This is a genomic window from Sphingobacterium sp. JB170 (genome assembly GCF_900163865.1).
Classification (GTDB): domain Bacteria; phylum Bacteroidota; class Bacteroidia; order Sphingobacteriales; family Sphingobacteriaceae; genus Sphingobacterium.
Genome location: NZ_FUKU01000053.1, coordinates 57,672 through 108,931, shown reverse-complemented (window position 1 = coordinate 108,931; position 51,260 = coordinate 57,672). Strand labels below are relative to the sequence as shown.

At 39.6% G+C, this 51,260-nt stretch carries 54 protein-coding genes (1 of these 54 only partly in view); 32 read left to right on the top strand and 22 right to left on the bottom strand.

Annotated features, from left to right (window positions below; genetic code table 11):
- The 13 genes from FM107_RS19760 to FM107_RS13970 all read left to right on the top strand — a co-directional run.
- A partial coding sequence (locus FM107_RS19760) for a hypothetical protein (RefSeq protein WP_218779001.1) occupies positions 1–181 on the top strand: 181 nt, incomplete at its 5' end.
- A 538-nt stretch (positions 182–719) separates the two neighbouring features.
- Complete coding sequence (locus FM107_RS14020) at positions 720–1,079, top strand: hypothetical protein (RefSeq protein ID WP_086949103.1); 360 nt, start codon at positions 720–722, stop codon at positions 1,077–1,079.
- 138 nt (positions 1,080–1,217) lie between these two features.
- Positions 1,218–1,601 carry a hypothetical protein gene (locus tag FM107_RS14015; RefSeq protein WP_086949102.1) on the top strand — a complete coding sequence of 128 codons (384 nt, stop codon included), beginning with the start codon at positions 1,218–1,220 and terminating at the stop codon, positions 1,599–1,601.
- Entirely contained in the window at positions 1,598–1,675 is a 78-nt protein-coding gene (gene kdpF, locus FM107_RS20265) for a K(+)-transporting ATPase subunit F (protein ID WP_086949112.1), read from the top strand. The genes FM107_RS14015 and kdpF overlap by 4 nt, the downstream gene beginning before the upstream one ends.
- 45 nt (positions 1,676–1,720) lie before the next feature.
- Positions 1,721–1,924, top strand: coding sequence for a hypothetical protein (locus tag FM107_RS19395; RefSeq protein WP_143559496.1), 204 nt, complete (start codon positions 1,721–1,723; stop codon positions 1,922–1,924).
- 9 nt (positions 1,925–1,933) lie between these two features.
- Positions 1,934–3,622, top strand: coding sequence for a potassium-transporting ATPase subunit KdpA (kdpA, locus tag FM107_RS14005; protein ID WP_086949101.1), 1,689 nt, complete (start codon positions 1,934–1,936; stop codon positions 3,620–3,622).
- Between the two features lie 22 nt (positions 3,623–3,644).
- Complete coding sequence (kdpB, locus tag FM107_RS14000; RefSeq protein ID WP_086949100.1) at positions 3,645–5,654, top strand: potassium-transporting ATPase subunit KdpB; 2,010 nt, start codon at positions 3,645–3,647, stop codon at positions 5,652–5,654.
- A 126-nt stretch (positions 5,655–5,780) separates the two neighbouring features.
- A complete protein-coding gene (locus tag FM107_RS13995; protein ID WP_086949099.1) occupies positions 5,781–6,341 on the top strand; it encodes a K(+)-transporting ATPase subunit C in 561 nt (186 codons plus the stop codon).
- A 117-nt stretch (positions 6,342–6,458) separates the two neighbouring features.
- Positions 6,459–7,541 (top strand): porin, encoded by a 1,083-nt coding sequence (locus FM107_RS13990; RefSeq protein ID WP_086949098.1) that lies wholly within the window; start codon positions 6,459–6,461, stop codon positions 7,539–7,541.
- Between the two features lie 93 nt (positions 7,542–7,634).
- On the top strand, positions 7,635–8,852 hold the full coding sequence (locus tag FM107_RS13985; protein ID WP_086949097.1) for a glycosyltransferase: 1,218 nt from the start codon (positions 7,635–7,637) through the stop codon (positions 8,850–8,852).
- A gap of 28 nt (positions 8,853–8,880) precedes the next feature.
- Entirely contained in the window at positions 8,881–10,002 is a 1,122-nt protein-coding gene (locus FM107_RS13980) for a histidine kinase (protein WP_086949096.1), read from the top strand.
- A 109-nt stretch (positions 10,003–10,111) separates the two neighbouring features.
- Positions 10,112–11,842, top strand: a complete 1,731-nt coding sequence (locus tag FM107_RS13975; protein WP_086949095.1) for an ATP-binding protein — start codon at positions 10,112–10,114, stop codon at positions 11,840–11,842.
- Positions 11,843–12,050: 208 nt separating this feature from the next.
- Complete coding sequence (locus FM107_RS13970; RefSeq protein ID WP_086949094.1) at positions 12,051–12,788, top strand: YoaK family protein; 738 nt, start codon at positions 12,051–12,053, stop codon at positions 12,786–12,788.
- Positions 12,789–13,325: 537 nt separating this feature from the next.
- Here the strand turns inward: FM107_RS13970 and FM107_RS13965 are convergent.
- Positions 13,326–14,105 (bottom strand): carboxypeptidase-like regulatory domain-containing protein, encoded by a 780-nt coding sequence (locus FM107_RS13965; RefSeq protein ID WP_086949093.1) that lies wholly within the window; start codon positions 14,103–14,105, stop codon positions 13,326–13,328.
- A 207-nt stretch (positions 14,106–14,312) separates the two neighbouring features.
- Positions 14,313–14,984, bottom strand: a complete 672-nt coding sequence (locus FM107_RS13960; RefSeq protein ID WP_086949092.1) for a DUF2490 domain-containing protein — start codon at positions 14,982–14,984, stop codon at positions 14,313–14,315.
- Between the two features lie 548 nt (positions 14,985–15,532).
- Here FM107_RS13960 and FM107_RS13955 point away from each other — a divergent pair.
- Both FM107_RS13955 and FM107_RS13950 read left to right on the top strand, forming a co-directional pair.
- Positions 15,533–16,672 (top strand): exo-alpha-sialidase, encoded by a 1,140-nt coding sequence (locus tag FM107_RS13955; RefSeq protein ID WP_086949111.1) that lies wholly within the window; start codon positions 15,533–15,535, stop codon positions 16,670–16,672.
- 36 nt (positions 16,673–16,708) lie between these two features.
- A complete protein-coding gene (locus FM107_RS13950; RefSeq protein ID WP_086949091.1) occupies positions 16,709–18,160 on the top strand; it encodes a sulfatase in 1,452 nt (483 codons plus the stop codon).
- Between the two features lie 161 nt (positions 18,161–18,321).
- Here FM107_RS13950 and FM107_RS13945 read toward each other — a convergent pair whose 3' ends face one another.
- Positions 18,322–19,473 (bottom strand): PepSY domain-containing protein, encoded by a 1,152-nt coding sequence (locus FM107_RS13945; protein WP_086949090.1) that lies wholly within the window; start codon positions 19,471–19,473, stop codon positions 18,322–18,324.
- 2 nt (positions 19,474–19,475) lie between these two features.
- Positions 19,476–21,755 carry a TonB-dependent receptor domain-containing protein gene (locus FM107_RS13940; RefSeq protein WP_218779000.1) on the bottom strand — a complete coding sequence of 760 codons (2,280 nt, stop codon included), beginning with the start codon at positions 21,753–21,755 and terminating at the stop codon, positions 19,476–19,478.
- An 866-nt stretch (positions 21,756–22,621) separates the two neighbouring features.
- On the opposite strand from FM107_RS13940, the gene FM107_RS13935 reads away from it, so the two are divergent.
- From FM107_RS13935 to FM107_RS13915, 5 genes are all read left to right on the top strand, one after another.
- Complete coding sequence (locus FM107_RS13935) at positions 22,622–23,320, top strand: response regulator transcription factor (RefSeq protein ID WP_086949110.1); 699 nt, start codon at positions 22,622–22,624, stop codon at positions 23,318–23,320.
- Entirely contained in the window at positions 23,321–24,670 is a 1,350-nt protein-coding gene (locus FM107_RS13930; RefSeq protein WP_086949088.1) for a HAMP domain-containing sensor histidine kinase, read from the top strand.
- Positions 24,671–24,803: 133 nt separating this feature from the next.
- Positions 24,804–25,319 (top strand): hypothetical protein, encoded by a 516-nt coding sequence (locus FM107_RS13925; RefSeq protein ID WP_086949087.1) that lies wholly within the window; start codon positions 24,804–24,806, stop codon positions 25,317–25,319.
- Positions 25,312–25,815 carry a hypothetical protein gene (locus tag FM107_RS13920; protein ID WP_086949086.1) on the top strand — a complete coding sequence of 168 codons (504 nt, stop codon included), beginning with the start codon at positions 25,312–25,314 and terminating at the stop codon, positions 25,813–25,815. The genes FM107_RS13925 and FM107_RS13920 overlap by 8 nt, the downstream gene beginning before the upstream one ends.
- Positions 25,799–26,548: a YoaK family protein gene (locus FM107_RS13915; protein ID WP_086949085.1), complete on the top strand. Its 750-nt coding sequence runs from the start codon at positions 25,799–25,801 to the stop codon at positions 26,546–26,548. The genes FM107_RS13920 and FM107_RS13915 overlap by 17 nt, the downstream gene beginning before the upstream one ends.
- 467 nt (positions 26,549–27,015) lie before the next feature.
- On the opposite strand, the gene FM107_RS13905 is transcribed toward FM107_RS13915, so the two are convergent.
- From FM107_RS13905 to FM107_RS13870, 8 genes are all read right to left on the bottom strand, one after another.
- A complete protein-coding gene (locus FM107_RS13905; RefSeq protein WP_179204495.1) occupies positions 27,016–28,296 on the bottom strand; it encodes a retropepsin-like aspartic protease in 1,281 nt (426 codons plus the stop codon).
- 42 nt (positions 28,297–28,338) lie between these two features.
- The gene (locus FM107_RS13900; RefSeq protein ID WP_086949082.1) at positions 28,339–28,782 is read right to left on the bottom strand and encodes a DoxX family protein; all 444 of its coding nucleotides are present in this window, start codon (positions 28,780–28,782) and stop codon (positions 28,339–28,341) included.
- A gap of 68 nt (positions 28,783–28,850) precedes the next feature.
- Positions 28,851–29,273 carry a DoxX family protein gene (locus FM107_RS13895; RefSeq protein WP_218778999.1) on the bottom strand — a complete coding sequence of 141 codons (423 nt, stop codon included), beginning with the start codon at positions 29,271–29,273 and terminating at the stop codon, positions 28,851–28,853.
- A gap of 63 nt (positions 29,274–29,336) precedes the next feature.
- Positions 29,337–30,566, bottom strand: coding sequence for an RNA polymerase sigma factor (locus tag FM107_RS13890; protein WP_086949081.1), 1,230 nt, complete (start codon positions 30,564–30,566; stop codon positions 29,337–29,339).
- Positions 30,567–30,580: 14 nt separating this feature from the next.
- Complete coding sequence (locus tag FM107_RS13885) at positions 30,581–30,928, bottom strand: YciI family protein (protein WP_086949080.1); 348 nt, start codon at positions 30,926–30,928, stop codon at positions 30,581–30,583.
- An 877-nt stretch (positions 30,929–31,805) separates the two neighbouring features.
- Positions 31,806–32,819 carry an NAD(P)/FAD-dependent oxidoreductase gene (locus FM107_RS13880; RefSeq protein WP_218778998.1) on the bottom strand — a complete coding sequence of 338 codons (1,014 nt, stop codon included), beginning with the start codon at positions 32,817–32,819 and terminating at the stop codon, positions 31,806–31,808.
- Positions 32,809–33,432 carry a class I SAM-dependent methyltransferase gene (locus FM107_RS13875; RefSeq protein ID WP_086949079.1) on the bottom strand — a complete coding sequence of 208 codons (624 nt, stop codon included), beginning with the start codon at positions 33,430–33,432 and terminating at the stop codon, positions 32,809–32,811. The genes FM107_RS13880 and FM107_RS13875 overlap by 11 nt, the downstream gene beginning before the upstream one ends.
- A gap of 9 nt (positions 33,433–33,441) precedes the next feature.
- Positions 33,442–33,717 (bottom strand): hypothetical protein, encoded by a 276-nt coding sequence (locus FM107_RS13870; protein WP_086949078.1) that lies wholly within the window; start codon positions 33,715–33,717, stop codon positions 33,442–33,444.
- Between the two features lie 109 nt (positions 33,718–33,826).
- Between FM107_RS13870 and FM107_RS13865 the strand changes: the two genes are divergently transcribed.
- Entirely contained in the window at positions 33,827–34,201 is a 375-nt protein-coding gene (locus tag FM107_RS13865; RefSeq protein ID WP_086949077.1) for a Fur family transcriptional regulator, read from the top strand.
- 52 nt (positions 34,202–34,253) lie between these two features.
- On the opposite strand, the gene FM107_RS13860 is transcribed toward FM107_RS13865, so the two are convergent.
- From FM107_RS13860 to FM107_RS13840, 5 genes are all read right to left on the bottom strand, one after another.
- Complete coding sequence (locus FM107_RS13860) at positions 34,254–34,625, bottom strand: DUF1801 domain-containing protein (protein ID WP_086949076.1); 372 nt, start codon at positions 34,623–34,625, stop codon at positions 34,254–34,256.
- 5 nt (positions 34,626–34,630) lie between these two features.
- Complete coding sequence (locus tag FM107_RS13855; RefSeq protein ID WP_256959546.1) at positions 34,631–34,846, bottom strand: GyrI-like domain-containing protein; 216 nt, start codon at positions 34,844–34,846, stop codon at positions 34,631–34,633.
- A 251-nt stretch (positions 34,847–35,097) separates the two neighbouring features.
- The gene (locus FM107_RS13850; RefSeq protein ID WP_218778997.1) at positions 35,098–35,403 is read right to left on the bottom strand and encodes a hypothetical protein; all 306 of its coding nucleotides are present in this window, start codon (positions 35,401–35,403) and stop codon (positions 35,098–35,100) included.
- A 138-nt stretch (positions 35,404–35,541) separates the two neighbouring features.
- Positions 35,542–36,138: a mobile mystery protein B gene (locus FM107_RS13845; RefSeq protein WP_086949074.1), complete on the bottom strand. Its 597-nt coding sequence runs from the start codon at positions 36,136–36,138 to the stop codon at positions 35,542–35,544.
- Positions 36,129–36,587: a mobile mystery protein A gene (locus FM107_RS13840; protein WP_086949073.1), complete on the bottom strand. Its 459-nt coding sequence runs from the start codon at positions 36,585–36,587 to the stop codon at positions 36,129–36,131. Before FM107_RS13840 ends, FM107_RS13845 begins: the two co-directional genes overlap by 10 nt.
- Positions 36,588–37,075: 488 nt before the next feature.
- Between FM107_RS13840 and FM107_RS13835 the strand changes: the two genes are divergently transcribed.
- Together FM107_RS13835 and FM107_RS13830 are read left to right on the top strand one after the other, a co-directional pair.
- Complete coding sequence (locus FM107_RS13835; protein WP_179204494.1) at positions 37,076–37,774, top strand: transposase; 699 nt, start codon at positions 37,076–37,078, stop codon at positions 37,772–37,774.
- Positions 37,775–37,905: 131 nt separating this feature from the next.
- Complete coding sequence (locus tag FM107_RS13830) at positions 37,906–38,268, top strand: hypothetical protein (protein WP_086949072.1); 363 nt, start codon at positions 37,906–37,908, stop codon at positions 38,266–38,268.
- A 90-nt stretch (positions 38,269–38,358) separates the two neighbouring features.
- On the opposite strand, the gene FM107_RS13825 is transcribed toward FM107_RS13830, so the two are convergent.
- From FM107_RS13825 to FM107_RS13805, 5 genes are all read right to left on the bottom strand, one after another.
- The gene (locus tag FM107_RS13825) at positions 38,359–39,057 is read right to left on the bottom strand and encodes a DUF3784 domain-containing protein (protein ID WP_086949071.1); all 699 of its coding nucleotides are present in this window, start codon (positions 39,055–39,057) and stop codon (positions 38,359–38,361) included.
- A gap of 351 nt (positions 39,058–39,408) precedes the next feature.
- The gene (locus FM107_RS13820; RefSeq protein WP_086949070.1) at positions 39,409–40,401 is read right to left on the bottom strand and encodes a hypothetical protein; all 993 of its coding nucleotides are present in this window, start codon (positions 40,399–40,401) and stop codon (positions 39,409–39,411) included.
- Positions 40,402–40,919: 518 nt separating this feature from the next.
- Positions 40,920–41,525, bottom strand: a complete 606-nt coding sequence (locus FM107_RS13810) for a hypothetical protein (RefSeq protein WP_086949069.1) — start codon at positions 41,523–41,525, stop codon at positions 40,920–40,922.
- Positions 41,526–41,855: 330 nt separating this feature from the next.
- The gene (locus FM107_RS19545) at positions 41,856–42,002 is read right to left on the bottom strand and encodes a hypothetical protein (protein ID WP_179204492.1); all 147 of its coding nucleotides are present in this window, start codon (positions 42,000–42,002) and stop codon (positions 41,856–41,858) included.
- A gap of 366 nt (positions 42,003–42,368) precedes the next feature.
- On the bottom strand, positions 42,369–44,777 hold the full coding sequence (locus FM107_RS13805) for a TonB-dependent receptor (protein ID WP_256959543.1): 2,409 nt from the start codon (positions 44,775–44,777) through the stop codon (positions 42,369–42,371).
- A gap of 92 nt (positions 44,778–44,869) precedes the next feature.
- Between FM107_RS13805 and FM107_RS13800 the strand changes: the two genes are divergently transcribed.
- From FM107_RS13800 to FM107_RS13765, 9 genes are all read left to right on the top strand, one after another.
- Positions 44,870–45,964 (top strand): hypothetical protein, encoded by a 1,095-nt coding sequence (locus FM107_RS13800; RefSeq protein WP_143559495.1) that lies wholly within the window; start codon positions 44,870–44,872, stop codon positions 45,962–45,964.
- A 362-nt stretch (positions 45,965–46,326) separates the two neighbouring features.
- Positions 46,327–46,485 carry a hypothetical protein gene (locus FM107_RS19755; RefSeq protein WP_218778996.1) on the top strand — a complete coding sequence of 53 codons (159 nt, stop codon included), beginning with the start codon at positions 46,327–46,329 and terminating at the stop codon, positions 46,483–46,485.
- Between the two features lie 107 nt (positions 46,486–46,592).
- Complete coding sequence (locus tag FM107_RS13795; protein ID WP_086949066.1) at positions 46,593–47,171, top strand: TetR/AcrR family transcriptional regulator; 579 nt, start codon at positions 46,593–46,595, stop codon at positions 47,169–47,171.
- Between the two features lie 37 nt (positions 47,172–47,208).
- Entirely contained in the window at positions 47,209–47,829 is a 621-nt protein-coding gene (locus FM107_RS13790) for a GyrI-like domain-containing protein (RefSeq protein WP_086949065.1), read from the top strand.
- Positions 47,830–47,886: 57 nt separating this feature from the next.
- Positions 47,887–48,675 carry an SDR family oxidoreductase gene (locus FM107_RS13785; protein ID WP_086949064.1) on the top strand — a complete coding sequence of 263 codons (789 nt, stop codon included), beginning with the start codon at positions 47,887–47,889 and terminating at the stop codon, positions 48,673–48,675.
- Between the two features lie 33 nt (positions 48,676–48,708).
- Positions 48,709–49,179, top strand: a complete 471-nt coding sequence (locus FM107_RS13780) for a nuclear transport factor 2 family protein (protein WP_179204490.1) — start codon at positions 48,709–48,711, stop codon at positions 49,177–49,179.
- 73 nt (positions 49,180–49,252) lie between these two features.
- The gene (locus FM107_RS13775) at positions 49,253–50,038 is read left to right on the top strand and encodes an SDR family oxidoreductase (protein WP_086949062.1); all 786 of its coding nucleotides are present in this window, start codon (positions 49,253–49,255) and stop codon (positions 50,036–50,038) included.
- 29 nt (positions 50,039–50,067) lie between these two features.
- Positions 50,068–51,069 carry a trans-acting enoyl reductase family protein gene (locus FM107_RS13770; RefSeq protein ID WP_086949061.1) on the top strand — a complete coding sequence of 334 codons (1,002 nt, stop codon included), beginning with the start codon at positions 50,068–50,070 and terminating at the stop codon, positions 51,067–51,069.
- 108 nt (positions 51,070–51,177) lie between these two features.
- Positions 51,178–51,260 carry the start of a MazG-like protein gene (locus FM107_RS13765; protein WP_086949060.1) on the top strand. Its footprint extends 238 nt past the window's final position, so only the first 83 of its 321 coding nucleotides appear in the window; its start codon is at positions 51,178–51,180; the stop codon falls past the right edge of the window.

The window sequence follows — 51,260 nt, the reverse complement described above, 5'->3', positions numbered from 1 at the left end:
AGGCGTGTTCGGGACTTACACCCTAGAGTTATTGCCCATGCTGGGCACACCAAAATCGATGGTCATTCTTGGATGCCAACGCTCCTATTCGGAAAGGCACCTCCGAAGAATGTTTTGGGATGCTAACAATCGCTGTCATGGGTCGATCCACGACGGTCACAAGTACATTCCCGCACATTGATACACTACAGAACTGTAGGGCATATTTCAGAAGAGACAATTAGAAAATACATCGAGGACCAGAAAACCAAATAGCCCTTATCCCCACCCCTATAGGAACGAGGCTTTACAGGACGATATCGTGAAAGCTGTGCAGCCCAGAAGGCTATCATTTTGATAAGGTATCTATCAAAATGATAGCCTTTTTCTTTTCCTTATTTACTAATAAAATCCACAACAAACTTATATACAACCTATTAATCTCATATTTTTTAACTGGCATTTCGTTTGGCATATACCAAAACAATGACAAAGGCAATGAACATGAAAAATGTGAAATGGGAGCATCGAAGAGAACCTCCTCCATTTTCAAAATGGTTGAAATCATATCACTTATTGCAATGATAGTGATGTTGATTTTTGGAGTGCTAATGAAATATTTAAATCAGTAACAAACATAAAAAAATATGATAACATCCATTTTAGTATTAGCGGGGCTTGCCTGCTTTGGCTTGCTCTTTAAATCAATAGATTTTTTTGAGAAAATTTAGCATAAAAAAATGAAAACAAAAATCATAAACACCATTCGTCAATGGGTTCCTGAAACGGCCAGTCTTATACCAGACATAGACCATTTGGATGATACTGTGGCAGACTACCAACTATTGCACAAATTAGCAGAAGTATGTATGCATAAAATCCATTCCGGACGGGAAAATGAGCTGGAACGTGTGCAGGAAATTGCAAAAATAGTTAACCTGCTTTATCACCGAGGAAATCAATATACACGCAATGCGATTGAAAATGAGTTTCTAACAGCACTGTCCTTTGAGGAAAGCCCCGGAAGCCTGAAAATGCATTTAGAACTATTGCCGGTAGAATTAAGAAAAGGATACATAAAGACTATCCTCGAAAATTAAATATTGCGCTATCAGATGAACGAAAATGAAAAACACAGATGGGGTAAACTAAAAAGATCTGGCAAAGATAATTTTAGCTTTTACCCTATCCTGTCGACTCTGTTCTTCCGATAATTGCGAGAAAATGTAACTGAGCTAATGGATAAATTGAGCGAAAACAGGGCCAGTGCTTACCTGGCATTTCACTACGGGGATATCAAAGAGGAGATAAATAAACTTTCTACCCGTAAAAATTTTGCAGGCATCTTGCAAGCAATAGTGAATCATATCAATATTTTATTAACCAACGGACAAGCAGAAAAGATTGGTGTCAGAATAAAAATCATAGGGTGTCTCTATAAGCGCGGTAATGAATACGTACAATACCTTGTTGAAAATCTTTTTGTGCGCTCTTTTACGGGAATGAAAAGGCGTTGTACCGCAGAGCAATGGGCGTATGTATACCAGACTATTCCCAAAAATTTGAAAAACATTTACCAGCTTCAAACAAAAAATAATTTAACACAAAATATAAATTTATGATCGCATTATTCATAGTAGCCATAGGCGTGTTTGTTTACATCTGCTACGTACTGCTCAAACCAGAAAAATTTTAAACAACTTCAGCAGGTGAAGAACAATCCAAAGGGAAAAATCAAGGAATGGCTGTCCATAATATGCTGGATACTTTTTTTCATCTCGGTTATCTATCTGGCAATTCTCAAGATCCAAATCTTAAAACCATAAACGAAGCCCATGATAAAGATAATTACAGAAGTGAACGATGTAGCCCCCATAGCTTTGATTTTCCTGCTTATTTTGGGATTCGTCAAACTGTTTGGATGGATATTGAAAACCATATTTAATTAAGAAAAATGAACACAGAAATTTTAGGAATTATTGTCATGTTTACCCTGGCGATATTGCTGGCAATACCGCTGGGTAAATACATCGCAAGAGTATATGGCGGTGAAAAAACACTGCTCGACCCGGTCTTCAGTCCGCTAGAAAATATTTTTTATAAGATTAGTGGCATCAAGCCACAGACAGAAATGAGCTGGAAACAGCATCTGATAGCACTGCTCACCATTAATATGGTCTGGTTCCTGTTAGGGATGCTTATTTTGATGACCCAGGGAAGCCTGCCGCTGAATCCGGACAAAAACCCAAGTATGTCGGCCGATCTGGCTTTCAATACGGTTATTTCTTTCGTGGTGAACTGTAATCTACAGCACTACTCCGGAGAATCAGGATTGAGCTATCTAGGACAGTATTGGCTGATGTTCCTGCAATTTGTAAGTGCCGGAACAGGAATGGCAGCTGCTGTAGTGGTGTTCAGGGCATTCCGGGATAAATCGGCAACAAGTTTAGGAAACTTTTATACCTACTTTGTAAAATCATGTACCCGTATACTGCTTCCTATCTCGTTTGTTGTGGCCATTATCCTTGCTTTTGAGGGCACGCCGATGACCTTCGAGGGAAAAGACACCATTACTACATTACAAGGAGATCGCATTGAGGTCTCCAGAGGCCCTGCGGCCGCCTTCGTTCCGATCAAACACGTGGGAACCAATGGAGGAGGTTTTTTTGGTGTAAATTCCGCCCACCCCTTCGAAAATCCATCGTATCTGTCCAATATGGTCGAGATGATCGCTCAGCTCCTGGTGCCCATGGCTATGATTTTCGCATTTGGTTATTTTATCAGAAGAAGAAAATTATCGTGGATGATCTTTGGCGTAATGACCGTGGGTTTCCTGATGCTTGCTGTTCCCAATATTAACATGGAAATGAACGGTAATCCGGCGATCGCCGCTATGGGGGTAGATAATTCTCTTGGGGCGATGGAAGGAAAGGAAATACGTCTGGGAGCTCCCGCATCGGGTTTTTGGAGTATCGTCACAACTGTGATCTCTACCGGTTCAGTCAATTCCATGCATGACAGCTCCATGCCTTTGTCCGGAATGAATGAGTTACTGGCCATGATGATCAACAGTTTCTATGGGGGTGTCGGTGTTGGGATCCTAAACTTTTTCGTCTTCATCATTCTTGCTGTTTTTATCAGTGGCTTGATGGTGGGAAGAACACCGGAGTTTCTAGGTAAAAAAGTCGAAGCCGGTGAAATGAAGATTGCCATGATCATCGCTTTACTGCATCCTTTTCTCATACTGGTCGGTACCGCATTAGCCGCAGCATTGCCACAATACACAACGGCGACGTTAAACAACCCCGGATTCCATGGTCTGAGCGAAATGCTTTATGAATATACATCCTCATCGGCGAACAACGGTAGTGGTTTTGAAGGTTTGGGAGATAACACAATATGGTGGAACATCAGTACCGGCTTTGTGCTTATCCTATCGCGCTTCTTACCGATTATTGGCCCGGTCGCGATAGCAGGTTTATTGGCACAGAAGAAATTCATCCCCGAAGGTGAGGGAACACTGAAAACCGACACGTCCACTTTTGGACTGATGGTATTAGCTGTAATCGCGATCGTTGCAGCGTTGTCATTCTTCCCGGTATTGGCATTAGGACCTATTGCAGAATACTTCTCACTTTATTAAAAATTGATAAAAGAAATTAAAAATGAACAATAATACATCGTTGTTTCAAAAAGATCTGGTTCAGCAAGCCTTGACACAGTCTTTTTTGAAACTCAATCCGAAAACAATGTTCCGCAATCCGGTCATGTTTACCGTATGGATAGGCACATTGGTCATGTTAATTGTCAGTTTCTGGACATTGACAGGCGCACAGGGACAGGGAAGTTTTGGTTACAACTTTACCGTCTTTATCATATTACTGCTGACTTTATTATTTGCCAACTTTGCGGAGGCCATTGCCGAAGCGAGAGGAAAAGCACAGGCAGATAGCCTCCGGAAAACAAGAGAGGAAACGCCTGCAAAATTAGAAAATGGGAATACGATTTCGTCCGCCCAATTGCAAAAAGGAGATACTTTCGTCTGCGAGGCAGGAGATATTATACCCTCCGATGGACAAATAGTTAAGGGATTGGCAACCATCGATGAGAGTGCCATTACCGGTGAATCTGCTCCTGTAATCCGTGAGGCCGGTGGAGATAAAAGCTCTGTAACAGGCGGTACAAAAGTACTGTCGGATAGAATTGTAGTTGAAGTGACGACACAGCCCGGCGAGAGCTTTCTGGACAAAATGATCGCTTTGGTCGAAGGTGCGGCGCGGCAAAAGACACCGAATGAAATAGCATTGACGATCTTGCTGGCCGGATTCACACTGGTATTTATCATCGTGTGTGTGACCTTAAAGCCGTTTGCCGATTACTCCAATGTAACCATCACGATTGCCTCCTTTATCTCCTTGTTTATCTGTCTTATTCCTACAACTATCGGGGGGCTATTGTCCGCTATCGGTATTGCCGGAATGGACAGAGCTTTGAGAGCGAATGTAATTACCAAAAGCGGAAAGGCTGTTGAAACAGCAGGTGATATTGATGTTTTACTTTTGGATAAAACAGGAACGATTACCATTGGTAACCGGAAAGCAACCAATTTCTATCCTGCTGATGGTATTGATGAAAAAAGATTGATAAAAGCAGCTGTATTGAGTTCTATGGCGGATGAAACCCCGGAAGGAAAATCGATAATTGAACTCGCCGGGATCAATCCGTTAAGCTATGAAGTAAAAAATCCGGAATTTATCACGTTTACAGCTGAAACTCGCAGTTCAGGTATCGATTATGAAAATACACAGATCCGAAAAGGAGCGACTGACGCCATCAAAAATATTGTTACTCAGGCTGGAAATAAATTTCCAATTGAAGTCGGAGAAAGAGTAAAAGCGATTGCCCAAAATGGAGGTACACCACTGGTTGTCTCGGAAAACGAAATTGTATTGGGCGTCATCGAATTACAGGATATCATCAAACCCGGCATCCAAGAACGGTTTGAACGTCTTCGCAAAATGGGGATTAAAACGGTCATGGTAACGGGCGACAATCCCTTAACGGCAAAATTCATCGCGGAGAAAGCTGGTGTAGACGATTTTATCGCAGAAGCGAAACCTGAAGATAAGATGAATTATATCAAGAAAGAACAATCAGAAGGCCGTTTGGTAGCCATGATGGGTGACGGGACCAATGATGCTCCGGCATTGGCACAGGCAGATGTAGGTGTAGCAATGAATAGCGGTACGCAAGCGGCGAAAGAAGCAGGAAATATGGTGGACCTGGACAACGACCCTACCAAATTGATTGAGATCGTCGAGATCGGGAAACAGTTGCTGATGACCCGTGGTACATTGACTACCTTCAGTATTGCCAATGATGTAGCCAAATATTTCGCTATTATTCCGGCGCTGTTCATCACGGCAATACCCGCATTGCAGAGGTTAAATGTCATGAACCTGCACAGTCCCGAAACAGCTATTCTTGCCGCGGTAATTTTTAATGCAATCATCATTCCCTTGCTTATACCCTTGGCGCTGAAAGGTGTGGCCTACAAACCCATTGGAGCAAGTGCTTTGCTTCGCAGGAACCTGTTGATATTTGGTTTGGGTGGTGTATTGGTACCCTTTGCAGGAATTAAATTGATTGATATGGCTATATCGATTTTTATTTAATGGTAAGTAAAAATCGATAGGTGAAAAGGGCTTCTACCATTTTACTTTTCACATCTCAACAAAAAATGAAACCATGAAGAGCGCAAGCGCTTGATAGCTTCATCAACATTAAAACAATTAAATAAGATGAAAAAACATATTTTGCCCGCATTAAAATTGACTGTTGTCATGATCGTTTTTTTTACGGTCATCTATCCCCTTGCGGTATGGGGCATTGCACAGTTTGCTCCCAACGCGGGAAAGGGAGAAATCATTGAACATAACGGAAAGAAATACTATTCCAACATAGGGCAATCCTTTACTCGAGATCAATACTTCTGGTCTAGACCTTCCGCGGTGGATTACGATGCTTCGGGTTCGGGAGGTAGTAATAAAGGCCCTTCCAACGAAGAGTACTTAACGGAAGTTAAGGCGCGAATTGACACTTTTTTAGTCCACAACCCCGGAATAGATAAATCCGAAATTCCTGTAGACCTCGTTACCGCCAGCGGAAGTGGATTAGATCCCAACTTTTCAGTACAGGCTGCAAAAGTACAGGTAAAAAGAATTGCTAAAATAAGAGGTGTCGATGAGCTAAAATTAAATCAATTAATTGATGAGCAGACAGAAAAACCTTTGTGGGGCATATTTGGACCGGAAAAAATAAATGTACTGAAATTAAATATCGCGCTAGACGAACTAATGTAACTGAACAACCTTTCGCACCATTACTTCACATGTATGTGTAGCCATTGGAAATATAGGTTGTGAGAGGAATTCCATAAAACATGTAGATTTTAATCATTCAAACAACAATTTATTTAGATGAAAAACATAATTATGTTTTCAGCAATCCTGCTGGGAGCGACAGGGAGCATATGTGCTCAGGAAATTGAAAAAAAGCCCTTAACCATCAATGGATACGCCGAAGTATATTATCAGCAGTATTTTAATAATCCGAAATCCAACGCCAGACCGGGATTTATGTACAGTCACAACCGCAACAATGAAGTCAGCCTTAACTTAGGGTTGATCAAAGCTGCTTACCAAACGGACAATGTACGAGCGAATTTGGGTTTTGGCGTAGGTTCATATATGAATGCCAATTATGCTGCTGAAGAAGGTGTCCTAAAAAACATCTATGAAGCAAATATCGGCGTTAAATTGTCCAAAAACCACGATTTATGGTTGGATGCAGGTATTTTACCTTCCCATATCGGCTTTGAAAGTGCGATTGGCGCTGACTGCTATACGTTGACAAGAAGTATGATGGCTGACAATTCGCCGTATTTTGAAACAGGAGCTAAACTATCATACAGTACAAATAATGGCAAATGGGATATGGCTGTCCTTGTGATGAACAGCTGGCAACGTATCCAACGCGTGGAGGGGAACACCACGCCGGCGTTCGGACACCAATTGACTTACCGCCCTAGTGAGAAAGTGACGTTAAACAGCAGCTCTTTCATTGGGAATGATTTTCCGGATGATGAGCGAAGAATGCGCTATTTCCATAATCTGTACGGGCAGTTTGAAATCGACAGTCAATTTGCTTTGATTGCCGGGTTCGATATCGGAGCACAGCAAAAAGAAAAATCAAGCAGTGATTACGATACCTGGTATACACCTGTACTAATTGCCAAATACTCTCCCACAGACAAATTAAACATTGCTGCAAGAGGAGAATATTACAATGACAAAAATGGTGTTATTATAGATTCCGGCGCAGAAAACGGTTTTCAGACTTTTGGAGCTTCACTCAACGTAGATTACCGGATTCTGCCCAATTTAGTTTGGCGTACCGAGGTCAAAAGCTTAAACAGCAAGGATGCTGTTTTCTTAAACCGGGATGATGTGATGAAAAAAGGAGATGTGATGGCGATTACATCGCTGGCGATTCAATTTTAATATAGCTAAAATGGGTAAAAACGACCAGTTAATAGCGTGTCGTTTTTACCCACTTATTATAGTAAATTTGATTTAGTGCAAATACACATTAATATGAAAATAGCCATATTGACATTGGGAACAAGAGGAGATGTGCAGCCATACGCTGTACTGGGTAAAGCGCTGAAAGATCGGGGACACGAAGTCGTTTTATCCACAGCAAGAAACTTTGAAGGCCTTATTAATACTTATGAACTGGATTTTGTTCCAGTCGATGCAGACTTTCAGGCATTACTTAATTCTGAAGAAGGAAATAAGATTCGACATAATCCATTTCTCGCCCGAAAACATCTGAAAAAATTTGTTTACCCCATGTTACAGGACGCTTTAGTAAAGTTTTACGAATTGGCAAAACAAAGTGATAAAGTGTTGTTTCATATTAAAACAATGGCAGACAATTTTTCAGAAAAATTTCCGGAAAAGATGATTAGAACGAATGTCGTTCCGGCAAGCCAGCCGACCTCAGCATTTCCCAATCCTGTGTTTAGTGCATTCTCTTTGCCGTCTTTTCTAAACAGGTTCACCTTTAAACTGACCGAATTAGGATTAAGAATGTGGAAAAAACCTATTCAAGAGTTTCGGAAAAACATGGGACTTTCCCTTGAATTCAGGAAGCCTGACTTGATGTCTATCTATGGTATCAGCGAACTGCTGTTGAAAAAACCTGACGATTTTCCTCATAATAGCTTCTTTACCGGTTTTTGGCTGGACGATTCTCCTGTCGCATTAAGGCAAGATATCGTTGATTTTATCGAAAATGGTGCGCTGCCACTGCTTATAACATTCGGAAGTATGCCCTTTGGCAATAATCTTGACATTCCTGAACTCATCAATACGTTAAGCAAGCAGTTGAACATCAGAATAATTGTAGTGAAAGGTTGGGGATTTTCCGAAACGGAAGTACTGGACAAAAACCCGGATATAAAAGTGATTGATGCCGCCCCTTATGACAAATTGTTTCCTTTGGTTAAGGCAGTGGTACACCATGGAGGTATTGGCACAACTGCCTCGTGCCTGAAAGCAGGAAAGCCTTTTTTAACCTGTCCTGTATTGCATCCGCTCGGCGACCAGTTTTTTTGGGGTAAAATTGCTTATCAAAAGGGTGTAGCCGTATATCCATTGCCCGTAAAAAAACTTACACCAAAGAAATTCGTGGACAGTGTCCGTGCGTTATTAACGAACGAAACACTATCCCACAATGCTGTATTGATAGCTCAGGCAATGTCAATGGAAGACGGAATAGTGGAAGCAATAGAAATAATTGAAGGTTAGCCCTTTTAAGCTATATTATTTTAAATTTATGGACGAACGAAAAAGTGCTGAACATTTTTTAGATTTAATTCAGAAATCCAGAAGAGGAAAATTCAAACTCTATATCGGGATGAGTGCCGGTGTGGGAAAAAGTTACAGGATGCTACAGGAGGCACACACTCTTTTGCGTAATGGTATAGATGTTAAAATTGGCTATATAGAAACACATGACCGAAAAGAAACCCACGCCTTATTGGACGGTCTGCCTATTATCCCGAGAAGAAAACTATTTTACAAGGGAAAAGAACTGGAAGAACTGGATGTTCAGGCTGTGATTAATCTGCGTCCGGAAGTGGTCATTGTTGATGAGCTGGCACACTGCAACATTGAGGGAAGCAAAAATGAAAAACGCTGGCAGGATGTAATTGATATTCTGGATGCCGGCATCAATGTCATCAGTGCGGTAAATATTCAACATATAGAAAGCCTGAATGAAGAAGTAAGGGGGATCACGGGCATAGATGTGCAGGAACGCATCCCCGATAGTGTGGTTGCTCAAGCAGATGAAGTGGTAAATATTGACCTGACCGCGGAGGACCTCATTGATCGCTTGAAAGAGGGTAAGATTTATGAAAGTTCCAAAATTGATTCAGCGCTCAATAATTTTTTCAAGAGCGAGCATATTTTACAACTTCGGGAATTGGCCCTCAAAGAAGTTGCATCGCAGGTGCAACGAAAGGTAGAAACGGAAGTTGTACTTACCCGAAATGTCAAAAAAGAACGCTTTTTAACCTGCATCAGTTGCAATGAAAAAACGGCAAAAACCGTCATCCGAAAAACTGCACGATTGGCCAATTATTACAACAGTAAATGGTATGTGCTGTATGTACAGACTCCCAGGGAAGGTGCGGATAAAATAGCTTTGGACAAACAGCGCTTCCTGATCAATAATTTCAAATTAGCAACAGAATTGGGTGCTGAAATCATAAAAGTGAGGGCAAGAAACACAACCAAAGCTATTATCAAAGAATGTGAGGATAGGAAAATTACCACCGTATGTATTGGAAAGCCGCATATCACCTTAGTCAAGCTGATACTGGCAACAGATACTTTTAATACCTTATTGAACAAACTCTCAAAAGAAAAGATTGATCTCGTAATACTATCATGAAAGGAGACAATCAAATTTATTCAAAACGCTACGGTTTGAATAAATTTGATAGCTTCATCACCGAAAAAGAACAATCCGAGCCCGCGAGCTCACTAAGTAATTTAATCTGATGAAAATAAAAGCAAAATTAACATTTGGAGTTGGACTGTTGTTTGTATTAATCTTAGCTTTGGCTGCCATCAGTGGATGGTATGTAAATCAGCTCAAAAAAGACACTAACAATATCCTTGTTGCCAATTATAACACCTTGCAGTATTCTAGAAATATGTTGCTTGCTTTGGAGGATGTCTCTTCAGATAATTCAGCCATTGATGCCTTTCAAAAAAACCTGAATTTGCAGAGAGGTAATGTCACAGAGATAGGTGAATATGAGGCTACAAACCTGCTTGTAAAACACTTTAACGGACTGAAGAAACAAACTGAAGACTCGATCTTAATATCTTCCATACGAAAAGACATCAGTGAAGTGATGCAATTGAATATGGAAGCGATCAACAGAAAAAGTGGTATCGCAGATGAGACTGCGCAAAAGGCAATTGTAATCATATCTCTTACGGGAACGGTCTGTTTTTTGATTGCTTTCATACTATTGGTTAACCTACCGTCCAATATTGCCAATCCAATCAAGGAAATGACCGAAAGTATAAAGGAAATTGCCGCACAGAACTACCATAAGCGCGTTCATTTCGAAAGCAATAATGAGTTTGGGGATTTGGCAAAATCATTCAATACCATGGCCGAAAAACTGGAAGAATACTCAGAAAGCAAACTGGACAAAATTTTAAAAGGCAAAAAAAGAATTGAGACGTTGATTGATAATCTCCACGACCCTGTTATTGGTATTGATGAAACCAAAAAGGTTCTTTTTGCAAATGAAGAGGCATTGAACATTTCCGGGTTACGCAAAGAAGAGCTCATTGGAAAAAAAATACAGAATATAGCTGTTCACAATGATCTTATCCGAAATATCATTAAAGATATTTTTCTTCCAAAAGCGGAAAATCCGACAACTGAACAATTAAAAATTTACGCTGACGGAAAAGAAAGCTATTTTGAAAAAGAAGTCGTGGATATCAACATTTTACCCACCGGAGAAGAGAAAATCGAATTTATCGGTCAGGTTATCCTGCTGCGAAATATTACCCCGTTCAAAGAGCTGGATCTTGCCAAAACAAATTTTATGGGAACAGTCTCTCACGAATTTAAAACACCTATTTCGTCCATCCAAATGAGTTTGCAATTACTAGAGAATAATCAGATAGGAAGTCTCAACGAAGAACAGAAAGAGTTGGTAAACGGAATAAAAGACGATACAGTCAGACTATTGAAAATCACAGGCGAATTACTGAATATCACACAGGTAGAAAGCGGATCTATCCAAATAAATCTGCTGCCATCTGAGGTAAGCCCTGTTATTGATTATGCGGTGAATGCCAACAAATCTGCGGCAGATCATAAAAATATAAAAATAGATGTCAGTGCAAATGATAGTGTAATGATATCTGCCGATAGCGAGAAAACAGCATGGGTGCTTACGAACTTAATTTCTAATGCAGTCCGTTATTCCTATGAAAATTCAACTATTCTTGTCAAAACGGAAATACAAAATAATCAGATTCAGTTTTCAGTAACAGATACGGGGCAGGGTGTACAACCCCAGTACCTGACGAAGATTTTCGAGCGATATTTTCGGATTCCAGGTACAAAGAAGGAAGGTACCGGATTAGGACTTAGTATCAGTAAGGAGTTTATTAAAGCACAAGGAGGCAAAATTTGGGCGGAAAGTGAATATGGAGCGGGAAGCACCTTTTATTTCTCTTTAAATATTTACCAGAAATAGACGTGATACAATAGGACAAAGGTCGCGATCAGATAGTTACTCGACTGTCTTTGATGTTCCTTATAAAAGTCTTATGTCGCGTTGATTGGTTGTCATAATTTCCGACTAGCATGATGTCCCCTTCAACGATCTGGTGAAGCATGCCAATTGGATTGGAGAAATTCAATTGGCAGATCTGTTTTGTATCTTTGTTACAAAGGATTTACGAATGTTTAGACATAGCGGGAAGGGCCGCACCTATTTGCACAATCTCAAATTAGCTTCAATTTTATCGGGTGTTGCAGGAACTGTAAACATTGTTGGGGTTTTGGGTCTCAATACATTGACCACCAACATCACAGGCCATTTTGCATTTTTGTCGGAAGAGTTCTTTTTAAAGGACTATAACATGGTGTTTATTTATTTCATATACGTCCTGTTTTTTTTATTTGGGGCATTTGTTTCAAACACATTAACGGAGCTGGTTTCCAAGCACAAGCCCAATGCTTCTTATGTGTTGCCCATATCTGTTGAAATTGGCGTGCTTTTAATTGTTTCCTGTTCAGGCTTACTGGATATACACCAGGTAATCCTAAGCCCTGTATTACTCTCCTGTGCGCTGCTTTTTGCTATGGGGCTACAAAACTCCCTAGTAACAAGAGTTTCTAAATCCGTGGTAAGAACAACCCATTTGACCGGATTGTTTACCGATTTAGGCATTGAATTGTCACAATTATTTTTTTACAAAGGAGTCACCGAACGCAAAAAACTAAATAGAAGTATTCTCTTGAAGGGTGCAATTATAGGCTGCTTTTTCTCCGGAGGGTTGCTCGGAGGTTTCGCTTTTCTCAGTTTAGGAGTAAAAACACTGTTTATTCCGGTGACCTTACTGTTGTTCGCCCTTTGGTACGATCGGTTACTGCTTCGATTTTATAACATAAAACGCAGGCTCAGAAACCACAGATAGTTTTACTACATCTTCCAAAATATAAGCAACAGGAATTGGGTAAAGATAGGGGCACCTTGTAAGCATATCCACAGGAAAAGCAACGTTACAAATACAAAGGGCAAAGAACCGATAGATCATAAACCGATTACATAAACCATCCAACCTATTTTCTATCTCAGAATGTGATAAAGCAATTTTTGAGTTACTTATCAGATTTAGCATTTCTGTTCTTGCTTGCGTATTTCTCTTTTTCTTAAAATTTATTAACGCACCTCGAATCAATATTTACAAATACATCAAGATTGAATACCAAATCCTTGGAACACCATATAAATAATAATCATACTTATAAGTTTATCTATTTTTTACAAAAGTTATAAGTATACTTTTAATTTTTGGATTTAAGAGGTTTCTCAACACATCCGTGGTAGATTTTATTTTGATATACACTGCGACTATAGTCTGGTTCTAAACCGATTTCATCCTTTTTACTTTTATGAACATAATTGCCCCCGGTCGCTGTAAGTATGCATCCTAGCAGGATAAAAATTTTATTTATTTAAGGGAAGGAAAATTTTCATGCTTATAAGTCTTAGTGAATTCTTTATAGCTTTCTTTAATATGTAATATTAAATCGTAGTCTGTCATGTGTTCCAATTCTTCAATAGAGGGACGATACTCATTGATAAAACTTTGAAGTGAATCCCCTCTTAAAGGTGTTAAGGATTGGACTTTTTCCTTGGAAAACACACGATCCACGTAATTATATTCTTCCTCCTTTAACAATTTTTTTTGCAATCTAGAAACGGGCCTCTTGTTTTTAGTAAGTAAACCAATAACTGACAGTAGATTGACGCTAACCAAAGAGGAGGTAGAATTCTGAAATGGAGAATAGTGGGAAGAAGTATTGGCAGACTTAGAAATGAAAATATCTTTAAATCTCGGAGATTTATCAGCAAAGACGGCTGCATATTCCTTTCTCCTATTTAGAGAATCCTGCGTGTAATTGCGTGTTCCTGTTATTATTACTTCTTGTAAAGCAATTGGAGTACTTTCTAATATGATCAACATGGTGTCAGATTTAGTGCTATTACGACGCTCTACATAATACGTCTGATAACCCATATGGCTAACAGTTATGGTATCACCAAAAGGAACATTATCCAAGCTAAATCCCCCTGTTGCACTTGTGAATGTATCGTGAGAAGATGTCATAACTTTTGCGTTGATAATAGGGGAATTTGTAGTTTGGTCAACCACTAATCCAGTTAGCTGTTGCGCAAATACCTGATTTGATAAGTAGACAAAAAACACCGACACTAGCAATCTCATCATAAATTCAAAGTAAGATTAGAGTCTTGGACTTATCAAAACTAACAATCAATGAAGTGATTACGAAAGAAACTAACATTCTTTAACATTAGATTTCTTTTTTATTGCCATTTGGCTGAGGTTGCGCTACTAAAAAGTATCTTTCAGGATAAAGGAAATCACCTATTGGATACAGGCATTTGATCGTTCAAGAAAAGCGATTGGATTAGTTTACTTCCAGTTTATCGTATGATGCACAGACAGCAATAAATGGTTCGTGCCTTTGTTTTTTTCCACATGTTGCATCATGTAACCAAGTTGCAGTCCCAGATTATCCTTTACTTTATAGCCAAGGCCGCCATAAAGTCGATTTCTGTCAAATGTCTCGATATCTTTCGAATCGTCAATATTTAAAAAGATCTCGTCATAGAAAGCTAAATAAACCCCTCCTGCGGTAAAATCGCGGCGAGTCAGCGGAATATCTATAAAAATATTATACCTAAACCTACCTCGAAAGTCCTGCCGTTCAATGAACCGTTCCTCTAGTCTCAATCGATGTTTGATTTTAGATCTTTTCAAGCCATGGGAAAATAAAGCTTCTTGATAGATACGATGTTCGTGACTAGGCCGGTTAGGTGAACCGGGCTGTTCGGAATAAATAAACCCGTAGCCCATCGTTCCTTGCAGATAAGGCTTAAATTGGTATTGCCCACCTACGCGAAACAAACTCTGATTATGATCTCCAAATAGCGTATGATCTCTAAATTGAGCCTCGTGGTGAATACTAAATTTACTATCCTTAAATTTCGATTGTCCGAAATAGATCAACCAAGACTGGGGTTGCTGTGCATAACAAAGAAGTGTAGAAGATAACACAAACGAGAAAATCAAAAATACGCGCATGTCCGAAAATAACACACGAATATTCTACTTTCAAAAAAATACATGTAACAATGTCTTTATATCCGGAAACTGGTCGTATTTAGCTGCCTTTTGACTTAAACAGGTGAGTGAATATCGTTCTCGAAGGATAATTCAACAAAAAAACCGTATCGCAAAACTACAGACGAATCACAAAAATAAAAAGAACAGTAGCGCGTTTGGAGCGTCCTTTCAATGCTCTATGGAGTTTATAGCGTTACCGAAATAATTTGTTTTTTGGTTTACAAAATTTATTTTCTACATTTGATATGTAGTACATATAGACTTATTAGTTAGGCAACCAAAAGAAAACTATTATGAAAAGAACACTGGTCTTTTTCTACACTTGTTTGTGGCTCATTTCATTGACAACAGCAATAAATGCACAAGGTACAGAACCTTGAGGGTAAAGAAAGTAAAAAAAACACTCTTCTTTGGCCCCTGCATGATGCTTCAATTAATACAAACCCTAAAATTACTCAAACCGAAGGTTACTGATGAAACAACGAAATAATTTAAATAAAAATTGGATGATGGCATCCTTAGCGATGATTTTGATTTTTTGTGTTTCAGTGGCTGAAACGTCAATAGCGCAGACTATAAAGCACAACGTTGCCTCATCTACGCCGGTCTTGACGCCTATCGACCACCCCTATTCGTCTCTCCGTATTCCGGCATTAGTAGTAACTGGAAAAGGCACACTTCTGGCTTTCGCTGCCGGAAGAATAGATAGCGGTAGCGACTGGGCTGATATGGATCTGGTCATGCGAAGAAGTGAAGACGGAGGAAATAATTGGGAGCCCCTACAAATTGTTGCAAAAAGCTCAGGGAACATGCCTGTGGACAACCCCACACCAATCATCGGGCAGAATGGGATAGTCCATTTAATCTATCAACGAGACTATTCACGCGCCTATTACACACAATCCAAAGACGACGGTAAGACTTGGAGTAAGCCTTCGGACATTACTTCTACTTTTGACGAGTTTAAGGACGAATATAATTGGAAAGTCTTGGCCCCCGGTCCCGGGCATAGCATCCAGCTGCAAAACGGACGATTGATTGTGCCTGTCTGGTTAGCCGATTCCGATGTCCTTACACCGCATAGGAGTCATAGACCCTCACGAATTGCCACCATATATAGCGATGACATGGGAGAAACCTGGAAAAGAGGTGCATTGATACCGGATGTTCAAGGCTTTAAGAATCCAAGTGAAACGATGGCCGTTCAACTTGATGATGGACGTGTAATGTTGAATATACGCAACGAATCGGAAGAAAGAAAGCGAGGAGTAAGCTATAGCAAAAATGGCATCACCAATTGGACGCCTCCAACTTACATCGATGATTTGTTCGAACCCATTTGTATGGGAAGCATTATCCGCGTAGATCAGCCTGAGGGCAAGTCCTACCTCATTTTTGTCAATCCTGATAGCGAACAAATCCCCAAGCATCCGCGGAAAAATCTGACCGTCAAGTTGAGCTCAGACGGCGGAAAAACTTGGCCGGTATCCAAGATTCTGGAAGAAGGAGTAGCAGGCTATTCTGATTTGGCTGTTGGATTAGATGGTATCATCTATTGTTTATACGAAACCCGGACTGATAAGCAAAAAGGATTGGCTTTACATTTAAGTCAATTTAATATCCAGGAACTTATCGACCAACTGTAAATCTGAACTTAGAAACAGCAACAATTCAGTATAAATATGAAGCACCCCGTTCTACATATTGTGATTATTGTGCTAACCAGTATACTATTGGTGGCGCATCAACGCGTAAACGCTCAAACCGCAAGGCGACCCAATGTACTTTTTATCGCTGTTGATGATCTGCGTTCCAATGATGGAAACTTTGCAGCAATTACGCCTAATATTGATCGGCTCGCCAAAAAAGGCGTAGTGTTTAATCGAGCCTATTGTCAACAAGCAGTCTGTGGCCCATCTCGAGCATCAGTCCTTACAGGACGGCGGCCGGATGTGACGAAGGTATGGGATCTAAAAACACATTTTCGGCAGGCCTTACCAGATGCCGTTACATTACCGCAGTATTTTAAACAACATGGATATGCCGCACGAAATGTGGGAAAAATCTATCACGATTCAAAAGAGGCACAAGATCCTGTGTCGTGGTCTGCACCGGAGATAAAAGCAATTACAGATGCTGCAGGTCCAAAGTACGTCCTTCCTGAAAATCAACCCACAAATGGCTCTTGGAAGAAGGCCTCTTGGGAATGCCTCGAGGTTCCTGATACGGCTTACGTAGATGGCCAAGTCGCTAGTGCTGCTGTTAATGTAATCCGCGAGCTAAAAGATTCATCATTTTTTCTCGCTGTGGGTTTCAGAAGACCGCATCTCCCTTTTTCCGCTCCTAAGCGATATTGGGATCTTTACAACCAGAGCGAAATACCGCCCCCATCTCCAGATAGCGCACCAGAGGCTGCACCGAAAATTGCGTTGCATGATGGGGTGGAGCTACGAGGTTACAATGATATTCCGGATTCAGGAGCGATTCCTGTAACTAAAATACAGCAGCTACGACACGGGTACTACGCAAGTATCTCCTACATAGATGCTCAGATTGGGCGATTGATAGATGAATTGGAACAACAGGGATTAATGGAGAATACCGTGATTGTTTTGTGGAGCGATCATGGCTTTCATTTGGGAGAGCTCGGCCTATGGGCTAAAACCACAAATTTTGAAATGGATACCCGCGTTCCCCTTATCATTTGTTCTCCACATGTCGGTGTCAAAGAATCTAATACCGAAGCCCTGGTTGAGTTGATTGATATCTACCCTACGCTGGCTGAACTTGCAGGGTTAGATATCCCTGATGGGTTGGAAGGCAAGAGCATGGTACCATTGCTGAAGAATCCGACACGCCCTTGGAAAAAAGCAGCATTTAGTCAGTTCCCACGTCCTTGGATGTATAAGAATGAACCCAAGTATATGGGATATTCCGTGCGAACAAAAGAATACAGGTACACCGAGTGGGTAAATCTGGATGAGGGGGCCGTTGAATCTAAAGAGCTATATCATTATTCCCCTAGCACCCTTGAAAAACGCAACTTGGCCGGTTCTAAGGAGCACAGGAGAATCGAAAAGTCAATGATGAAGCTTTTGAGACAGGGCAGAAAATTGAGAAGGGACAATGAGTGAAGCATCAAAGGACAAATCAGTGCTTCTATTTTTTAAATTCGAAAGCTCTCTAGTGAGAGTGCCCCCAAACGGAGCTAAAACCATTGAATGAATTAGCCAAGTTTTCTTATGAAGGCAGGCGGTTGAGAAAAAACATTCACAAGCCTAGATGGTGGATTGAGTTAATTGTTTTTAATCACGCTTCTATTCTTTTTCTTTGTTTTATTTACCCACATCATAAACCCTGTTACTGGAAGTGAGGCGCAAATAAGCGACATAAAGAAATATAAAAATTTTGTCCCTATGCCGTAAATATTACCGACATGAAGGTCATAGTTCATAGCCGCTATTTGATCACCGAGCCGATTAGTCTCATCCATTTTTACGTCGACAATGTATCCATCTTTTAGATTAAAATAATACCAAACAAAATCACTCGTTTTGTCTTTTTGTAGACGGACTTGAATATCCTGCTTATCCCCATTGGCTTTCAGTCTTAAGGACATCATATCGGCGCTAGGATGCTTTCTTAAGGTATATGTTAGTGCATCATCGAGAGCGTGCAGCTTTACCTGGGGGATGACTTTGGCGGACGCATCTAGCATACTGCGATCAACGAAATTAAATGCATTTATATATCCTTCCTTAAATTTCGGGTAAGCAAAAACCAATCCTGTAATAGCGAAAATTAGAGCTATCAATAAACTATAAAACCCGAGTACATTATGCAGATCATAAATTAAGCGTTTCCATTTAACGTTAAAGGATAGCGTTAAGCCACGCTTAATTGGTTTTCTTTTCCATTTCTTAGGCCACCATAGTACAATACCACTGAGCAAAAGAACAGTAAATAATATCGTCGAAGCTCCGACAAGGGCATGCCCTACTTTCTTTCCCAGCAATAGATTTAGATGTAACTGAAGCACAATTTGAAAAAATTCATACTTTGTATTTTCGACTGCCTGTACTTCCCCCGAATATGGATTAACAAATACACGCTTGTAATATTTTTGGTAATTCCAGTGTCCAAATGCATGCTCATTTGTCTGTGCAGCGCGGAATATCCAAGTTCTATCTTTCGCTGGAAACAAATCTAGTCGAGAAATTTTTTCATTACTACTTATCGCCTGCTGCGCAATTTTTAATAGCTCACTTACCGGTAATGCCTCGCTAGATGAAACAGGTTCCTGAATATAATAACGTTCTGGATAGACGAGTAATTTTAGTTCATCTTGGAACACATAGATACATCCAGTAATACTCAAGATAAATACAATAATACCGGAAAATAATCCCAACCATTTATGGAGCCAAATGATGCCCTTTTTGAACATTTCTAGAATTTAAAATGTAGATTTAAATTTGCTCTGGTACCATTCCCGCGAACGTACTCTGCATCTAGAGCACGATATTGACTCACTGTAGGGTAATAACTTGTGTTAAAAATATTTTCAATACCTAAACTGAGTTCCCACTGCGGATTAAACGCATAGCTGGAAGACAGATTGAAGAGATCCACATTCTTTATTGGTCCTTCACTGTTATTATATCGCCCGGTATCGTTCACGTCAAACCGATCACGAGAACCGGTATGCACCCAGAATAATTGAAGGTCCCATTTTCGCGTTGGATAATAATAGATAAAAGCAGTGGCTTTAGCCGGCGCTATGCGCGAGCCGTTAAGATAGATTTTATCCCCGTTATCAAGCTCCGCTTTACCTTCAACATACGCATAACTTCCTCCAACACTTAGTTTTTGAGAAAGCGCCGCGTCTAATGTAAACTCAAAACCACTTACTCTCTCTGGCTCCCGTTGCGCCATTAAAAACCCGCCGACATCAACAAGGTTGACGCCCAATTCAGACGTGCTTATATAATAGGCCGCCGTAAAATTCAACATTTTATATCGTGATGAAAACCCTGCTTCGTAATTATTGGTAATTATCGGATCTGTTTCTATCGCTTCCAACGTATTTTCCTTCGCCCGACGTAATACCCTCCCTAATTCATTAATCGCAAACCCTTGGGAGAAACTTACAAATGGATTAAATATGTCGAACCTATTAAATCGCAAGCCCGCATTAAACATGGTTGCTTTGTAGGGGATATCACCTCCCGAGACGGGAATACTACCCTCATTATCAGGACCCGTAGCGATAGTGTTAAAAGATTTTACACGCACCGTCGCGTTCTCATAGCGTATGCCACCTTTAAAAATAAAATTTTCGAAAAAGTCCATTTTCAACTGTGCGTAGGGCGCTAAATTCACCATTGACAATTTTGGTATATATACTCTCCCGTCAACTAGATCTTGATAGGTCACGTCATTGAGCAAATCTAATCCATAGGTCAATTCAGAAGGGATATTACCGATATTAAAAGCGGAATTGAAATTAGTACGCAATCCCTTTTTATTCGATTTAATCATTGTCTGCCCCGGACCATACCAGGACGAACCCATGGCTATAAAACGATTCATTGAACTAAAACTATTCACGTAAGCCGTTACATCTAGCGCAGTATTCGAGAATATTTTGGAGTTCGAATAGGTTAACATCGCATTATGATTATAGGGAGTCCCTGCGGGTTTTCCGGGGTCTGCTCCCTCTATTCCAATTGTTGGCGTCTGGCCATAAACACCAGTCTCACTTATATATTTAGCATGCTGCGTGCTTCCAAAATAATTATATAGTAATGTAAGTCCAGAATGATCATTAATATCGTATCCTACTTTTAGAAACCCGTTGTAAGAGCGGGTATTCGACAAACCATCTACCTGACCTAGGGGCGTTCCATCGGCATCGCGCAGCAAGCCCGTATAATCTAAGCTTCCACCGACCGTATAGTTCCACTTATTTCGTGTCCCCGTAAATGTTTGTGCTACCCGGTAGCCGATCGTTTCATCTGCATGTAAAGGACTAAAAGAAGTCCCTATCGATGTCGTTCCTCCAAATTGCTTGGCATTGTTATTTTTCTTGGTGATGTAATTAATGATACCTCCACCCGAACCATTACCATAGATTGAAGTCGCACCTTTAATGACTTCAATGCGCTCAATAACCCCCGGATCTATAGTTCTTATATCTTTCGAACCATTCATAAGTGGAGTCGACTGCGGGATCCCATCTATTAAAACCAGAACCTGCCGTCCGCGCAAGGTTTGGCCGCTGTTATTCGCCTTATTGGTACTCGTCCCCAAACCGGGTACCGCATTGCCTATCATGGTAGCAAGATTACTCGAAATATTTAATTGTGCATCGATCTCTTTTTGATTTAATATCGTAACCGACGAGGGAACCGTATTTATATTCTCGACCTTTCTTCCAGCGGTAACAATTACTTCATCTAAAAACTTATTATCCTGAGTCAACGTAAAAGTTAACAAAGCAGACGTAATTGTCGGCGATATAGTAGCATTCAAGTTCTGATAACCTATTGCCGATAACAACAAACTTTTATTTTCGATAACGCTCACGTCCAGCAAAAATTCACCGTTTTGATTCGTCGTGCCTAGTACCTTCTTATCTAATCGAATAGAGGCGCCTTCGATATTATCATTTTGTTGATTTTGTATTCGGAGGGTAACGTCTTGAGCAGAGACTATCGTTGTTAACATAACCAGCACGGAGACAATTGAAATTGTAACTGTCCTTAAACACTGTCCTTGGAACACTGCTATTGACGAAAAGATAAGATTCATTTTTAAAGCTTATTTAGATTAAATACAAATTGAGGCAAATGTAAAAAAATAAATCACTTTTACCAATCGTATCGAAACATATAATTCATTTTTGTTCACTAGGCTTGTTAAATAAATAACCCGTAGATAAAACGTGTGGTGATCTCTCGACCTAATAAGGAAAAGCATCTTGTAAATTGGATATTATTGATCTATACACGAGAAAAAAGGCGTGATGCATTACATTAAAAAATCTCATTTAATCGTCGTATTATTTTTTGTCAGTATGAGCGTCTTTGGAACTCCGAAAAAATACCGGCCTGCGAAATAGATGGGTTTTCGTAACCGTTATATCTACGAATCTTCTCTGCAACAGTTCCCTGATTCAATAGCGAGATGCACCCATGGTTCTTGTTTTCAATTAAGTTATCCAAAAAAACACCTGGTCGTGGAGTTTGATTACGGAATACGTGGCGTACAATGTCTCGCAACGGCCGCTTAAAAAAATAGATTTAACAGAGTCCTCTTGCTAAACAGCCCCGACGACTTTCTTCAAAAACTGGTGTACTTTACCTGGTATACCCTGATACACATGGGATTGTAATCTCCAAGCGCACAAAAAAAGCAAGCCGTTGCAAAACGCGCTGCAAAAGAAGTAGCAGTCCCGTAATGAACAGGAAGATACCCACTGCCCTATTCATTTTTGTGAAATAACCTCGGGAAAAAAACATTTTTGGTCGTTGGTTTTCTATCTTAGGGGCGACAATAAATCAAGTAACAAGTAAATTATCGAAATGGAGAGTATGAACATACTACTGGTCGAAGACGATGCCGATGTCGCGGAGTTCATAATTCAGGGCTTGGAGGAAGAAGGTTATATGGTATTTCATGCAGATAGGTACAGTGAAGTACTTAACGTCCTGGAAGAGTGGCAGGTTGACCTGGTTATTTTAGATATTTTATTGCCGGAGATGAACGGATTAGAAGTATGCAGAAACTTACGCGAAATCGGTTATACTCATCTCCAAATATTGATGTTAACGGCGCTTGCAAGCCCAGAAAATGTCGTAATCGGCTTAGATAGCGGCGCGGATGATTATTTATCCAAACCATTTAAATTGATCGAATTAAAAGCACGCGTGCGGTCCTTGATACGACGAAAACGTGAAATTACCCTCCAGGCTACCAGCAGCGAAAAAAAACATCATCGCTACGGCTTTATTGAGATCGATGACTACAAGAAAATTGCTTTTTCCCATGGGCAGGCCCTTAGCCTGACTTCGACAGAATACAGACTATTATTATTATTACTAAAATCTCCCGAAAAGGTCTTTGACAGGACGGAGCTGCTAGACAAAGTATGGGGGATTAACTTTGACATCGGCTCGAATGTCGTTGACGTATATGTCAACTATTTGCGTAAGAAAATTGAAAAAACGACTAAACAAAAGGCGATCCATACAGTAATTGGTATGGGGTATGTTTTAAAAATTGAGGAATAATTGAGAACTTACAATAAACTACTTTATGCACTGATTGGTATATTAGTGATCTATACGATCACTTTTGTCGCTTTCATCTTTTATTCGGTGACAAACTTTGCCTTTTCTGATTTCTATAAACGCCTGGACCTTAGAAGGGAAATTACCGCTAATCATGTCCTTGACACCAAGCGGGAAGGTGTGGCATGGTCCAAAAACTATATTGAAGAACTTTTCAATCAAACGGAATTTGTGCTGGAATTTGACGAGAAGAACAGAATCAAGTCCGATGCGTATTTTGATCCTTCGATTTGGAAGATGATTAACAAAAAGGGGCCGACGAATTTTAAAGTAGGCAATAAATTCTACTCAACAAGCGTCTATCATCACCAAAACAAACAATATGTTATCGGGATATCTGCCGAAAACTATTTTTATTCTCATCACTTAGCTTACCTACGCAACCTATTAATCATCTCCCTTATTCTGGGGATTCTATTTGTCACCGTCGTTTCTCTCTTAGTAAAGCGATCCTTCATTAAGCCTGTGCACCGGTTAATCGGTGAAGTGGAGAAATTCAGCACGGAAAATCTTTTTCTTCGACTGAATGAAGATCGGGAAAAAGGTGTCTTGCAGAAACTAGCTCGTACTTTCAACCGTATGCTCAATAGAATTGAAACCTCTTTTGAGACGCAGAAGAATTTTATCAGTAATGCTTCTCACGAACTAAACACCCCCTTAACGACGATCATCGGCATCGCAGACCTCGCGCTTTCTAAAGACCGAACGATCAAACAATACCAGCAAGCTCTAGAGAAAATTATGGTTTCCTCGGAGAACCTAGAAAAGAAAACTCGCGCCCTTCTGATGCTTGCGCAAACGGGCTACCAAAACAATACATTAAAATTTACACCCGTCCGCATCGACCAAATTATCATGGATGCGGAGATCGCGGTTAAAGACATTAACTCTAAATTTCATATTAAGACCGATTTCAGCTTATTGCCCGAAGACAGCATGAAGTTAAAAGTGAATGGATCCGTTGCACTTCTTCAACTGGCAATCTCGAATCTCGTTTCTAATGCTTGTAAATATTCCGAAAATCACACGGCGTATGTCGCCCTAGGTGCGGGTGAAAAAAGCGTCATCATATTGATCAGAGATAAAGGTATCGGAATACCGCAGCAGGAGCTGAAGTTCGTGTATGACCCGTACTTCCGCGCGTCTAACGTATCCTCATACTCGGGATATGGTATTGGACTGCCTCTTGCCCGAAATATTATTCAGATGCATGAGGGGAAACTAACGATCAATTCTGAACTGGCTAAAGGAACTACTGTACGAATAGAGCTGCCAAGTTGTCAATTCTAATCCAATTCTAATACCGTGAACGTATTTTAATCTTCCCTTAATGTACCTCCACAAAGTCTAATGTAAAACTAATACAGTTCTCATCGCCTTCCTACCTCCCTGCGCTAATTTTGTTCGCAAACAATAGCAAAAAATGGTAAGTAGAATTTTGATCCCTACAGACTTCAGCACGGCCTCACTTCAGGTCGTCTTGGCATATCTAGAACAGACTGAAAAAAAAGAAATTGAAATCATTCTCGCATGTGGAGTTGATCTTGGTAGCTCCATTACCACGTTTTATAGCTTTGACAAAGAATTCTACCTAGAGGATATTCAGGGAGACGACTTCATCAAAGGGTGTCAAGTTATACGCGCTAAGTATAAAAACAAATTAAAAGAGATCTATGCGGATCTAGTCATTTCCAAAAACAGTCGGTATATCGCCAATTACCTCAAAGGAAACCAGATCATTGAACTTGTGCTCTCAGAAAGGTATAAATATTCCCAAAACAAAAGACTTGCTTTCGATCTCCACGGAAGACTGTGTGAATTGCAGATGAAGGTAGGTTCAGTGGTCAACAAATTAGCGGTTCCCCAGTCAGAAAACGACAAACGCGACGAGTTGGAAGCCCTATTTTTTAGAAAAAACATAAAATTAAGCTATGAGTAGAGATTTCCTAGTAAAAATAAATTACATCGTTATTTTTGGGATACTTTCTATCTCATCGCTGACGGTTAGTCGATTAGACAGCCCGGAACAGATAATTGAAGGCGAATGGATTGAGACAGCTTGGAGTATCGAAAAAGACAACACAAATAATGCTGTCTCTATTACTTCGCCTGTTTATCAGGAACTAAAAAAGGAAATATTCGATGATTTTCACGAGCTACATTTAGGTTGCTGGAATTTTTCAGAGAATGGAAAACTCATCTCCACAAACAAGCACCAAAATGAGCAGTTGAAGTGGTATATTAAAGGTCGCGGGCACATATTGGAACTTCACCGGAATGGAAAGCGATTAGAAAGCTTTCAAATTCAAGCGATAAGTAAAGACAAAATGGTCCTACACCTGAATTTTGATCTTCAGGTAAAAGGGATTATAGAAATCATTCTAGAACGAAAAAACAAACAGGAAACAAACGAAATATATGCTAAGGAAGTATAGTACACATCGTACACTTGGAGATAATTTAAGATTAGGAAGCCTCACTGCCTTTTCCGCGGGTATGTTAAACGTAGCCTCTGTAATCGTGTTTTTTGCTTTTACCTCAAACATTACCGGCTATTACGCCGTATTTGCGCAGGAAATTAGTAAAGGCAATTGGTATCAAGGTGCTGTGGTATTACTATGGATATCCTCTTTTTTCATCGGAAGTTTTCTATCGAACTTTCTTATCATTAATGGTAAGGGCAGGTGGAGTCAATACTTCGCTCATGCGGTGCCCATCATGCTGGAATTTCTCAGCGTGCTCTACGTAGGCGTATATTTAGATTTTTTCTATCAAGACTCGCTTCAAGAGACCGAATACCTAGTCGCCCTGCTGCTTTTTGCTATGGGGTTGCAGAATGGACTAACAGCGAGTATCTCTAATTCTGTGGTCAAGACGACACACCTTACCGGACTTACAACCGATCTCGCTATACTAGTCTCGCTATTAAGCAAAAAGAACAACAGACAAAACAAGGCGATGGTCGATAAGTTTCATTTACTTCTAACCATTATGGTGAGTTATGTCCTAGGTGGACTCGTTGGCGGATTCGGATTTGTACATATTGGGAATTCCACATTTTATATTATATGTTTTATCTTAATACTGATCGCATGCTACGACCTATATAAAATATATTATGTCAAGCACTGGTTTTCTAGAAGGCACAAGAAATTATCAACTGTCTGATATTTGGGTATTAAATTGTTAAGTGCGACGACAAAAAACGTATTAAATTGATATTAAACGGATTGAACCCAGATAATAGGCGATGAGCAATGTCGTCCAACCCATATTTAGAGATACTTGTAGCTCTATTCCCGTGCTTTTTTGTTGTGATGGATTTAATCTTCGTCTCTATATAATCACCAATTTTGTAGTACCACACAAATGCGATCATGACCAACATCATTAGTTTTGCCAACCGATCGAGGTGTGTTACTCGGGCGTGTTCAATATTTAATCCACTTCCGTTTATGCTTGTAAACAGCATTTTCACTTGCCATCTTTGTTAATAATACGATAGGGCATCTTTTGGCTGATTAAAACATAACTAAGATAACAAATCCCATTTACCCATATATTATTTATAGTTACCGTCATCGAATGATTTTATAATGCCGTAATTCCAAAGATAGCTCTCAGGTAAAAGATTTTTACTGAAATAATATCGACGCAAACTTAAAACTTATGATCATCGTATCGAATTGCTGGATAAAATCTTGTCCCAAATTACCATCCATCCGGTCTACCTGTCCAATCTGGCTGATGGATAATTGCAAACTATCTAATCTTGCTTGCGCATCTCCAATTTTCAGTATAAAATCATCAATAACATACCCTTCGAACCCCACCTCTCCGCCCGCACTACTAACTTTCAAGGTTTCCTTTTTATATTTCGCCTCTATTTCACGTTTATATTTCTGAAAAAAATTATAAAACAAAGAAGTCTTTTGCGCACCAGTATCAAAATGAAAAAGCAGATTCTCCCCTTGGAAACCTCCCTTTACAATGGGCATATATTCATCCAATGCCAGATTGTCTAGATTATAAATTGTGGGCTCTTTAGGGATGCGAATCTGCCCGTTTTTATAGAGCTGAATTTCCTCTAAGGCCCTGATAACAGGGAAACCAATAATTCCCTTAATCTCATAATCAAAGGAGGGAAATGACAAGGCAGCATCCTCAAAGACCAGAAAAACAACATTCTTTAAAACGATAGAGCCCAGCTCCAGCTGTTCGGCAACAGCCAAATCACTTTTCACCTTCAACCCGGTAGCTGCTTCTACATTGAAACCCGCTGGTATAAACCGCATCCCCATGGCTTCTGCCTCCGACTTCTGGATAACCGAAAAATTGGCACCCGTATCAAAAACAAAATTCCGCGTAGTGTCACCACATTTCGTTTCGATTGTTGAAAGTCCGGCTTTATCCTTAGTGATAGGCAGAATCACATTTTCATTCTTAAGTATTCGCTGGGGCGGAGCCGTCTTGAGGGCCCGCCATATTTTATGGGTATTATCAAGGTCTTCAACCTCTCCGGAATCCAATAAGGATGTATACTGTCCTCTAAGCATTTCATTAACGTGCAAAGCTTCAGCATATTCAGAAAGATGAATGTGATTAGTTAGCCTTCTTTGAAGTAACTGTTTTGCAAGGGTATCATTTTCAATCGAATCTGAAAAAAAAGTATCAATTAATTGATTGGACCTCTCCGGTTGATTAAAGGCATTAGCCAAGATGGCTTCAAAATACAGTTGGTGCTTTTCAGTAAGTTTACCTTTTTGTTTAAGATACACTCCTTGAAGTTCAAAATAGTTTAATTCTTCAACAAGTTGATGTAATGAACTTAATACCTGACTATTAGTGTTCTTTCGAGGTTCAGTGCAGCCTACGATAAAGAATAGCGTAACTGATAGAAGGTATATTCTTTTCATGAGGTCCATTAATACGTGTTTAAATTCAGGTCGACCAATCATTTATCTTGACGGCCTAAATAATAAACTATCTATTTCCCAATATTTTTCTTTCATCGTTCCCAACGCAAAGGAAGCGGCGGAAGCTGTCAAAACTGAAAAGTCGAATGCACCTTTAATACTCGTTGAAAAGGTCATCGACAATGCAAATATTAACAATAACACGCCACTGAGTTTTGCAAACAATTCGGTTTTGAAACCCATTAGTAGAAATAATCCGAAAAAAATTTCGGCAGCCGTAGCGACAAAGCCTAAGACGGGTATGAATCCTTCCGGGGCCATTGGGTTTAACACTTGAGTATATTCTAAGAATTTGTCCCAATTTCCCCAAACGGATAACTCCGGACTCCAAAGGCCGAACCTGTCTGCTACAGCAGATAAAAACCCGACACCAATCGCTAATCGCAAATACAATTTGATTATTTTGTTCGTATTAAGTGCTTTCATATTGATTATTAATTATTTAAAAATACAATTAATAAGGTTTCTGGAGCGAATCGAATTATTATCGATTTTTAATTAGAGTCGATTTTTGTAAATACGAATTTGAGTTTTGGATGTAAATAACAGGAAACAAACGCTATTCCAGCTACGATGAATGGTGGAATAGCGTCCAAAGGCATGCCCTGTATAATATGGGATACTACAGCTCCGCTTGTGGTGAAAACCAAACCTGTATACGCACCAATTTTAAAAATAAGAGGTAGTCTGGGGATCAATAAAACAACTGCTCCAATAATTTTTCCTAAACCTATAATTGACATTAAATACAGTGGGTAACCTAATTGCTCAAAAACCGCTACCTGATAATCAAATCGAAAGAATTGACTCGCACCTCCAACGAGCATTCCTATTATGGTAATTGTTGCTGCAATCTTAGCGATAAGGTCCGGGGTTCTTCGTGAACCTACAATTGATTTACTCTGTTCGTTCATCATTTTGAAAGTTTTCTCTTTTACCCCAATAATGATCGAACATATTATAATTGGACACATCGCCATTTATTTTTTCAAACGTTCCAGTTTTTGTAATATGGTTCGTTTATCCGCCTTAGATTTCGCTAAGATAATAGCCTTCTGAAAATTCATGATCGCCATTTGTTCGTCAATATCTGTATAGAGTTGACCCAAAAGTGTATAATAAAAATGATTGTTCCCCAGCTTAAGTGCTTTCGCTTCTTCCAAAGCTGCCCCTGACCCATTGAGCTTATAAAATGCAAATAGTCTGTTTAGGGCCACACTTGAAGAATAATTGATTAGTAGAAGTTGATCGTATAATTTTAAAATATCCGACCACTTATTTTTGCTGTCCTCTTTAATACAATGCCAGTAAGCAATTCTGGCCTCTAAATGATAAGAGCTCATTTCCTGTCCTTCTGCCGATCGATTTAGAAAATGTCTTCCCTTTTGAATCAAACCCATTTCCCATAGAGACTCGTCTTGTTGTTCATACAAAATCCAATAATCATTAGCGTCTTTCCTAGCATTAAAGCGGGACGCATGAAAACACATAAGGGCAAGTAATGCGTTGGTTTTAGGTTGATTAGTCTTCTTGTATTCGGTCAGCATAATGCATAGACGCATAGCTTCTAGGCATAAGTCTTTTTGTAGGGTTTTATTTTGAGTCTTAGAATAATACCCTTCATTAAAGAGAAGGTATATAATATGTAAGACGTTTTCCAACCTGCTGGCAATATTGCTTTCAGCAGGAAATTCTAATTTTACCTTCTCTGTTCTTAATTTTTGCTTGGCCCTAAAAAGTCTTTTGTTGATCGTGTCTTTTTTTGTCAAAAAAGCTTCAGCGATTTCGTCAATTCCAAATCCACATAATATGCGGAGGGCTAACCCGATCTGGGCTTCGCTCGCTATAACAGGGGTGCAAATAGCAAAAATCATTTGCAACTGGCTATCTTTAATGTTTTGTTCTGAAAAAATCAGATCCTCATTTTCTTGTGTACTTTGCTTGTAGCTCAGTTCCGGCACTATTTTCTCCTTGAAAATTTTGCCCCGCCTAAAATGGTGAATTGTTTTTTGTTTGGCCACGGTATATAACCACGCAGCGGGATTTACGGGAGTTCCTTTTTTATCCCAAGTTTCAGCAGCCAACAAAAAGGTCTCGCTCACGATATCTTCGGCAATTTCTATATGTTGCAATCCATAGATCTTACTGATGACTGCGATCATTCTTGTAAACTCCTGTTTAAATAAAATTTTTAAAGCGTCCTTTTCCATAGGTTATGCTTTTTTTAATATTGCCTCCCATAAATCGGTCGGATCTCAACGCTACCACCCTCATCAATTGCAGGGCAGCCGTGAGCCAAGGTGGTCGCCTCGTCGATATTTTCTGCTTTAACGATAATAAAACTACCCAATTGCTCCTTAATTTCCACAAAAGGTCCGTCGGTAATAACACCTCCTGAGTTCAATACTTTACCTTCCGCTGCTAAACGAGGCCCCTCACTTACCAATCTTTCTTGAGCGGTTATTCCGTCCATCCATTCTTTCCATTTTTTCGATAATGCTCTCATCTCTTCAGAAGAGACATTACTAAAGTCGTAACTGGGCTGCCGGAATAATAACATAAATTCTTTCATGATTTTAATATTAAATATTTGGTATTTATATCTAAATAAGGATTGGAATTTTACAAATTGGACAAAAACACTCAGATTCTTCAATAAAGGTAAGAAACTGACATTAAGATACTTTTATCTTTCAATATTACACTTGATAACTCCACGAGTTTGAATTTGGTTTACAGTTTTCTTTCGTTCCATTTATTTTTGAAACATCAGAATTAATCCATCGGATTGGCACTCGAGGAGTGATCACAGAAGAATTCATAATCATTGATTTCAATAGGGCGATCAACGTAAAATATCGGCTATTATCTAGAAAAGAGTAAAGTTATAGAAAAATAGCGGGATGGAGCCTATTTGCTATTTATCCGCGGCATCTTGTGTTTTGGAGCGTTTTAACGGTGCAAAGCTGGGGCGCTTGCAATCGTGAAAACATATTCAGGGGTACAGATTAATACTCCATCTACGTTTTCAATCTCTTGTCTAAACGCTATGATTATTTCTGGAACCTTATCAATAGAAAGCTCATCCAAGGATCTTTTATCCTATTCTAAGGAGGGGGATAACGCGAACAGCGACAGACAGGTGTATATCATTGCTAACAGTCACGTTATAAACGTCGGGCCGAAGACAAGTTCCTACAGAGGGGCAGCTTGAGAAATCAGCCTGTCATTATGTTTGAACGCACTACAGATTGAACATAATGAACTCCTGGCTGATCCAAGCCACCATAATTTTACCCTGCCATTATGCCGCAATCTTTTGGGTGGGGCGGTGCGGTAGGTGCACACCTTAATCTTTGCTACCTTCTTGTTCCTTTTTAGATATAACAACACACAAAATGATTAGCTCTGATTTTTTTCCGGGACTGCGATTTATTGAGTACTATCCATTAAAATTCTTCTTCTGTCATTCCGTTGTTTAACACAGCACCTGCAATATTTCCTGTTGATACAGCATTGGATACAGAACGCATTGGGCTTGAACTATCGCCACAAGCGAAAATATTTGCTACGGTTGCTTTTTGAAACATATCTACTTTAAGCAATCCCTCCTCTGTAAGTTCGCAACCCAACATTTCAGGAATTTTGCAATGTTGTTCAAAGTTTGGACGTGAATAGATTGCTTTAAGGTCAAAGGTTGAATTGTCTTTGAAAACGATTTGTCTGAGGTTACCATTTTCGTGTTTGATTTCCGCAATCTCTTTTTCAATTATCGGAATGTTGTGTTTGGAAATTTTATCGGTTTGTTCTTGGGTCAATGTAGATTTTCCATTTGTAAAAATGGTCAATTCTTTTGTCCAATTACGAATGAGTTGTGCATAGTGTAAAGCAAAATTTCCATTGGCTAAAATTCCCGTTTTTTCGTGTTTCACTTCGTAACCGTGACAATATGGACAATGAATAACCGTAATTCCCCAACATTCCGAAAATCCTTTGACGTCGGGCATTATGTCTTTTACGCCTGTTGCAAAAACGAGTTTTTTTGTTTCAAAAGTCCCCCCTGTTTTAGTGGTAATTGTAAACCCATTTTCGGTTTTATTTCCGCTAACGGCAAGGTCGTTGAGAAACTTCACTGTGTCATATTTTAGAACTTGTGTTTTGGCTTTCTCCGCAATTTCGCTTGGTTTTGCTCCGTCTTGCGTAATAAAATTATGCGAATGTGGTGTCTGTCTGTTACAAGGTAAACCACTGTCAATGATTAAAACATTTCGCAAAGCTCGTCCCAAAGCCATTGCCGATGAAAGTCCTGCGTAACTTCCGCCTATGATGATTACATCAAATTTTTTATTGTCCGTCATAAGATTGATTTTTGAAAGTGCGGTTAATGGAAAAGGCAACCTTAATACGGTTAACGCAAGTCCACCTTGTTTTATTATTTCTCGTCTTGTTATTTTATTGGTCAAACCTGTCGGTGTTTGGTTTTCGGCATTTTATTAAATAGAAAGGATAGCTTTCTGTTACTTCTGTAATTTCAAACAGTCCTGCCTTTGCAAATTCTTCCTGTACGGCTTCCTTGTCATAAAAGTACATTTTTACTCCGCCAAACATTTCAAAACGGTCTTTACCAACTCGTTTCCCTTGTCCGTAAGTTCGGGATTGTTTTGTGATAGCCGTAAAAATCATATAGCCGTTTTCAGCTAATTGGGCATAGCAATCAGAAATAAGTTTCGCTCTTTCGTCGCTGTCCAATAAGTGAATTAAGGCGTAACAGAAAATGCCATCATATTGGTTGTTGTCAAAAGGCATATCCGTTACAGATCCGTGATAAATGACCATACCCGTTCCGTAATGTTTTCTTGCTAAATCTATTGCCGTTTTTGAAATTTCAATTCCTGTTACTTCAATTCTGCTTTCTCTAAAAACTTGTGCATTTCTTCCGTAGCCGATACCTGCAATGAGTATATTTTTTATACCTTTTTCTACAAAAAAATCTTTTGCAATTTTTGCAGAATTAGCAGGCTCAAAACCCCACATTTCCTGCTTTTCCTTAAATGCTTCTTCCCAAAATTCTGCCATAGTCTTTGTTTAGTTACAAACTTTATCTTCCAAAATATCGCACATAAATCCTGATTTCTTTACGATTGAAATTATGTTTCCTGAATTTATTTCGCTGTTTTCAACACGTAAAATCGTGTGTCCGCAAGGATAAGGCAATTCTGTTTCGCATAAATCAAAATTGATTTTCATTTTAGGAAATCTGCTTTCAAGTATTTTCACGATGTGTTCTGCCTGAATTTTGTTTTGGATATTTGTAGTAAAAACTTCTACCCTACCTAATTTTAAGGTTTTTTCTGCTGTCATTTTTTTCAAATCTTTTAGCAAAGGTAAACAATATTTTATTATCGCGACATAATCGCAATAAGTTAATGCGGATTATTTGCATTAAATTTACAAAAGAAAAGGAGTAAAGATGAAACGCAGAAATACACCGTCAAAAGAAGCCGTTTTGGACTTATTGATAAGTGCAGGAAAAGCAATGAGCCGGGATGCAATCGAACAAAAAATAGATGTAGAAATTGACCGAGCCACAATTTACAGGGTATTAAACCGCTTTTGTGAAGATGGATTGGTACATAGAGTTGTAGCCGAAGACGGAAAACAATATTTTGCGGTATGTATGAAATGTGACGAAAAAAAATTAGCAGACAATCATTTTCATTTTCGCTGTACCAACTGCCAAACCATAGAATGTTTACCAGAAGCCGTCCATTTCTCTGTTCCTAATGGTTACAATGTTGAAAGTGTGAATTGTGTTTTAACTGGTATTTGTAAAGATTGTTCTTAATTTAGAGACACAGCCCATTGTTTTAATCAATGGGCTGTTTTTGTAAGTGCTATCATTCTTTGAGCTTTACCACACCTGTTCTGTATAAATCCAACGCTTTTTGTAAAATATTCCCAATTGTCTTTATGGGTAAATCTTTGTTGGGATTAATTCTGAAAATCTTCATCCGTGTGCGGTTGCCTTCTTCCAATTCGGGATGGTCAAGATATTTTCCTTCAACCATCAGCATATAGGGTTCATCTGTCTTTTTATCCGTCCACAAATAACAAAACATTTTTTTCTTGTAGCAGAAGCAGGGCATTCCCCACTTCTGCGTTTCTGTGATGTCTGTATCCTGATTAAGAATAATGCTCCGCAATGCAAGCAAGCAACTCTTGTTTGGCTCTTCTTTATTCAAGTAATAGCTATGAAGCTGCTCAACCATTTCCTTTATTTTACTGCGATTAAAATATCTATCTCTGCATCTGCTGGGTTTTGTGCTTTCTCACCAAATACTTCAAAGTCTGCCGTAAATAGTCTATCTAAATCCATTTTCCAAATTTCCAACCACTTGTTTATGACCAAGTCTTTCATTAAATCTCCTTTGGCCGAGAATTTCACATAGTTTCCACCGTCAACTGATTTACCAACCATTCCGTCAGGAATATGATTAGATAGTTTTGCTTTTTACTTTTGCTATTCACATTAAAAGAAATTAGAAATGGCAAAAAGTAATCTTTGGGATCGGATGCATCGGTATTATCTTGCTTGGCAGTCCAGTGGACTTAGCCAGTGTGCCTATAGCAAGCAAAGCGGTTTGCATCAGGCACAATTTAATTATTGGGTAGTCAAGTTCCGTAGCGCGCAGCGCTCCACGGTCAAGGAACAGTCGGGTTTTGCTCCGGTGGTTATTACCCCTAACAGCAACATCCCGGTTTTTGAAATTCACCACGGTCAAACTGTTCTTTATTACCTGTCTTCTTTGTTCCAGCAAGGTCTTTATCCCCAATATCTTTCGCTTCAATAAATCCTACAGGAATCCCTTTGCGCGTTAAGCTATAATCAGGTGCACCTACGGCTTGTCTTTTGGGTTCATTGGTTGCACGTACTTCAGAAACTAAACTTTCAATTAGCTGTTGCAAGTCGCCTCGAAATGTATGCTCGGTAGCATTTCCTAAAATAAATCTTTTATTAATATTGGACAGGTAAATATCAATGGTCATATTGGAGGTTATAGTATCTAAAGAAGTAAATATAGCATTAAATAGGATAAATAACCCTGTTTTTAGTCTACGTCATGAGCTGATTGTTCTTTCCAATCGATTCATTAAGCTTTTTCTTTCTATAATAAAATCTGTATATCAGGATCGAGCAAAGTCCAAAAGCGGTTGATATTCGTGCTGATCGGCTAGTTTTACTGCTTTTATATAAATGGTTCGAGTATCGCTTGCTTCAGTGAGGTTCGCAGCTCCCCAGGAAAATGGTGGCAGGTCATATAGTTTTTCTATAATAATATCCGCCATTAGCCTGCTGTGCCGACCGTTACCGTTAGGAAAGCAATGGATACTTACCAAACGATGCTTGAAGCGGATGGAAATCTCTTCTGGTGGGTAAGTATTGTTTTCTATCCAGTACAAAACATCATCGCAAAGGACTTTAAGTTCCATGGGAATTTGGTATTTATCTACCCCGATGTTTTTATCAGTTCTTCTAAAAGCTCCTGCCCAAGCCCAAATATTGCCATACATACGTTTGTGCAGGTTACAGATAAAATTTTCGGTAAATAGTTGTTTAGGTTTAAACTTTTTCCCAAATACCCACTGTAAAGCCTCCTCAATGTTGAGTTGTTCAAATTCGTCCAACTCGGCCTTAGTACTGATTGTTTCGATTAATAACCCCTCTTTTTCCTCTTCATCAATAGGGGTTTGCCCATCGATATATTCTAAGTCTAATCCCATAAAGATTTAGGTATTTCGTTTTTAATGATAGCGGTGCGCTCTTCGATAGCTTTTTGAAGGCGTTGTTTTGAATTTTCTTGATCTTCCAACTTCATTGTGTTTGAAGTTCTAGAAACAATGCGCAGCGCTAGTTCTTTCGCTTTACGTTCAATTAAATCGTTTATAGTGCCATCTTTAGGAACTAGTCCATATACAAGCTGCATATCCAGTGCATTTGCTGTTTCTTTTAGACTATTTAGGGTAATACTGCCCTCTTTTTCTCTAATTTCGATTTCTTGGACACTTTGTTTGGTGATAGATAATTTTTCTGCCACTTGTTGTAGCGACATCCCTAAGGAAACTCGTATCGTTTTTAGCCAGCCAATATCTGGTTGTGGAATTTGAATAGCTTCTCCAAATCCTTTTAATTTACGATCTAATTGCTCTATTTGTAATCTTTTCTTATTCATAATGCAAGGCTTTAACCTGACAGATTTTAAACAAAAGTAAGGTTATCACCTGACATTAACAAACTATCTATCAGGTTATATCCTGACAATTGCTAGATATCCGTCAGGGTATAACCTGATAACGCTATAATCTTGGTTTGAATTAAAACAGTTTGATTAGGAATCGCTAAATTAAATATGGGTTTCTCATACAAAATTTCGCTTGTCAGTCTCGTGGTCGAACAATTACACCCACTTCTTGTCAAACAAAGCGATACATTCGTACAAGCTTTTTCTTGTCACAAATATAACAAGTATCTGTGACACAAGACTAAGGTTAGCACGCTAAGACATGAGGAAATAATCACTATTGCCGAGAGATAATAAAGGCAAATTTCTTATTTATATTGCAGGCATCTGTGTTTGATAAGTAAGCATCCGGTTATCCCCCTGTATGATTAGATAGTTTTGCTTTTTACTTTTGCTATTCACATTAAAAGAAATTAGAAATGGCAAAAAGTAATCTTTGGGATCGGATGCATCGGCATTATCTTGCTTGGCAGTCCAGTGGACTTAGCCAGCGTGCCTATAGTAAGCAAAGCGGTTTGCATCAGGCACAATTTAATTATTGGGTAGTCAAGTTCCGTAGCGCGCAGCGCTCCACGGTCAAGGAACAGTCGGGTTTTGCTCCGGTGGTTATTACTCCTAACAGCAACATCCCGGTTTTTGAAATTCACCATAGTAATGGTCACCGACTCAGTTTTTATGAAGTCCTCGATGCATCGTTCATCATAGCGCCGGCACCTTCCCGTACGGTAAAAAGTGGCCTGTTTGATGAGTCTGTACTGGCCTTCTTACTGGTAAGTAAATATACATACCATTTACCGCTGCACCGGATCAAGCAGATGTTTACCCGTGAGAAAATCCCAATCTCATCTTCTACATTCTTGGACAATGTAGCTGCAACAATCCGGGCACTGGAACCGATCTATAGAGCTTTAATAAGGGAAACCTTAGCAGCGAAGTACCTTCAGTCTGACGAAACCGTGTGCCTTGAAGGGGCTGTATCAAAAATAAACGATACAGCCTTTTTTTGTAATAACACGGCCAAAAAGTGCATATTCCAGGATTGTTGGTTCTTGCCTAAAACCCTACCATATTTCAAGTCCTACGTTGAAGTGGATATATCCAGCTTGGCACTAACTTAGATTGCTTGCCGTTGACGGTTATCCCGCACGTAATCGGCAACATTCCGTTTTTCTTAGGTGCATTCTTTTAAAAATAGAATAATACCTTGGATGTTGATCTTTTTGCCGTTTCTATAACTCACGATTTCTTAATGTTAAAATTTATCGAGCTTGGAAACAAGATGAAAAATCTAAAACTTTATTTAAAAAAAGGAATAGAGAAGGATTCCTCAGATATCCTTCTCTTTTGTTTCTATCGAAGCTATTTTTTTCATTCGTTTAATACCGGAAAATCGCGACAACATCTTGTCGCGATACTGGTATCGCGACAAGATTCATCTGACTTTGTCACAATAAGTGACGACATTAGGGAAAAACAAAAGCAAATAGAAACCATCTTGTGCCTTCTTGCAGAGCGTAGCTTGTCAATTGAACAGATCCTCGATGGTCTTGGATTTACTATTGAACGACGGACCCTACAAGAAAGTTCTTATGCAGATAGTTCTTCAGACTGAAAATCCACATGTCTAGCATCATTTTAACGCGGAGCGTTCTTCTATCACTCAGCACTACTATCCGTCGCTATGCATTCGCACTAATCACTTTTATTTTTTTAGTTTGTCGATAATCTGGTTTTCAACTATACGATCATATTCAATGATATATTTACCGTCATGAGTCATTATCATTAAGTGGTCAGCGCTATCTGTTGTCGAAATAATAGTAGCCACTTCATTATTACATAATTCAAATCTTCCCTTGCGAACATTGCCGAGCTGGAACCCTTCGATTTTTCTTGCCTGATTTGGCATAATTATCTTTTCAACTACTACAATATCTTGGTAATTAATTTTAGCACCATACGGTCCTGAAATGCATAGATGTTCAACTTCAACCTTTATATTAGGCTTACTCATCCCTATTGCAATTGAGATAATAATCGCCAATATTACCCCACCCCCAATAAGAAAAATGGTGATATTAGACTTTCTTCTATTGTCGTAAAATTGTTCTGATTTAACTATCAACACAAGGAAACCAAATAATGGATACATTACGGAAAATATGATCAGCCAATTTTCATTTCGCACCACATCGTGAAGAGTTAACCCAATAACTAAATAAGAAATGGTAAGGAAGAAAAGAAATCGCTTAAAGAATTTTAAAAACAAAACTAAATCGAACTCTCGCTTTTTAATTTCCGGCAGGGTATTGTATCCAGCGAGTATATAGGGTGCGTTTTTTCTGTTAACGACAACAGCTGCGACCAGCATTATTCCGGCAAGTATATAGATCAGGGTCATCTTAAACCTATTTTTAACTGAAAAATCTAATTCTATTATTATCTATAATATAGAATTAAAACGATTGAAATAAAAATTATTCCACCTATTTAGAGAAAAATTATTTTGACCTGGATCCTATGCCTTATAAAGCTCCTTTTTTAATGCTATTTATAGAGTATAATTACTGGAGACGAACAAAAGAAACAGATTCAATTATTTCCAATATTGATGGTATCTTAGCTGTGCCTGACGTATATTAAACACATGTTATCAAGGTCTTATAAAGATAATGATCGGAGATTTAGAGAATGTTTACCCGAACAAATAAAGCCACTGGTTAGAGCGGCTTTACTATACTTATTAAATTCATCAATCTATCGTAAAGCTTTCTGCAATCATCACTTTTTCTTCAAGGATATTTTTGTCCCATTGTTCTGACGTTAAGCGATGGGAATAAATTTTATTTCCAGATTTGGCTAAATAATAACTAGGAGGTCTCAAGAAATAAAAGTCGTAGGATCCGCCGATTATTCCTTCACCCGGGACGTAGATGAACCTTCCTACTCCCTGACTAGCGTCGTAATTATCAGCAACGTTTGTGGCAGCACAAGTCCAAAATTGGTACCCTTTACCACTTCCATTTACAGATACGATTTTCGAAAGAAATTCTTTCCAAGTGCGCCAACCGTTTAGATTATCCGCGCGACCACCTCGACCTGATAGTAATAGCGGTATCCCTAAAACATCTTTGTATTCTTCTGGAGGATATTTTTCAACGAATTCCTTAATAGCAACCATATTTTGATCCAATATTAATTGCCCATATATACCCGAGAAAAATGGAAGCCCGTTAGGAACAATTTCGAATGATTCAATCAAACAATTTGAAGAAACCCACCATTTACCCTTTTCTTCTGTCACTAGCCGAGTTTGATTGAATTTCTTTAAATCAAAGACATTGTTTTTAAAACCAAGAACTGGAGATATCGAACGAACGTACTCTGCGGGACCGATCGTATGCTCCTTGATATCTTTAGCGTCTATCTCTTCCCATAGTTTACCTGTTGATATATCCGGCAACAAGCTAACCAAGAGAATTCGTTCATATTGATTAAGATTTTTTGAGGAATTATTCTTTTCTGAGAAAATAATATTAAATGTCTCGATATTGAAATCGGTATCGTATAGCTCTCGAGTATTTAGCCGGTAATGTTTTGTGGCATATCCCGTATCTGTAGAGTCAATAACAAGATACTTCCCCTGCGCAATTGCATCGAATCCAATCACAAGAAGAAAAATTAATAAAAAGAACTTATTCACATTTTGTCCCTTTGCTTTTATTTTTTCGTGTATCTCTTTCATTATCATTTAATATTTTAACGTCATTACTAATGATCCGTAAACAATCCTTCAATCGCTAATGCCTCGGCAACATCATCCGCAATATTAGGATTAAAATTTTTAAGTTCAGTTTGAATCATTTCGATGAATGACGAAAACTGATTATGTTTCGCATATTGTTCAAAGGTGTATTTATCCAATCCCCACCTGTGGTATCAAATGTTTTAATTGTAGGGTATTTTTGAGCAAATGCGGCGTGACGAAAAAAAATTAGCAATTAATCATTTTCATTTTCGCTGTATAAACTGCCAAACGATAGAATGTTTACCAGAAGCCTTCATTTCTCTGTTCCTAATGGTTACAATGTTGAAACTGTGAATTGTGTTTTAACTGGTATTTGTAAAGATTGGGGAGTGTAAATTCTTCTCACTTGAAACATACTCCCAGGACTGACTGACTTTAAGGATGCTTGCAGTCATAATCATGTATCGATACTTATCTGGGAAAAATTTAAGGACAATATTTCTTCAAGCATCAATTTAATATTCTCTTTCTTTACTGATAACATATGAGCTATCTCGTAGCAAATAAATAGTTTTATTCAGTCCGAATGTTACATGTTGTGGCCTAAAATCATCAATTCGAAAGACTACCTCGCCTTTTTCATTTCTGCCGACTTCCTTTTCAGGAGTAGGTAATACCTTATCCAACTGTTTTAAAAATTTAACTTTACTTTTGTGCGAAAACTTTATTCCTAACGCTTCCATAAATGAATGAGAATAATAAACCAAAATTGGTCTGGCGTTATTAAGTGCGTAATAAATGGGAAAGGCTGGATCACTCCCCGTAACCTCAATAGGAGTTTGATCAGGAACTATTTGGTACCGAAGTATAGTATCTCCTTTGTGATAAGAATCAATCGTCAGTTTAATATAACCGAGACCTTCGTCAAACCATGATTCGGAAACGTGTTCTATATTTGCCCCTTCTTGTTCTCGAATCATGTTGGATATTTCATTCATAAGTACTGTATCCCTGATTGAAATTTGTTGAATGTCGACTTCATGCGCATTTTGTGCTCGGATGTCGTAATTGGATAATAAGATCGTGAGCCATAAAATAAAGTACTTAGAAAAAACTTTCATATTGATCAAATTTACATTGAACTGCAAATGACAGATATTGAACCTTGGGCTCTAGTATTATATGAAGTACTACTCCCCGTAAACGTTCCTATTTCGCCACATCCAATAACAAAATGATTAATCATAGGAAACATTTGAGCAAGTGATTTGCCTTGAGGACTTACGTTAAGGTCTGACACGCCATTTTCAACGTAATGTTCTTAAACACGAATACCAGTCAGTGCGATAAATATACGGAATTATAGACCGGATTTACAGCTCATTTAGGCTACGATCTCCATTTCGCTAGGATCCGCCTCATATGTCTTTTTATCACCGACCTATGCAAAGTTAAGTCAGTAAATTATCCCGGTAATCAGGAGCGGCAATTTCCAAAAAGTGGAACAGAACGACTCCGACCGCCGCAATTCCGCAAAGTCCGTCCAAGGCGTTAAAATGCTTTTTTGTAGATGGCGTATCAGGATTCGCTTCTTTCATTAATCAGACAAGAATAAATACATTTTTTAACAAAAAATAGATAGTCGAAAGAAACAGCATCTCAATATGTTTATTGGTATAGCATCGTATCAATAAATCTACAATTTGTATCAAAAGATTGTTAATAATGAGTCTTTTCTGAAAAGCTCTCTGTGGAGATCTATAGAAGTAAATCCCCCTCTTATTTGTACAGTTCGAGTCGTCCAAGCACGAAAGTATCAATTCCCTTGCTTTTCCCTCGGTGGAAAGTTTCGTAACAAGTCTCGCATACAACTTCAACGATTAACAAAATAGTGAAAATAGATGTTGCCGGTATGAACCAACTATATCTACCATTACAATTATATCGAGCTCCCATCAAAACAGCTACAAGTATGCCTTTAAGCCCATTGATATGTTTCTCCCAGGGAGTGGAGCAAGATATTTGAGCATGGAATTCTGCGGTCTCGCCTCTACATTCAACAGATTCTGACCGTTGAGGTAACCCGTCAGCATTGTTCCAAAGATTCGAAAATCATATCCTACCCGCGCCTGTAGTAAGGAATATGCAGGCATCGGTGGTTCTGGGTTAATGTTTTTACCTAAATATCTTTGTTTCAAATAACGTTCGCAGGTCGCCGATAGTGACCCGCTGCCTACTTTCAATATAGTCGAAACGCCATATCTGCTAGTGGGCAGGTTGGGCATATAATCACCTTCTGCCCATCCGCGAAGATGATCGTCCGAGGTATTGATGTTCTTAACGAGGTCCGCAAATGCAGAAAAACTGGCACGGGCTCCTTCCGCCCAGAGGTGATCGTAGGAGGCTTCCAGTTCCCATCCGGTGACGCGCGTTTGCGACGCGCGCCACTCCTTGACGAGGAATCCACCGGAACGAGACATGCCCGTGTGCGCCAGATAAAGGTAATTATTAAAACTTGTCAAGTACCTTGTCGCCATCAGACGGATGCCTCTGAACTGTATGCCAGTTGCAATTTCGATACTATTCGCTGTCTCTTCGCCCAGTCTGTCATCACCGTTTTCTTCGACTAGGATAGCAAAATGGTCGTTTCCTGCATATAGCTCATTGAGATCGGGAGCCCGTTCAGAGTGTGAAAACGCGGCGGTTAGAAAAGCTATTTTTAAGATATCCCACCGCAGTTGAGTAGAGAATTGGTTCAGTGCAAAATCTCGCGGGGAAAGTTTGCCGCCGGCAAGGCCTCTACTAGGCTTATACTGCATGTCGGTCAGAGCGCGACGAGCCACGTAGTCGTGACGATATCCTATGTTCATGACCAGAGGTTTGTACCTCAGCGTGTGTACAGTAAACGCCCCAAGCTCTCGGCTCAAGCTGTTAGGAAGAAATCGCTGTACTCCTTCACCGTCCAACCGTAGAAAGGTAAAGTCAGCGCCCGTTTGCGCTGTCCAGAAGGAAGTAAACTGCTGTTTACTTTCCAGTCTCCATGCCTGTCTTCTGCTTATAAACCTGTTTACCTGGTAAATCCCGACCAGTTCACGATCATCAGCGTACTGTGCCGAATACCGAATGGCTATCTCGCGAATGTATCTATTTGCGGAAGAAAGCACGGTTTCAAACTTTAGCATATGCGAACGCGTCCTAGTATTAATCGGCTGATAATCGGCGACTTGATTTACCGGACCATGGGTATGCTTGGGTTTAGTTGCAAGGGCGAATCCGGGCACACCGTAGTATCCTTCCTGCGCACGGTAACCGATGCCCACACGTAGGCTGTCTTTGATATAACTTGTTCCGAGGTTAAAGGAGCGGCCATCAGCATGGCTATTAGGCATAATCCCATAGTTAACCGGATGTAAATCTGTAATGCCGTGCACCACGGAGGTGTAGAGCGGTGTTGCCGGATCCTGTCCGGCAACAAACTTGCTATTTTCCGGATTAGTCACGCGCTCACCTCCAATAACGGAATACTGATCAAAAGTATACAAATCTGCCTCTGATAACCCCCATTTGGGGTCGTCCATATTTTCAAGCACAAACTTGCTGATGTAAGGATATAAGCTCAAGTTGCGTATCTGTTCCCTATCCACATCTACCTGCGCCATATCAGCCGTCAAATGATCTATTGCCGGATCGTATGCAATCGGTGCCTTTGTATTTCCAGGGATACGCAGATTCCCGTGCTGATAGTTTGTGCCGCTCAGCCGCCAGGCCCAGCTATTTCCAAGATTTCCCTCAACCTGGACCGCCTGCCGGTGTCCGTTGTTGGTGCCAGCTTCCAAAGTAGCGTTACCTTGCCAAACCGTGGAGAAACGAGACTGCGGAATCGTATTATCCTTCATATTCACGGCACCACCAATAGCCTTTCCACCATAAAGAACACTAGCAGAACCTTTGTAAATTTCTATCTCCCGTAGGTTTTCCATATCCACATTGGTGTTGATGTTCGGACTAATACCGCTCAGATCGCTGACCGCCAAGCCGTCCTCTAACAACCTAACCCGGTTACCACTCAGGCTACGGATCATCGGCAGTCCAGCACTTGGGCCAAAGTAGGCATTCTGTACGCCCGGAATATGACTGAGTGTCTCCCCCAATGTCTGCGCTTGGATACGAGAAAGCTGCGACCGGGAAAGCTTAGTGACCAAGCCCGTCAACGGGATTCTAGCGACGACCAATGCTGAATCGATCTGGATCATTTCAAGGGTATCTACTTTTTGTGCACTGCAATACAGGCTAGCGGTAAAAAGATGTACAAAGAACAGAAAGCAAAGAACAGCACGAACAGATCCGGCCATAAAAGAGGTATTTCTAAACATGGCGCTAAATTAAATAAAAACACCAACAACGCAACGTTGTTGCGTTTATAAATTTTATGATTACCTTCGCAAAAAAAATTATACAGATGAACATGTTCAAAAGATTCTTTACTGCGCTCACCGTAGTGTCCACCCTGCTATCAACGACTTTATCTTGTCAAAAAGATACGTCCGGGCCGGAACCAACAATCGAAATTGACCTCCCTGAAAATACGGGGATGTCCTACGGACAAACGGCTAATATTCCAATCCCTTCATCCCTATCGACTCGTAAGGATATTACGTTAAGCCTCGGCTTTGAGCAGACAGACAACGTGGAAATATCAGGTGGCGTTAAGCTTCGCGACCAGCTTTCCAAAGCAGTAACAGTCGATGAGAAGGAGCAAACCATCGTCATCAACTCCTCCACACTTTATCCTAATGGAGCACGCTCTACCACCAACGATAATAAGATTCCTGATTCTTATACCGTTACGCTTTTTGCCAAAACCGGTACTGGGGAAACGGTAGGTAAAAATGATTTTAACTTCACTGTTTCTGAGGGCACAATAGGGATAAGCGGAGCGGATGTATCCAATGAAATCCCGTTTGCCTACGCCCTTTACAGCGATAATATTACGACCTATAAACTGGAAACCTTGGACGTGCCTACGCAAGGGACGACTTGGCATCTGAGCCACTCCCCGGGTGAATCAAATAGCGTAGCTATCGAAAACTCAACCATCCAGTTTTCCGCCGATGCGGGTGACCCCCATAAAAACTCGGAATATACCTATGACCTCCGACCGGTTCTCCTAAAAGATGGATTTCCTGTGGCCAGTACATCTTTCCGGGTCGTTTTTATTCCGCAGGTTAAATTCTTCTTCGGAATGTATTATCCCGATATGGATCTGACAATTAACTTAAATCTATTACATATTGCATTAGGAAACGGTTACCTATCCGCCGAGCCAATGATATATCCTGAAAATTATAAATCATCATTTTCGCTGCAATCAGTGAGCCTAGACGACGCAACATTTGACAATTCTGCCGCCATCTTTTCTGTCAATCCTCAGACAGGGGCGATTACGGTTAAGAAAGACGATACGTTAAAAGCGGGCAGCTACAAAATCATTTTAAAGGCTGTTACTACGACCGGACACGAATTCCAGACCGATCTCACATTGGTGATGTCGCCCCTTTAAATAGCATCCCATACTTCTGGGCACAATTCCCCTATCATAAGAACTTATAGCCACATGATGGGGGAATTGACTTTGGAATGCAGGAGTAACTTCTGCTGACTAATAAAGTCGTACAGGGCTCTTTCGTTCCGTAAAAAATCACTCTGCCGAATTTCAGCCGTCAAATTACGCCTCCACAGCGTGGCTTCAACCGTCACAACTTAGTTTATATACCAAATAGGTGTTAAAGCAAATATCTTCCCTATTAATCTAATTAAAGAAGAGCTCCGAGGACTAATCCTAACGTATCAAATGATGTTCTTGAGGCATGGGTAACCGAAGTGCCCCTTGTTTCGAGCTGCATTCGGCGTATTCAGCGTTTTATGTCGGAAGTAGAATTACCAATGAAGTCTGTTAGTTATTTGATATTTAGCTTACTACCTGTTAAAGGAAATTTCATACTCGTGATGGACAGTCAGCACACAATCTGCATAAAGAACATCCAAATATCGTCCAAAGAAGAGCTTCTTTCTCAGGTATAAAGAACCTTTCATTGAGCAGCATTAAAAAGCGAATTCAAGAAAATGACGTTAATTAAACTTATTCTGAAATGAATGTTTCAGATATTTTCATATCTTTGCCTGTACATATGGCAAGAAACGTAGAATTTGACGAACAATTGGCAATTTCCAAAGCAATGGATGTGTTTTGGAAAAAGGGTTATAACGGTGCTTCTATGCGGGATTTAACGGAAGCTATGGGGATCAACAGCAGTAGTTTGTACAATACCATCGGTGATAAGCACCAGCTTTTCATAAAGTGCATAAAGCACTATACCGAAAGCCGGATGGAAGCTGCTAAAAAGCAATTACATCAAATCTCCTCGCCATTAAAAGCCATTGAAAAATATATCAACGCTTCGGCCTATACCATCACGACCGAACCAAATAGTTGTCTTGCCATAAAAACGACATTTGAGGTCGCCACGTTCGATGTGGAAGTGCAAAAGATTATTAAGTCGGACAATGAGTTTACATACCAATTATTGATTGGTCTGATAAAAAAAGCCATTGATATACAGGAAATTAAATTCACGAAAGATGCTGAAATGCTCACCGATTATATCATCAACCATTTCACTGGATGGCACGAATCGTTCATCATCCACCAAGATAAAACAAGGATTAAGAAAACGGCAAAATTTCTTATCGAACAATTAAACAAATAATTTTTTTATTAAAATTTGAAACAAACGTTTTAGAATAATGGATATAATAGACATGGCAAATAAGTATAGCGGATATTATTCCGCATCAACAGAGCCTGAAATAGTGGAGATAGGAAGAATGAATTATCTATCCATTCTCGGCAGCGGCAGTCCGGGAACGCCTATTTTCTACGAAAAGAAAAAGGCGATCATTGATTTCCTCCAGCAACTTCAAAAAGAGTTTACACAAAAGGAAAAGGCTTTTAAAAGTGATATTGTTGAAATATTCTATTGGTTTGATGAAAAAGAAGGCTTTGTGGACATTGGCGATTTCTATACGACACTTAGTTTGGATATATTAAAGTATAGAATTGCTGTAGTTATTCCTGATTTCATTACTGCACAAAACATCGAAGTCACGGCAGAAAACCACAAAGAAATTCCATTTGCCAGTCAATTTGAAACGTTCGATTATAACGCTGGTAAATGTGTACAGTTGATGCACCTGGGACCCTTTGCTGGAGAATTGGTAACCTTGCCAATTTTACAAAATTTCGCCAGCGAAAGCGGATTGAGAAAATCAGGGATGCATCACGAAATCCATATTACCCATTTTGAAAAGGGACAAAGCCAGGCGAATATGCAAACCATTTTAAGAGACCCGGTACAAGCAATTTAACAACATATTTTTTTAAACAAATCTGAAACAAATGTTTCAATAAACAAACAATACATCATGAAAAACTCAGAAAAAGAATTAACAGGTAAGGTAGCATTGGTTACCGGCGGAACAAAAGGAATAGGAAAAGCCATTGCCGAGGAGTTAGCCAACTTAGGTGCAACAGTTATCACCACCGCACGAAACGAACCGTTGGAAAATAGCACTACTCATGATTTTATTGCGGCAGATCTTACCAACGCTTCAGACAATGAAAGGTTGGCTAAAACGGTTGCCAAAAAATATAGCGCTGTCGATATTTTAATCAATAATGTGGGCGGCACCTCCTCGCCAGCAGGAGGATTTAGTGCATTATCTGAACAAGATTGGGAAAATGATCTGCAGTTAAATCTTTTGGCAGCGATTAAAGTAGATAAGGCGCTTCTCCCCAAGATGATTGAACGTAAAAAAGGGGTGGTAATTCATATCTCATCGATCAATGGAAAAATACCATTGCATACTTCCAACTTTTCCTACGGTGTTATTAAAGCCGCACTGAACAGCTACAGCAAAACGTTGGCAAATGAAATGGCCCAGCATAATATCCGGGTAGTTACGGTTTCTCCGGGAATGGTAAAAACAGCTGCTATGGAAACTTTTTTAAATGGCCTGGCAACGTCTATTGGAAAAACATTTGACGAAACCACACAAGTGGTGATGGACAGTTTGGGTGGCGTTCCGCTAAATCGATTGGCCCAACCGGAAGAAATCGCAAACCTTGTTGGTTTTCTCGTTTCCCCGAAAGCCTCTTACATCACCGGAGCAAATTATGTGGTTGATGGAGGAACAATCCCGACCGTATTTTAAGACAACTTAAAAATATTTTAAAAAAATATGACGATGACTAATGAGCAACAAATCTTGAATTTGATAGGACAATACACCTTCTATGTTGACCAAGCTAGATTCGACAAAGTAGGTGAACTCTTTGCAAATGGTAAAATAATCTCCCCAGGCAGCACGATGGAGGGTAAAGACGGCGTTGCCAGACAATTGGACAAGAACCTACAGGTTTATTCAGACGGTACTCTCCGAACAGCACATATTACTACCAATACCGTTTTAGAAATTCAGGAAGAAAAAAATAACGCTACGGCCGTTTCCTACCTGACAATTTTTCAAAAGGATGTTGATCGGGATTTTCCGCTACAAGCCATAGCCATCGGACGTTATCACGATGCGTTCACGAGAACGGATGGGAAATGGCATTTCTCTGTACGCGAGCTAATCATAACGTTGGCTGGAGATCTTTCTCATCACGCCAAACCCGCAACCATAGATCCAAACACAATCGAACAAAATAGAAAATAAAAATCAAGCATTTATCTAAATAGATATTTTTTACTAAAATCTGGAACGTATGTTTCAATAAAAATTTTTAATAATGGAAATCACAACAAAAGAATTAGCTGGTAAAGTAGCATTAGTAACAGGCGGAACAAAGGGCATCGGTAAAGCAATCGCAGATAGATTATTGGAAGCGGGAGCAAATGTAATCGTAACTGCCAGAAGTCAACCCGGAGAAAATAAACTAAAACATCATTTCATCGCAACAGATTTAACTATCCCGAGCGAAACGGACAAAGTGGTAAAGGAAATCAACGAAAAATTTGGAACAATTGATATTCTAGTCAATAATATGGGTGGATCTACCAGTCCTTCGGGAGGTTTTGGAGCCCTTTCTGACCAGCATTGGGAAAATGACCTTCAATTAAATTTGCAATCTTCTGTTCGCATTGACAGGGCAGTTTTACCTCAAATGGTAGCAAAGAAAAGCGGTGTTATTATCCATATTTCCTCATTAACTGGTGCTATACCCGTATTTGAGTCGCTTGGTGCTTATGCAGTGGCAAAAGCAGCAATAAACAACTATAGCAAAAGCTTGTCAAAAGAATTTACGCCAAAAGGAATACGAGTTGCCGCTGTCTCGCCAGGGATGGTAAAAACCGATACAATGGATGCTTATCTGCAATCATTAGCTGATACATCGGGATTAAGCATAGAAGAAGTTACCAATAATCTAATGAATGATCTTGGCGGAATTCCAATGGGTAGAATGGCACTCCCTGAAGAAATTGCGGAGCTGGTTGGGTTTTTGGTTTCTGCGAGAGCATCCTATATAACTGGCGTAAACTATATTATTGACGGAGGAACAAATCCATCGTTGTAATAGTGCCTTTCCCTAAAAACTGTAAGAAAATGAATAGCAAGAAAAACAAACTTTTAATTTACGGAGCCACCGGATATACAGGAAAGATCATTGCCGAAAGGGCAAAAGAGTTAAACATTGATTTTGAAATTGCAGGAAGGGATCCCGATAAAACCAGGAAATTTGCCGAGGAGATAGCCGTTGATTATCACATTTTCGACGTGGATACTGAGTACGCCTGGCAAAAAGCCTTACTAGGTAAACAGGTCTTAATTAATGCAGCAGGACCGTTTAAGTTTACCGCCGAACAAGCGATGAGAGCCTGCATAAAAGCCGGTGTGCACTATTTAGACATCAGTGCAGAAATGGAGACCTACCGATTGGCTGAGTTACTCGATGAAGAAGCAAATGCGGCGGGTATTCAGTTAATATCTGGTGCTGGCCTTTTTGTGAGCTATGATGCACTGGTTGTTCATCTGTCAAAATTGGTGCCCGAACCCGAATATTTGAGAGTGGGTTTCCAACACTATGGTGGTTTCTCCAGAGGGTCAGTTTTAAGCAGTAAGAATATTGCAGACTTAGGCACATTAATCCGTAGAAATGGCGATATCGTAACTAATCCAGATCCAAAGTCGAAGATATTTTCATTTGGTGAACAGGAAGTAGATTGTATGGCTACGCCTTTAGGAGGTATTATCCTGAGTTATAAAAGTACGGGTATCCCCAATATAGAAGAGTTTTTTTCGCTGAAACTCCCAGCCACGGAAGTTCCGGATCTAACAATGGTAAATCTGCCTGATGGACCAACAAAAGCAGAACGAGCGGCAGGACGAAATGGAATAGCGGCAGAGATTACAGGCAGGGACGGAAAAGTAGTGAAAGCTTGGGTGGATGCACCTTCGGGATATGACCTTACCCCGCTTTCAGTGGTAGCAGTAGCACATCGTATTTTAAATAACGATTTCAAATTTGGATATCAGTCTCCGGGTTCAGCCTATGGCGAGGATATTTTGCAAGATATCCCGAATACCTCTTTGGTTGATATGATATAAAATATTAGTCGGTAACAATTCGTCAAAACGGCAAATAAAAGAGCCGTTATGGCGAATGTACCAAGCCAAATTTATTTTACATTTATACATTCATAAAAAAGAAAACAAATGCGTACAAATAACATTGAAGAAATTATCAAGCGTTCGCTTGAAATCAGAAAGCAATACCATAAACTGGAACGCCAACATCA

Coding starts and splice junctions, on each gene's coding strand:
- FM107_RS14020 (WP_086949103.1), top strand. CDS start 720: ATGAAAACAAAAATCATAAACACCATTCGTCAATGGGTTCCTGAAACG.
- FM107_RS14015 (WP_086949102.1), top strand. CDS start 1,218: ATGGATAAATTGAGCGAAAACAGGGCCAGTGCTTACCTGGCATTTCAC.
- kdpF (WP_086949112.1), top strand. CDS start 1,598: ATGATCGCATTATTCATAGTAGCCATAGGCGTGTTTGTTTACATCTGC.
- FM107_RS19395 (WP_143559496.1), top strand. CDS start 1,721: ATGGCTGTCCATAATATGCTGGATACTTTTTTTCATCTCGGTTATCTA.
- kdpA (WP_086949101.1), top strand. CDS start 1,934: ATGAACACAGAAATTTTAGGAATTATTGTCATGTTTACCCTGGCGATA.
- kdpB (WP_086949100.1), top strand. CDS start 3,645: ATGAACAATAATACATCGTTGTTTCAAAAAGATCTGGTTCAGCAAGCC.
- FM107_RS13995 (WP_086949099.1), top strand. CDS start 5,781: ATGAAAAAACATATTTTGCCCGCATTAAAATTGACTGTTGTCATGATC.
- FM107_RS13990 (WP_086949098.1), top strand. CDS start 6,459: ATGAAAAACATAATTATGTTTTCAGCAATCCTGCTGGGAGCGACAGGG.
- FM107_RS13985 (WP_086949097.1), top strand. CDS start 7,635: ATGAAAATAGCCATATTGACATTGGGAACAAGAGGAGATGTGCAGCCA.
- FM107_RS13980 (WP_086949096.1), top strand. CDS start 8,881: ATGGACGAACGAAAAAGTGCTGAACATTTTTTAGATTTAATTCAGAAA.
- FM107_RS13975 (WP_086949095.1), top strand. CDS start 10,112: ATGAAAATAAAAGCAAAATTAACATTTGGAGTTGGACTGTTGTTTGTA.
- FM107_RS13970 (WP_086949094.1), top strand. CDS start 12,051: ATGTTTAGACATAGCGGGAAGGGCCGCACCTATTTGCACAATCTCAAA.
- FM107_RS13965 (WP_086949093.1), bottom strand. CDS start 14,105: ATGATGAGATTGCTAGTGTCGGTGTTTTTTGTCTACTTATCAAATCAG.
- FM107_RS13960 (WP_086949092.1), bottom strand. CDS start 14,984: ATGCGCGTATTTTTGATTTTCTCGTTTGTGTTATCTTCTACACTTCTT.
- FM107_RS13955 (WP_086949111.1), top strand. CDS start 15,533: ATGATGGCATCCTTAGCGATGATTTTGATTTTTTGTGTTTCAGTGGCT.
- FM107_RS13950 (WP_086949091.1), top strand. CDS start 16,709: ATGAAGCACCCCGTTCTACATATTGTGATTATTGTGCTAACCAGTATA.
- FM107_RS13945 (WP_086949090.1), bottom strand. CDS start 19,473: ATGTTCAAAAAGGGCATCATTTGGCTCCATAAATGGTTGGGATTATTT.
- FM107_RS13940 (WP_218779000.1), bottom strand. CDS start 21,755: ATGTTAACAACGATAGTCTCTGCTCAAGACGTTACCCTCCGAATACAA.
- FM107_RS13935 (WP_086949110.1), top strand. CDS start 22,622: ATGAACATACTACTGGTCGAAGACGATGCCGATGTCGCGGAGTTCATA.
- FM107_RS13925 (WP_086949087.1), top strand. CDS start 24,804: ATGGTAAGTAGAATTTTGATCCCTACAGACTTCAGCACGGCCTCACTT.
- FM107_RS13920 (WP_086949086.1), top strand. CDS start 25,312: ATGAGTAGAGATTTCCTAGTAAAAATAAATTACATCGTTATTTTTGGG.
- FM107_RS13915 (WP_086949085.1), top strand. CDS start 25,799: ATGCTAAGGAAGTATAGTACACATCGTACACTTGGAGATAATTTAAGA.
- FM107_RS13905 (WP_179204495.1), bottom strand. CDS start 28,296: ATGAAAAGAATATACCTTCTATCAGTTACGCTATTCTTTATCGTAGGC.
- FM107_RS13900 (WP_086949082.1), bottom strand. CDS start 28,782: ATGAAAGCACTTAATACGAACAAAATAATCAAATTGTATTTGCGATTA.
- FM107_RS13895 (WP_218778999.1), bottom strand. CDS start 29,273: ATGATGAACGAACAGAGTAAATCAATTGTAGGTTCACGAAGAACCCCG.
- FM107_RS13890 (WP_086949081.1), bottom strand. CDS start 30,566: ATGGAAAAGGACGCTTTAAAAATTTTATTTAAACAGGAGTTTACAAGA.
- FM107_RS13885 (WP_086949080.1), bottom strand. CDS start 30,928: ATGAAAGAATTTATGTTATTATTCCGGCAGCCCAGTTACGACTTTAGT.
- FM107_RS13875 (WP_086949079.1), bottom strand. CDS start 33,432: ATGGCAGAATTTTGGGAAGAAGCATTTAAGGAAAAGCAGGAAATGTGG.
- FM107_RS13870 (WP_086949078.1), bottom strand. CDS start 33,717: ATGACAGCAGAAAAAACCTTAAAATTAGGTAGGGTAGAAGTTTTTACT.
- FM107_RS13865 (WP_086949077.1), top strand. CDS start 33,827: ATGAAACGCAGAAATACACCGTCAAAAGAAGCCGTTTTGGACTTATTG.
- FM107_RS13860 (WP_086949076.1), bottom strand. CDS start 34,625: ATGGTTGAGCAGCTTCATAGCTATTACTTGAATAAAGAAGAGCCAAAC.
- FM107_RS13850 (WP_218778997.1), bottom strand. CDS start 35,403: ATGACCATTGATATTTACCTGTCCAATATTAATAAAAGATTTATTTTA.
- FM107_RS13845 (WP_086949074.1), bottom strand. CDS start 36,138: ATGGGATTAGACTTAGAATATATCGATGGGCAAACCCCTATTGATGAA.
- FM107_RS13840 (WP_086949073.1), bottom strand. CDS start 36,587: ATGAATAAGAAAAGATTACAAATAGAGCAATTAGATCGTAAATTAAAA.
- FM107_RS13835 (WP_179204494.1), top strand. CDS start 37,076: ATGGCAAAAAGTAATCTTTGGGATCGGATGCATCGGCATTATCTTGCT.
- FM107_RS13830 (WP_086949072.1), top strand. CDS start 37,906: ATGTTAAAATTTATCGAGCTTGGAAACAAGATGAAAAATCTAAAACTT.
- FM107_RS13825 (WP_086949071.1), bottom strand. CDS start 39,057: ATGACCCTGATCTATATACTTGCCGGAATAATGCTGGTCGCAGCTGTT.
- FM107_RS13820 (WP_086949070.1), bottom strand. CDS start 40,401: ATGAAAGAGATACACGAAAAAATAAAAGCAAAGGGACAAAATGTGAAT.
- FM107_RS13810 (WP_086949069.1), bottom strand. CDS start 41,525: ATGAAAGTTTTTTCTAAGTACTTTATTTTATGGCTCACGATCTTATTA.
- FM107_RS19545 (WP_179204492.1), bottom strand. CDS start 42,002: ATGAAAGAAGCGAATCCTGATACGCCATCTACAAAAAAGCATTTTAAC.
- FM107_RS13805 (WP_256959543.1), bottom strand. CDS start 44,777: ATGTTTAGAAATACCTCTTTTATGGCCGGATCTGTTCGTGCTGTTCTT.
- FM107_RS13800 (WP_143559495.1), top strand. CDS start 44,870: ATGTTCAAAAGATTCTTTACTGCGCTCACCGTAGTGTCCACCCTGCTA.
- FM107_RS19755 (WP_218778996.1), top strand. CDS start 46,327: ATGTCGGAAGTAGAATTACCAATGAAGTCTGTTAGTTATTTGATATTT.
- FM107_RS13795 (WP_086949066.1), top strand. CDS start 46,593: ATGGCAAGAAACGTAGAATTTGACGAACAATTGGCAATTTCCAAAGCA.
- FM107_RS13790 (WP_086949065.1), top strand. CDS start 47,209: ATGGATATAATAGACATGGCAAATAAGTATAGCGGATATTATTCCGCA.
- FM107_RS13785 (WP_086949064.1), top strand. CDS start 47,887: ATGAAAAACTCAGAAAAAGAATTAACAGGTAAGGTAGCATTGGTTACC.
- FM107_RS13780 (WP_179204490.1), top strand. CDS start 48,709: ATGACTAATGAGCAACAAATCTTGAATTTGATAGGACAATACACCTTC.
- FM107_RS13775 (WP_086949062.1), top strand. CDS start 49,253: ATGGAAATCACAACAAAAGAATTAGCTGGTAAAGTAGCATTAGTAACA.
- FM107_RS13770 (WP_086949061.1), top strand. CDS start 50,068: ATGAATAGCAAGAAAAACAAACTTTTAATTTACGGAGCCACCGGATAT.